Origin of the sequence: Pseudoalteromonas sp. T1lg23B, assembly GCF_002964665.1 — a bacterium.
In the GTDB taxonomy this organism is placed as follows: domain Bacteria; phylum Pseudomonadota; class Gammaproteobacteria; order Enterobacterales; family Alteromonadaceae; genus Pseudoalteromonas.
In genome coordinates this window covers 1-57,671 of record NZ_PQBZ01000013.1, presented here as the reverse complement: position 1 = coordinate 57,671, position 57,671 = coordinate 1, and the positions used below count along the sequence as shown (strand labels likewise).

32 protein-coding genes and 1 pseudogene (1 of these 33 running past the window's edge) are annotated in these 57,671 nt (G+C 45.1%); 13 read left to right on the top strand and 20 right to left on the bottom strand.

The window, feature by feature from the left end; all coding sequences use genetic code 11:
* The 7 genes in view from C2M32_RS03980 to C2M32_RS03950 are tightly spaced (at most 5 nt apart) and all read right to left on the bottom strand, a layout consistent with a single transcriptional unit that may run on beyond the window.
* Nucleotides 1–2,636, bottom strand: the 5' end (the start) of a protein-coding gene (locus C2M32_RS03980; RefSeq protein WP_105167219.1) for an SDR family NAD(P)-dependent oxidoreductase. 6,055 nt of this gene lie to the left of the window's left edge; only the first 2,636 of its 8,691 coding nucleotides appear in the window; its start codon is at nucleotides 2,634–2,636; its stop codon lies off the left edge, out of view.
* 5 nt (nucleotides 2,637–2,641) lie between these two features.
* The gene (locus tag C2M32_RS03975) at nucleotides 2,642–5,668 is read right to left on the bottom strand and encodes a type I polyketide synthase (protein WP_105167218.1); all 3,027 of its coding nucleotides are present in this window, start codon (nucleotides 5,666–5,668) and stop codon (nucleotides 2,642–2,644) included.
* Nucleotides 5,665–7,725: an amino acid adenylation domain-containing protein gene (locus tag C2M32_RS03970; protein ID WP_158678109.1), complete on the bottom strand. Its 2,061-nt coding sequence runs from the start codon at nucleotides 7,723–7,725 to the stop codon at nucleotides 5,665–5,667. The genes C2M32_RS03975 and C2M32_RS03970 overlap by 4 nt, the downstream gene beginning before the upstream one ends.
* On the bottom strand, nucleotides 7,670–11,890 hold the full coding sequence (locus tag C2M32_RS03965) for a type I polyketide synthase (protein ID WP_105167217.1): 4,221 nt from the start codon (nucleotides 11,888–11,890) through the stop codon (nucleotides 7,670–7,672). The genes C2M32_RS03970 and C2M32_RS03965 overlap by 56 nt, the downstream gene beginning before the upstream one ends.
* Nucleotides 11,880–16,382, bottom strand: coding sequence for a MupA/Atu3671 family FMN-dependent luciferase-like monooxygenase (locus C2M32_RS03960; RefSeq protein WP_105167216.1), 4,503 nt, complete (start codon nucleotides 16,380–16,382; stop codon nucleotides 11,880–11,882). Before C2M32_RS03960 ends, C2M32_RS03965 begins: the two co-directional genes overlap by 11 nt.
* Nucleotides 16,379–24,904: a non-ribosomal peptide synthetase gene (locus C2M32_RS03955; RefSeq protein WP_158678107.1), complete on the bottom strand. Its 8,526-nt coding sequence runs from the start codon at nucleotides 24,902–24,904 to the stop codon at nucleotides 16,379–16,381. The genes C2M32_RS03960 and C2M32_RS03955 overlap by 4 nt, the downstream gene beginning before the upstream one ends.
* Complete coding sequence (locus tag C2M32_RS03950) at nucleotides 24,895–27,888, bottom strand: AMP-binding protein (RefSeq protein WP_105167214.1); 2,994 nt, start codon at nucleotides 27,886–27,888, stop codon at nucleotides 24,895–24,897. The genes C2M32_RS03955 and C2M32_RS03950 overlap by 10 nt, the downstream gene beginning before the upstream one ends.
* A 1,111-nt stretch (nucleotides 27,889–28,999) precedes the next feature.
* Here C2M32_RS03950 and C2M32_RS03945 point away from each other — a divergent pair.
* Entirely contained in the window at nucleotides 29,000–29,716 is a 717-nt protein-coding gene (locus C2M32_RS03945; RefSeq protein ID WP_158678105.1) for a CPBP family intramembrane glutamic endopeptidase, read from the top strand.
* A 181-nt stretch (nucleotides 29,717–29,897) separates the two neighbouring features.
* Here the strand turns inward: C2M32_RS03945 and C2M32_RS03940 are convergent, their stop codons facing one another.
* Entirely contained in the window at nucleotides 29,898–30,335 is a 438-nt protein-coding gene (locus C2M32_RS03940; protein ID WP_105167212.1) for a GNAT family N-acetyltransferase, read from the bottom strand.
* Nucleotides 30,336–30,740: 405 nt separating this feature from the next.
* Complete coding sequence (locus C2M32_RS03935; RefSeq protein ID WP_105167211.1) at nucleotides 30,741–31,634, bottom strand: HNH endonuclease; 894 nt, start codon at nucleotides 31,632–31,634, stop codon at nucleotides 30,741–30,743.
* Between the two features lie 149 nt (nucleotides 31,635–31,783).
* Between C2M32_RS03935 and C2M32_RS03930 the strand changes: the two genes are divergently transcribed.
* Both C2M32_RS03930 and C2M32_RS03925 read left to right on the top strand, forming a co-directional pair.
* On the top strand, nucleotides 31,784–31,966 hold the full coding sequence (locus C2M32_RS03930) for a hypothetical protein (RefSeq protein WP_105167210.1): 183 nt from the start codon (nucleotides 31,784–31,786) through the stop codon (nucleotides 31,964–31,966).
* On the top strand, nucleotides 31,963–33,591 hold the full coding sequence (locus C2M32_RS03925) for a class I SAM-dependent methyltransferase (RefSeq protein WP_105167209.1): 1,629 nt from the start codon (nucleotides 31,963–31,965) through the stop codon (nucleotides 33,589–33,591). Before C2M32_RS03930 ends, C2M32_RS03925 begins: the two co-directional genes overlap by 4 nt.
* Nucleotides 33,592–33,637: 46 nt before the next feature.
* On the opposite strand, the gene C2M32_RS20420 is transcribed toward C2M32_RS03925, so the two are convergent.
* A complete protein-coding gene (locus tag C2M32_RS20420; protein WP_158678103.1) occupies nucleotides 33,638–34,792 on the bottom strand; it encodes a phospholipase D-like domain-containing protein in 1,155 nt (384 codons plus the stop codon).
* A 598-nt stretch (nucleotides 34,793–35,390) separates the two neighbouring features.
* Here C2M32_RS20420 and C2M32_RS03915 point away from each other — a divergent pair.
* Both C2M32_RS03915 and C2M32_RS03910 read left to right on the top strand, forming a co-directional pair.
* Nucleotides 35,391–35,603 (top strand): hypothetical protein, encoded by a 213-nt coding sequence (locus C2M32_RS03915; protein ID WP_105167208.1) that lies wholly within the window; start codon nucleotides 35,391–35,393, stop codon nucleotides 35,601–35,603.
* Nucleotides 35,604–35,663: 60 nt separating this feature from the next.
* Nucleotides 35,664–36,811, top strand: a protein-coding gene (locus C2M32_RS03910) for an IS3 family transposase (protein ID WP_442792691.1) whose coding sequence is annotated in 2 segments (ribosomal slippage) — nucleotides 35,664–35,904 and nucleotides 35,904–36,811 — 1,149 coding nt in all. Because the reading frame shifts where the segments join, the coding sequence is not laid out codon by codon here.
* 239 nt (nucleotides 36,812–37,050) lie between these two features.
* On the opposite strand, the gene ssb is transcribed toward C2M32_RS03910, so the two are convergent.
* The 3 genes and pseudogenes from ssb to C2M32_RS03895 form a co-directional block, all read right to left on the bottom strand.
* Complete coding sequence (gene ssb, locus C2M32_RS03905) at nucleotides 37,051–37,734, bottom strand: single-stranded DNA-binding protein (protein ID WP_105167206.1); 684 nt, start codon at nucleotides 37,732–37,734, stop codon at nucleotides 37,051–37,053.
* 20 nt (nucleotides 37,735–37,754) lie between these two features.
* Nucleotides 37,755–39,123 (bottom strand): annotated as a pseudogene (locus C2M32_RS03900) (MFS transporter).
* Between the two features lie 52 nt (nucleotides 39,124–39,175).
* Entirely contained in the window at nucleotides 39,176–39,946 is a 771-nt protein-coding gene (locus C2M32_RS03895) for a substrate-binding periplasmic protein (RefSeq protein WP_234401216.1), read from the bottom strand.
* Nucleotides 39,947–40,079: 133 nt separating this feature from the next.
* Here C2M32_RS03895 and uvrA point away from each other — a divergent pair, with 133 nt between their 5' ends.
* A complete protein-coding gene (uvrA, locus tag C2M32_RS03890; RefSeq protein ID WP_105167204.1) occupies nucleotides 40,080–42,899 on the top strand; it encodes an excinuclease ABC subunit UvrA in 2,820 nt (939 codons plus the stop codon).
* A gap of 51 nt (nucleotides 42,900–42,950) precedes the next feature.
* Nucleotides 42,951–43,976, top strand: coding sequence for a hypothetical protein (locus tag C2M32_RS03885; RefSeq protein ID WP_158678101.1), 1,026 nt, complete (start codon nucleotides 42,951–42,953; stop codon nucleotides 43,974–43,976).
* Here C2M32_RS03885 and C2M32_RS03880 read toward each other — a convergent pair.
* Nucleotides 43,966–44,355, bottom strand: a complete 390-nt coding sequence (locus C2M32_RS03880) for an acyl-CoA thioesterase (protein ID WP_105167202.1) — start codon at nucleotides 44,353–44,355, stop codon at nucleotides 43,966–43,968. The genes C2M32_RS03885 and C2M32_RS03880 overlap by 11 nt on opposite strands.
* Nucleotides 44,356–44,383: 28 nt before the next feature.
* On the opposite strand from C2M32_RS03880, the gene C2M32_RS03875 reads away from it, so the two are divergent.
* Nucleotides 44,384–45,085 carry a 2OG-Fe(II) oxygenase gene (locus C2M32_RS03875; protein ID WP_105167201.1) on the top strand — a complete coding sequence of 234 codons (702 nt, stop codon included), beginning with the start codon at nucleotides 44,384–44,386 and terminating at the stop codon, nucleotides 45,083–45,085.
* A gap of 17 nt (nucleotides 45,086–45,102) precedes the next feature.
* Here the strand turns inward: C2M32_RS03875 and C2M32_RS03870 are convergent, their stop codons facing one another.
* Nucleotides 45,103–45,471 carry a YacL family protein gene (locus C2M32_RS03870; protein WP_105167200.1) on the bottom strand — a complete coding sequence of 123 codons (369 nt, stop codon included), beginning with the start codon at nucleotides 45,469–45,471 and terminating at the stop codon, nucleotides 45,103–45,105.
* Nucleotides 45,472–45,534: 63 nt separating this feature from the next.
* On the opposite strand from C2M32_RS03870, the gene C2M32_RS03865 reads away from it, so the two are divergent.
* Entirely contained in the window at nucleotides 45,535–46,491 is a 957-nt protein-coding gene (locus C2M32_RS03865; protein ID WP_234401215.1) for an AEC family transporter, read from the top strand.
* Here C2M32_RS03865 and C2M32_RS03860 read toward each other — a convergent pair.
* Nucleotides 46,471–46,710 (bottom strand): hypothetical protein, encoded by a 240-nt coding sequence (locus C2M32_RS03860; protein ID WP_105167199.1) that lies wholly within the window; start codon nucleotides 46,708–46,710, stop codon nucleotides 46,471–46,473. The two genes, C2M32_RS03865 and C2M32_RS03860, sit on opposite strands and share 21 nt — an antisense overlap.
* A 204-nt stretch (nucleotides 46,711–46,914) precedes the next feature.
* Between C2M32_RS03860 and C2M32_RS03855 the strand changes: the two genes are divergently transcribed.
* Nucleotides 46,915–48,234: a short-chain fatty acid transporter gene (locus C2M32_RS03855; protein ID WP_105167198.1), complete on the top strand. Its 1,320-nt coding sequence runs from the start codon at nucleotides 46,915–46,917 to the stop codon at nucleotides 48,232–48,234.
* A gap of 15 nt (nucleotides 48,235–48,249) precedes the next feature.
* Here the strand turns inward: C2M32_RS03855 and C2M32_RS03850 are convergent, their stop codons facing one another.
* Nucleotides 48,250–49,263 (bottom strand): site-2 protease family protein, encoded by a 1,014-nt coding sequence (locus tag C2M32_RS03850; RefSeq protein ID WP_105167197.1) that lies wholly within the window; start codon nucleotides 49,261–49,263, stop codon nucleotides 48,250–48,252.
* A 144-nt stretch (nucleotides 49,264–49,407) separates the two neighbouring features.
* Between C2M32_RS03850 and C2M32_RS03845 the strand changes: the two genes are divergently transcribed.
* A complete protein-coding gene (locus tag C2M32_RS03845) occupies nucleotides 49,408–50,616 on the top strand; it encodes an EAL domain-containing response regulator (protein ID WP_105167196.1) in 1,209 nt (402 codons plus the stop codon).
* Here C2M32_RS03845 and C2M32_RS03840 read toward each other — a convergent pair.
* Entirely contained in the window at nucleotides 50,613–51,677 is a 1,065-nt protein-coding gene (locus C2M32_RS03840; RefSeq protein ID WP_199886110.1) for a CNNM domain-containing protein, read from the bottom strand. The genes C2M32_RS03845 and C2M32_RS03840 overlap by 4 nt on opposite strands.
* A 108-nt stretch (nucleotides 51,678–51,785) precedes the next feature.
* On the opposite strand from C2M32_RS03840, the gene C2M32_RS03835 reads away from it, so the two are divergent.
* Nucleotides 51,786–54,239 carry an alpha/beta hydrolase family protein gene (locus C2M32_RS03835; protein ID WP_105167194.1) on the top strand — a complete coding sequence of 818 codons (2,454 nt, stop codon included), beginning with the start codon at nucleotides 51,786–51,788 and terminating at the stop codon, nucleotides 54,237–54,239.
* A gap of 227 nt (nucleotides 54,240–54,466) precedes the next feature.
* A complete protein-coding gene (locus C2M32_RS03830) occupies nucleotides 54,467–55,171 on the top strand; it encodes a response regulator transcription factor (protein ID WP_105167193.1) in 705 nt (234 codons plus the stop codon).
* Here the strand turns inward: C2M32_RS03830 and C2M32_RS03825 are convergent.
* Together C2M32_RS03825 and C2M32_RS03820 are read right to left on the bottom strand one after the other, a co-directional pair.
* Nucleotides 55,168–56,679, bottom strand: a complete 1,512-nt coding sequence (locus C2M32_RS03825; protein WP_105167192.1) for a YifB family Mg chelatase-like AAA ATPase — start codon at nucleotides 56,677–56,679, stop codon at nucleotides 55,168–55,170. The genes C2M32_RS03830 and C2M32_RS03825 overlap by 4 nt on opposite strands.
* 20 nt (nucleotides 56,680–56,699) lie before the next feature.
* Nucleotides 56,700–57,314, bottom strand: coding sequence for a trimeric intracellular cation channel family protein (locus tag C2M32_RS03820; protein WP_105167191.1), 615 nt, complete (start codon nucleotides 57,312–57,314; stop codon nucleotides 56,700–56,702).
* Nucleotides 57,315–57,671 lie beyond the last annotated feature (357 nt).

The following is a 57,671-nucleotide window of genomic DNA, read 5'->3' as shown; positions in this document are numbered from 1 at the left end:
ACACCATGGTCGGTTTGTGCTGCATTACACAAAAGCTCTGCTAAGTTGTTCGGTAGGGCGTCAAAATCGAGCGCTTCCCCACAGCTTGTCGCCGGTGTGTCATTGCTCTGTGATGCCTCACTGCCTTGTTGCTGACGCGCCAGTTGCTGGAGTGAAATCGGCTCTGCAGTGCGTAAGTTGCTCTCCAAGTAACCGTCCACACCAATCAATTGCTCGCGGTCAAATAAAGCGACTTCTTCCAACTTAGTAAAGTTGATTGCACCTTGTGTGTTACGTGGTAATTGCGACACAAAAGCCAGCGCATGCGGGACTTGATGCGCGGGGAGCGCTTCGCTCAATTCGCTATACAAGCGTTCGCCTGATAATGGACGATTGCTGACAATATAAGCCACTAAACGATAAATGCCCGCACTGTCTTTACGGTTATAAACCACGGCATCTTGCACCCCTTGCTGAGCCAATAATTGTGCTCTGATGGCTGCGCACTCAACCCAGCGACCATTGTGCCAAGCCTGTAACTGAGTATGACGATTGCCCACATAGTGCAATAAGCAGATCTCACCATTTTCAATACAAGCTGCAATCCCTGTTAAATACTGTTCTACCTTAAGCTCTCCCACTGCACCCTCTGGTAACACTTCACCCAGAGTATTCACAATGCTGACTTCTCCTGTGTAAGCAACCCCTTTACCCTTCATTGCTGAGCTTGCTATCACACTGGGTAAACAATGTGGCATTGACCAAGTGAAGTAAGCCGGAATTGCCAATGCACTGAGATCAAAATCAGGTTGCGCACCGTTGACCAACACAGCGCGTAACGCCTGTGTTGTGCCTAGGCGACTGAGTGCTTGTGCTGTTGCAGGGTTGGCCACTAATACAGTGGCCGCTTCGCTTATCTCATCAAGGCCGTTGATGAAGTGACACTGTGCGCCAACCGCTGATGCCCAAAGGTTAACCAATAATGATAATTCAGGGCTCAACTGCGCCTCTAATAACACCGTATCTTGTGCCGTGAGCGGTAAATATTGCTGCATAAAGTTGACTGACTGTTGCCAGTTCAATTTTACATCTAAAGACTGCCATTGCTGTTGCAAGGTTTTATGGTCTGTTTGTGCGCTGATACGCTCTGCGACCTGCTCCGCACTGAATTCAAAGTTCGCAACTGGAGCAACCACGCCAGCAGCTTGATTTAGGGGAGTGAACAACTCAGCCAGCGGCAAGTCTGACGCGGTACGGGTTGTCACATAATCGACGATCGCATTAAAAGTCGCGGTTAAGGCTTCAATCATCGATGCTGAAAATAAGTCTTCTTTGTAAGAAAAGACCACCTGATGATCATTGAAATTGCTGGTGAAAAACTCAAAAATCATATCGAATTCAATGGTCTTACGAGCTAGGTGGACTGGTTCAACTTGGATATCATCCAGTTGCAGCTCTTCTTTGTCTGAAGCATGTAATGCGAACAACACTTGGAATAACGGCGAATAGTGCGCACTACGCTCTAGTTGCAGACTATCAACCACTTCTTCAAATGGGACGTTTTGGTTCGCAAATGCCTGTAAAGACATGGCTTTAACTTGGTTTAAATACTCAACAAACGTGCTGCTGCGTTTCGGCTGACTGCGCAGCGCCACGGTGTTGGACATCATGCCGATAACGCCGTCAAACTGGGCCCGTTTACGGTTAGCAACTGGCGTACCCACGGTTAAATCTTCAACGCCACTAAAGTAGCTTAGTGCTAATTTAAAGGTGGCGACCAATACCATAAAGAAGCTGGCTTGATGATCGTTCGCTAGCTGCTTTAAGCCCTCAATTTGCTGCTCACTCAATTGGAACAAATGTGATTGAGCATTCAACGTCAACTGTGAACTACGCGGTACCATTGTTGGCATTGGCAAATGTTCAGGTGCTCCATGTAACTGTTTTTTCCAGTAAAGGCGCTGCTGATCGGCGCTACTGCTCTCTAGCCAATCCTTTTCCCAAGCCACAAAGTCTCTGAACTGGCATGCATTGGCTTTAACATCGTCGCGTTGACCATCCAAATATGCAAAATAGTTCTCGTTTAGCTGCTCCTCGATCAAACCTAATGACCAGCCATCCGCAAGGATATGGTGGATCACAAACATAATGATGTGTGAACCGTCTGCCAAAGGCACACAATCGACGCTGAACAATGGCAGCTTATCTAGTGCAAAGGCAACATCACTTTGTTTTGCAACAAACGCTTCAACCTGCTCTCTATCTTTAACAAAATCCAGCGCCAGTGGTGCTAACATGTTCACTTCAACTTGATACTCAGGCTCTACCACCTGTAGTGGGGTATCCCCCTCTTTGTAGTAAGTTCTGAACATCTCATTACGGTTAACCAACTGCTGGATAGACCAACGAAATGCTTCTGGATTAAAGTCCCCAACAAAGCGCAATGCTGAAACAATATTGTATGCATTGTCACCGTGGTTTAACTGCTCAAATAACCACATTCTTTGTTGTGCATTGGATAAACCAAACTCTCGTGTAACCGGCGCAACCGTTTCTTTTTTAGTCGTTTTTTGGCTATTTTGGAGCTTTTTAAGCAAAAGCTCCCGCTGCTCGGGTGATAGCTTCGCCAACCGAGCTTTTAAATTTGCTGTAGTCATGGTGTTTACTCTTCTAGTTCAAGTAACAAACGTTCTAGTTCTTCGCTGTCTGTTGAGCTGAGCTGTTGCTCAACGATTACTGAGGCCAAGGCCTCTACGGTTGGTGATTCAAATATGGCACTTACATCGACCTCTAGGCCCGTCTCTTCGTAGATACAACTGATCACACGAGAGGCCAGCAATGACTGTCCACCTAGGTCGAAAAAGTTATCGGTGATGGCGATAGACTCTACCCCAAGCAATTGCTGCCAAATTTTTACAATCATGGCTTCGGTCGCATTGCGTGGTGCGCCTTGTTCATCGCTAATGTCTAACTCTTTCACCGGCTCTGCTGGTGCTGGGGCTGGTTGCTGCGCAACCTTAGGTGCCGCTTCGCTATGAATTGGGTCAATCCAGCAACGACGTTTTTGGTATGGGTAACCTGGTAAAGAGGTGCGGTAGCAATCGCGGTTGGCGTAAAAGTCTTGCCAATCAATGTGGCCGCCAAGGCTCCAATACTTACCAATGGCTTCTAGTAGGACTAAATCGCTCGCTGTTTTCTGTTTGACGTTTGGCGCGCAGTGAATAATAGCGCAAGCACTGGTCACGTTATCTCGTACCAGCATGGCTGCCGTGTTCGAAGGACCAAGGTCAAACACACAGTCCACCCCTTCGCTGATTAGGGTGGCAACCGCGCTACCAAACTGAACCGTTTGGCGTAGGTGCTGCACCCAATATTTTGGCTCACACACCATCTGTGTATTGACCAGTTGGCCATTTAAGCTAGATACATAACGCATTTGTGGCGCGTGGAAGGTAATATCACGAACCGCTGCTTCAAACTCGCCCAGCACAGGTTCCAGCATATGACTGTGAAAGGCATGAGATGTCACCAGCTTACGATTATCAATTTGCTTGTCATTTAACAGCGTAGACAAACTATCAATGGCTTCGTGTGTGCCACCCACCACTATAGATTTCGCACTATTGATGGCGCAAATATCAATCTGGTCAGCACTTGCCTGAGCCAGAACACTCTGAACCACATCCAATGAAGCACTAATCGACAGCATTGCGCCGCTTGTAACTTGGTTCATCAATTGTGCGCGTGTGAGTACCAGTTTGATGGCGTCATCAAGGCTCAGTACGCCCGCTAAACAAGCCACCACATACTCACCTAAGCTGTGACCTAACATCAATTCAGGTTCAAGACCCATCGCCTGTAATTGTTTTGCCATGGCATAGGCATGAACAAAAATGGCAGGCTGAGCATACTCAGTTTGCGTGATCTGTTGCTGCATGGACGGTTCGGCGGTTTCAGCCAACAGGAGATGGCGAATATCTTGACCACCTTGACGTACAATTAGCTCACAACATTGCTCAAATGTGTTTCTAAACACATCAAAACGTCGGTGCAAATCACGTGACATGCCCACATATTGAGTGCCCTGCCCAGGGACCACCCAAGCCACTTTACTGACCGCTTTTGTCAACTCATTGGCAGGGGCGAATGTCACCGCTCCTTTGTCATTCACCGCTGCATAGCTGCGATGAGCATACGCTTTACGGCCAACGGCCAAGGTATAAGCCGCATCTTGTAGTGATTTAACTTGTGGCAATGCAGCACTAAGATTGTGTTGTGACTGCTTCAGCGCTTTACCACATTTGGCAGATAACAATAACAATTCGCTGCCCGGCTCGGCTGGATATTCACGCTCAGGCGGCTCTTCCAAAATAACATGGGCGTTGGTTCCGCCAATACCGAATGAGCTAACACAAGCGCGTCTGGGGCTATCTGTGCGTGCCCACGGCGTGTTCTGAGCCACTACTTTAAACGGCGTTTGCTCAATGTTGATAGCAGGGTTCGGCGTTTCATAATTCAATGTCGCTGGCAATGTGTCATTTTTCATTGATAACAGGGTTTTAATCACACCTGTTACCCCTGCGGCGGTTTCTAGGTGACCCACATTGGTTTTTACAGAGCCAATGTAACAACTTTGTGCTGGACAATCGGCAAAGGCTTCGTTCAGTGCACCAATCTCAACTGGGTCACCCAAACGAGTACCTGTACCATGTGCTTCAACATAAGAGATAGACTGTGCAGGCACTTCTGAAAATTCTAATGCCTGTTCAATCACATCACGCTGTTTCGCAACGCTTGGGGCCGTGAAGCCCACTTTATCAGAGCCATCGTTGTTGATTGCACCACCACGGATAATGCCTATGATGTTGTCTTTATCTTCAATGGCATCTTCAAGGCGTTTCATCAATAACAGACCTACACCGTTACCAAACACCGTACCAGATGCTTGAGCATCGAATGCACGACAATGACCATCTGGCGAGTTTACGCTGCCTGGCTCATACAGGTATCCAACCTCGGAAGCATTTACTTTTGCACCACCCGCCAACGCCATATCGCAGTCATAGCTGAGCAGGCTCTTATAGGCCATCACAATAGATACCAAGCTGGTTGAACAGGAGGTATCAACCAACAGCGAAGCACCTGTCAAATTCAACTTGTAAGAGATACGCGATACCGCATAGCACTTGTCGTTGCCCAGTACTAACTGATACATCCCCATTTCGTTGAGAATTTGTGGGTTGGGCATGATGTTGCCCAACAAATAAGTGTCCACTCCAATTCCCGCATACACTGAGACAGCACCATCGTATTGCTCTCCAACATAACCGGCATCGCTCATTGCATCGTGGGCACATTCAAGTAGTACACGATGCTGTGGGTCGGTGATCTCCGCCTCTTTGGGTGTCATATCAAAAAACTCAGGGTCGAACATGTCTGAATTCTTTAAATAAGCACCTGCTTTAACATACGATTTGTTATTTAACAGCTCGTCGCTTATGCCACATCGGCGTAAGTCTTCATCCGATAAACGGGCGATAGACTCAACCCCTTTCGAGAGATTGTCCCAAAACTCGGCAACGTTCTCGGCGCCAGGAAACTGACCCGCCATGCCAATCACCGCAACCGCAACTTCTTCAGGCAATGCTTGTTCATCATTGTGAGTTGTATTTAATTTGTATTGACTCATGAGTTCACTCTCCTTTTTGACGCGCTGCGCTTTTTGCCAAGGGCGGCTTTTTGTTTGTTTGCCTTTGCTTTTAGGTCATCTTTAGAACGTGCTACTGGAGCAAGGGTGTCGATAAATTGTGCTAACGCGACAATCTTTGGATGCTTAAACATTTCGACCACCGTCAGACCGGAACCGAATTCCTTCACCAACTGCTGATGCACTTTCAAAATCGACACGGAATCTCCACCAATTTCGAAGAAGTTGTCGTCGGTACTGAAGTCATCAAAACCCAACACACTTGCCCAAATTCCTGCAATACGGCGCTCGGTGTCATTTTTAGCCGTTATCTTTTCGCGAGTATAAGTCACCTTGATTTCCTGACTTACCAGCGCTTTTCTATCTACTTTGCCATTCGCTGTAAGTGGCAGTTTGTCCAACGTCACGTAGGCATTTGGGATCATGTAGCTTGGGATCTTGTCTGCCAGTAGCGACACCAGTTGCGCTTCCGCGTTAGCAACTGACGCACCGTCTGAGTTCGTTAACAAGTAAGCAATCAGACGCGTATTAGTGTGTGCGCCCGGTTTGTTGCTACCTTGTGCCACTACCACCACATCTTCAAACAAGCCACAGTCACGAATCGCAGACTCGATTTCACCTAATTCGATGCGATAGCCGTTTACTTTCACCTGATTGTCGTTACGGCCTAGGAACTCAATACAGCCATCCGCGAAGTATTTGCCACAGTCACCGGTTCGATAGAGTCTTTCACCCGTTATTGGATGAACGATAAAGTGCGCATTGGTTTTCTCTTCATCTTTGTAGTAGCCAAGTGCAAGACCGACACCCGCAATGTAGATATCACCCGTCACACCCACCGGACATTCGTCGAGTTGCTTATTGAGTACATACAGACGTTGATTGGTTAAGCCCACACCATAAGGAATGCTCTTCCACTGCGGCTTCACTTCATCAATTGGGTAGAATACTGACCAGATAGAACACTCGGTTGCACCACCTAAGCTAATGATCTCTAACTTATCGTTAAGCTTTTGTCGGGCATCCGTCGGTAGGTTCAGTGGGATCCAGTCACCACTGAGCATCGCCAGACGCAAGGCTGGGAAGTTCACACCTGCGTGCTCTTGATACTCAGCCAAAATTTGGAACAGTGCCGGTACGGTGTTCCATACGCTCACCTCGTACTGCGTCAGTAAACTATTCCAACCACTTGGGTCTTTAATTTGCTCACCCGCTGGGATAACTAAGCCAGCTCCCACAAAGTAAGGGGCAAAATTATCGTATACTGACAAGTCGAAGCTCAGTGCCGAGAGGCCAAAAATACGGTCTTTAGCGGTTACATTGAAACGCTCGTTGATGTCTGAAATGGTGTTCATGGCACCACGGTGATCAATCATTACCCCTTTTGGTTTGCCCGTAGAACCTGATGTGAAAATCACATATGCCAGATCTTCCGGTTGCACGTCTGCATTCACTAACTGTGCAGGCTTGCTGTGTTGCCACTGTGAGTCAACACCAATCACTGACACCGGCCACGCACTGAAGTGCTGCGCATATTCAACTAAGGTGATCACCACCTTCGCTTGAGTGGTCTCAATTAAATCTTGCTGTCTTTGCTCTGGCCACTCAGGATCGATTGGCAGATATGCGCCACCCGCTCGTAAGATCCCGTGGGTCGCAGCCACTTGCTGCCAACCTTTAGGCATAATGACGGCAACCAACTCTTCTTTTTCTACGCCCAGTTCATGAACTCGAGTGGCAATGTGATCAGCCACATTGTCTAGCTGTGCGTAGTTGAGTTCATCGCCAGCCGAAGCAATAGCGAATGACTCGCCATGGGTTTTCGCTAAACGCTGTAAACCATGATGTAAGATATGATCCTCAAACTGCTTACACTCCATTGGCGGGGCAATTTCTGCCTGACGAATAGGGGTCACTGCGTTCCAGATATCATCGTTATCAACCAACTGCTCTAAGAACGCGCAGTAAGTATCAAACATGCTCTTAATCATGCCTTGTGGGAATAGCGAAGCGACGCTGTCCCAGTTGAATCGCAACATGCCTTGCCATTCGAGCACTTGGTGGGTCTAGCCATACTTGAGATGACTGACTCAGGCCATAACCCTCTTGTGCAAAATCTTCTTGGGTCTGCTCATGTTCAAGCGCTCGGCCACCTAAGGTACTGGTGAATACCACGGGCAACATCACCCGCTCATTGCGACGTTTACTCATCTCACGTAATACATGCACCGCACTGACCAAGCGGTTATCAAGGTCTTTCCATAACCGTGTTTGTGTTGCACCTATGCGCTCAATAAACGGCGTTTCTAGCTGGTTGTCTATCTCTAGGATGGTCAACGACGTGAAATCCCCCGTGATATCATCAACCTGAGCGTGGAATGGATGTCTGTTGTAGTTGGTTAAACACAATGCAAAGTGACTACTTTCAGACCACATAGAGAGTACTTCTGAGAATGCGCTGATCAGAACACTGTTTGGCGTTACACCATTAGCAAGCGCCTTTTGCTTCAAACGCTGCCAGCGGGTGGCTTCCATATCGTAATTAAAACGTTCGAACTTGGCGTCTTTGACCGATGTAGGTGACGTCACCATTGGCAGTTTAGGGGCATTCGGTAGTGAATCGATGCGGTCAAACCAGTACTGTTCGCTGCGGTAATACGCTTCTGTTTCTCTTAACGAGTGCTCTGCTACTACATAGTCACGGAACGAGAAGTCCAGTTTTGGCAATTGCGTTTCAGGCTTGTGGTACAGCTGTAGCCACTGTTCAATGATCATGTTCATGCTCCATGCATCGACAATGAGGACGTCAATGTTGATACATAGGCGGAACGATTTTTCACTGTACTGAATCGCTTTAATATCGAATAGCGGCCAAGTGTCACAGGGTAAAACCTGATGTGACATTTTCTCACGTAGCGCCATGGCTTGGGCTTGTGCGGACGCTTCATCGCAGTTAGACACATCAATGATGTCAAACTCATAGTGTGGTACAGCTGGTAAAATCTGTTGCTCGCCACTGTCTAAAAAAATGGCTCTAAGCATTTCATGCTGTTCAATTAATCGGTTCCATGAGCGCTCAAACTTAGCGACTTCGCCAGCTTTAATTTCCACTTCCAGATAAATGGTGGTCGATACATCACCCAGCTCAACCGCACTGCTACGCCCAACCCAATATGCTTGCTGAATATCGGTAAGAGGGAATGGCTTGTAACGATTCTCTAAGTCTGGCTCAACCGCTGAGATTTTCAGATTGCTTGCTTTACTTTCTTCGTCTTCACCGGCATGGCCTTGTACCATCGCAATGAAGTCAGCTAAGTCAGTTGATTCAAATAGTTCACTGAGCGTCACTTGTACGTCTAGCTCTTGGCGAATGCGAGACAGTAGTTGGGTTGCCAACAATGAGTCGCCCCCCAACTGGAAGAAGTTTTCACTTAAATCAACCTTGTCGATGCCAAATGCGTCTTGCCAAATACGTGCTACAGCCGCGTCAATCCCACCGTCAGTGTGGGTCTGCTGCTCTCGCTGCGGCGCTGCCGATACCACGTTCTCAACATCTTGTGTTGCTTGCGCATCATTGCCAATCCAATAACTTTGCTTATCAAATTGATAAGTCGGCGCTGCTACTCGACGACGGAAAGTGCCTTGATGTAGCATCGACCAATCCACAGCCACACCCGCCTGCCAAAGTGCACCAAAGGCACGTAGCCAAGTATCTACATCACAGCGTTGATCTTTTGCATGACGCGCACTGGCGATGCTGTTTTTAACTTTAAAGCTGCGTTTAGCCAGTGTTGATAACACCTGACCTGGACCCACCTCCAATAACACCGCTTTAGGGTCTTGTAACAAGGTGTTCAACCCCTTGGCAAACTGTACGGTGCCACGTAAATGGTTCACCCAATAGGTTGGTGATGTCGCTTGCGATACTTCAATCCAATCGCCAGTGACATTAGAAATAAATGGCTTAACTGGGGCGTTAAAGGTCATGCCATCCAGTACGGCTTTAAACTCTTCAAGGATTGGGTCAAGCATGTGTGAATGGAATGCATGTGAGGTATGTAGAATGCGACAATCCACATTCTGTGCTTGTAGCTGTGCCTGTAATGCATTGATGGCGTCTGTTTCACCAGACACAACAGAAATGGCATCACCATTGACGGCAGCTAGACAAATCTGCTCATTTAAGTAAGCACTCACCTGCTCTTCGCCTTGTTGGATCATCAGCATTGAACCCGCGGCCACTTTGTTCATCAAAGTAGCGCGTGCTGCAACGAGCTTCACCGCATCTTCGAGGCTAAACACCCCCGCTAAACATGCAGCAACATACTCACCTAAGCTGTGACCAATCGTGGCGGTCGCTTCGATACCATTGGCTTGCCATAATTTCGCCATCGCATATTCGATGGTGAATAGCGCGGTTTGTGATAGCAGAGTTGAGGTCAAGTCCGCATCGCTGTCCTCACTGAACAGGTGACTACGAATATCAAACCCTAAATGCTGTTCGAACAGGGCTGCACACTCATCAACCACTGACTGAAACAAGGCTTCTTGTTGGTACAAAGATTTGGCCATACCAACATGCTGAGCCCCTTGACCTGGGAACATGAAGTAAACATTGGCATCTTCACATTCACTGTGCGCCGTGATGACTTGGCTTGAGCCTTGTGAAATCGCTTCAGCGACTTGCTCTGCACTGCTTGCTACGACAATTGCGCGGTGTTCGTACTCATTACGACCCACTTGTAAGGTGTAAGCAAAATCCGCCAGATCCACATCTGGTGTCTGTGTTAAGTGCTCGGCAATCTTGCTTAACTGCATATTGAGTGAGGTGGCATTTTTTGCAGAAGCAACGATGAGCTGTTGTGGACGATTCGCTTCGTCACTGACCAGTTGTGGTGCTTCTCCCAAAATAAGGTGTGCGTTAGAGCCACCAATACCAAATGAACTGACCGCCGCAACGATTTCTGAGTCACTTTGTAGTGATAAGTTATCGGTGTTAACGAAAAACGGACTGTTCGCAAAGTCGATGTTTGGGTTAGGTGCCGTGAAGTTAATATTCATTGGCAATGTTTTGGTGTGAATCGCCATGGATGACTTAATCACCCCAGCAACACCCGCTGCAATATCGAGATGTCCAACATTCGCTTTCACCGACCCGATAGCACAAAATTGCTTGTTATCTGTGTAGTTACTGTACACCTCGCTCAGCGCCTTCACTTCGATTGGATCACCCAAAATGGTGCCTGTACCGTGTGCTTCAACAAAGCGCATATTGCTCGGGTCAATATCGGCACGCGCAAGCGCTTCGCTGATCACATCCACCTGACCTTCAACGCTTGATGCGGTATAACCTACTTTGAATGCACCATCGTTATTAACCGCTGAGCCTTTAACAACCGCATAAATCGTATCGCCATCTTCAAGCGCATCTTCTAAGCGCTTTAATACCAGTAATCCGGCACCATTGCCCTTTACCGTGCCCTTGGCGTCTTCATCAAATGGTTTACAACGACCATCAGGAGAAATGATGCTGCCTTCGGTGTAATGCATACCGATTTTTTGCGGCGTATCTAGACACACCCCACCCGCTAACGCCATATCACATTCGTATGACAACAGGCTTTGACACGCTTGGTGAATAGCCACCAGCGATGTCGAACAAGCAGTATCGACGTTGATACTTGGCCCTCTGAGGTTAAGCTTGTACGAGACCATCGTTGCCGCAAAGCTTTTTTCGTTACCGATAGACATGCGTAGCGTGCCCACAGAGTCCAAGAGTGTTTTGTTTGGCAATAAATTACGAATGTAGTACGCCATTGGGCCAACACCCGCATAAACGCCAACTAAGCCTTCGTACTTCTCGTTACTGTAGCCTGCATGTTCCAGCGCTTCGTAGCTACACTCAAGTAACATACGTTGTTGCGGATCGGTGATCTGTGCATCACGGGCGGTAAAGCCAAAGAAGTTCGCGTCAAACTGATCCACAGCATCGACGATATAAGACTTCTTCACAAAATTTGGATCGGCGATCAGCTCCTCTGGTACACCTGAGTTACGTAATTCTTCATCCGTTAACTCTGTTGATGACTGTTTACCTGCGACTAAGTTCTGCCAATATTCATCTACGCTCGTTGCAGAAGGGAATCGACCTGCCATGCCAACGATCGCGATTTGGTTTGGTGCTATATTGTTGTTATTTTCCACGTTGATTTCTCTGTCTCATGTTATTTCTGAAATGATTAATAGATGAACGGTTTACCGTGCGACCGCTCCGCTTCGAGTGTTGTTGGCTTGCACCTTTTTCTGTTGAAATCCGCTCTGCCAACGCTGAAATGCTTGGGTACTTAAACAAATCAACAAGTTCTATCGTGACATCAAAGACGGCTTTGATTTGCTGCTGCATTTTGCCAAGCAGCAATGAGTGGCCGCCCAACTCAAAGAAGCTTTCTTTGGTGCTGATTTGCTCTAGGTTGAGCAGCGCTTTCCAAATCTCAGCCACCTTGAATTCGGTGTCATTTGCAATGGGCACCAGCTTCGCTGGTGAAGTCTGTATTTGTGTGGGTAAGGCTTTAATATCCACCTTGCCATTTGGGGTGTAAGGAAGTTGCTCTAGGACAAACAATGCTGAAGGCACCATGTAGTCAGGAAGACTAGTACTGAGTGCATCCATGAGTGCTTCACGCTTGAGTGTTTGGCCAAGTTGCGGTAGTACATACGCAAAGATTTTTGCTTCTTGACCTTGAGCACGATGTACACGAACAAACGCCTGTGCAACATCTGTGCGGTCATTCAGCAGCTTAGCTATCTCATCCAGCTCAATACGATAACCACGTACTTTCACCTGATTGTCCGCGCGGCCAACAAAGGTCAAGGTACCATTAGGATTGCGGCGTACCACATCACCAGTACGATACAAATCATGCTTACCAGCGGCTGAGAATGGGTTAAAAACAAACTGCTCTTGTGTCAACTCGGGACGACGCCAGTAGCCTTTGGTCACCCCCTCTCCGGCAATATATAAATCGCCAGCCACACCGAATGGCACAGGTTTAAGCGCCTTATCGAGCACATACATTTGTGTGTTTGCGATGGGCAAGCCGATGCTCACATCCTTGCCCTGTACTTCACTGACTGCCGACCAAACGGTGGTTTCTGTCGGTCCGTACATATTGAATAGCTTGCCTGGGATCACTTGCTGGATTTGCTGAGCAAGATCTGCTGTTAACGCCTCACCGCCCACAAGAAAGCCCTGAATGTTAGACAAACTTGCGCGGGTCGTTTCTGATTCTAGTAACAGCTGTGCATACGAAGGCGTACATTGAATATGGGTCGCATTGTCGCTAGCCAGCGCCACTGCATCACTGCTGCTACTACGCAGCATATCCATCAAGCCTTTAATGTGTGTGAAGCTGTCGATAACTTCATCTTCATTAACACCAAAGTCGATAAGACAACCAATTTCATTGACCCCGATGTTGCCTAACTCATTGAGCATCTCCAGATTCGACTCCGGTGAACCAAATAAGGCACTGTGCTTGGCATAACGCTGAAAACCTGCTTCCACAACGGCTTCAAGATCTTCTTTGGTATCCAGCCCTGTTTTTTCCGCCACCGGCAGTAATAGGTTCAATGACGTTCTGAGGTAATTCTTAAACGGTGTCTCGATGGCTTTCATGGCAGCGTCATGATCATCTGACAAGAAGGTGTGTAGCATCAGCGTCACCTTACCTGCGTTAGGATCAAAACCATGTTGTTCACGCGCTTGACGGTAAATTGCGATTTTTTCTGCCAACTCTTCGCGACTTTGTCCCAAAAAGTGCGTTAGCACGTTAGCGCCAATCTCACCGGCATAACGGAAAGTCTCTGGGTTGGCCGCCGCGGTGATCCACATCGGCAATGCTTTACGGATCGGTTGCGGGTGAATTTTTATTTTCGACTCCGTCCCTTTACCATTGATGCGCGTGATCTCACCGCCCTGCCATAGGTGTTTAACGGTTTCGATGCTGTCTTTTAATATTTGATGACGCTCGGCAAAGTTATCTGGCTGAAGCACGAAGTCATTGAAGTGCCAGCCCGACGCCACAGCCATCGCAGCTCGACCATTAGAAAGGTTATCTACCATAGACCACTCTTCCGCAACGCGAATTGGGTCATGTAGTGGTAACACGCAACTACCAGAGCGGATCTCGATATTGTTGGTGATCATACTGACTGCCGCAGCGGCAACCGACGGGTTCGCAAATTGTCCACCAAACTCATGGAAGTGACGCTCAGGGATCCACACCGCACTCATGCCGCTGTCATCAGCGAACTTGGCGCCCTCTGTTAAAAGGCGATATTTACCTTGCTCTGTTGTCTGGTCAGACGCGAAGTAGAACATGCTGAAATCAAGTGCTTTGGCCGCCTGATTCACTTGCGTAGACTTACGCTTCGCCGTGCTTTGTTGTGCTAAAGAAGTAAAATGGTCTTGTTCTATGATGACCTTAAAGCCATTCGCCAATGTCCAGAACAACTCCAGTACCGAAATATCAAAGGAAATACTGGTAAGTGCACGGAAGATTGGCTGGCCCGCTACCTTGTCAAAAGTCTCAGCCAGTGAATGGTCTAAGCCACAGAAAAGATTGATGGCGTTCGCATGGCTTACCATGACCCCTTTTGGTTTACCCGTTGAGCCAGAGGTATAAATCATGTAAGCAAGATCTTCACCGTCTACCTCAGGTAAAGCAGCGTTGTTGCAAGGGGTGCCAGCGTGCCAATCCACTTCACTGAGCGCCAGTGTTGGACATGACCAATACACGTCAGCTTCGTCTTTGTGCGCTGTGATCACACAAGCAGGCTGTGCATCATCGCAGATCTGCTGTTTACGATTGGCCGGAAAGTTCACATCAATGGGAATGTAAGCCGCGCCACAGCGCATTACTGCAAGCATCGCCACCACCATTGAAACACTTCTATCTAGTGCTATTCCGACAAACTGTCCTTTTTCAACGCCCTGTGATAACAAGCTTTGTGTCATCACCGACACGCGCTGCATCAGCTCGTTGTAACTGAGCGTTTGTTGGTGATCTTGTAGGGCTACCGTATCCCCCATTTGCTGCGCTTTTGCGGTGATCACGCGTTCAATCGTTGTCTGGCAGTCAAACGCGAGGTCTGGGCCATTAAAGTCTGACAAAATATGCTGCTGAGCATCTTCACTGAGCGGGCTTAAATCAGCGTAACGCTGCGCGTCATTGTCTAACAACTGCGACAGCACCTGACTATACAACTGGGCTAAGCGCTCAACGGTATCGTGTTTGAATAGCGCGGTTGCGTACTCTATACCACCGTATAATTTGTCACCTTGACGCTTAACCGTCACTGTCAGGTCGAACTTAGAGGCTTCTTGTGTCAGCGGCTCACCCGTCACAGTCAACCCTGTAGCTGATGCACTATCCCCTGCTTCTTCTTGCTCATAGTTGAACATCACCTGAAACAACGGGTTGGTGCTTAGACTTCTTTCTGGGTGTAACTTCTCGACGATTTTTTCAAACGGGAAATCCTGATGTTCAAATGCATTGAGCACACTATCTCGAACAGCTAGGGTAAGCTGGGCTAAGCTTTGTTCGTCTTCAAGCTGGCCTCTTAGCACAATCACATTTGAGAAAAAGCCAATCACCGATTCCCAATCGCTCTTTTTACGATTCGCAACCGAGGTGCCAATGCAAATGTCCTTTTGTCCAGTATATTTACCAAGCAAGAAAAACAGCGATGAAAGCAAAGTAATGAATGCCGATGAACCATGGCGCTGATTAAAACGCGCCAATTTATCTGCGGTATCCGCACTGAGCTCAAATGGCACGACTTTGCCGCAATAGTCAGGGGTTGCAGGACGCGCAAAATCCAGCGGTAAGTCCAGTGATGTATTCGCGTCTTGTAAATACTGCAACCAAAATTGCTGTTGTTGCTCAAACTGTGGGCTTTGCAGCCAATCCATTTGCCAAGCAACAAAGTTGGCATAGCTCGCAGCAACTGGGTCAGCACCTAGCGCCTCTTGAGCATGATAGAGCTGCCAAAACTCGCGCCACAACACGCCATTTGACCAACCATCAGTCACGATGTGATGCATGTTAAGTAGCAAGATATGGCTAGCAGACCCCGTTTGAACTAACGTCATGATAGCCAAAGGTCCGTTCGACAAATCAAACACATGGTTGGCAGCTTGCTGTTTAGCCTGCTCAATGCTCGCGGCATCGTGGCGACAATCTTCAATTACAAAGCGTGCTTCGATGTTCTCTTGTACCTGTGCTTTGTACTCGCCCTCTTGTTTGATAAACGCCGTGCGCAGTGCTTCGTGACGCTGCGTTAATTGCTGCCATGTTTGTTTGAGTCGCGCTACATCGACTTGACCCTCAAGACGATAAGCGCTTGGCAAGTTATAAGACGCCGAAGCACCTAACATGTCATTCATGAACAACAATCGTTGTTGCGTAAACGATAGTGCACTTTTGTCGATGACTAACTCGTTGTGACTCTCTGATACCGATGATTGCGCTTGTCTAGACAACAAACTCATTAGTTCAGGTTTGAACGCAACCAACTTTTCTTTTAGTTCTGCATCAAGACCTTCCGATGGGCCCTTGAATCGCAGTTTGTCGCCTTCAACCCACAGCTTGATACCGCGCTGTGAAAGCTCGTTTAATAGCTGATTAATACTCATATACTACCTTCCTGTTGTTCCACCTCGTCGTCTAAACATGCTTGTGAATGAACATCCATAGAGGCCTTGAGGAGTGCGATAAGATCGATTTGTGCTTGTAATGTTGGATGTTGAAAAACATCTTTTATGGTTAGTTGTACGGCAAACTGCTCTTCAACTCGGCTGACCAACTGCGCAGCAAGCAAAGAATGACCGCCTAGTTCAAAAAAGTGGTCCGACAGACAGACATCTTCACTGCCTATCAGCTCAGCCCATAGTGCAGCCAACTGCTGTCCGGACTCATTTGTTGGACGCTGACCTGCGTTTTTACCCGCAATCTCTAGCTGATGTTGGGCAAGCTGTCCGCGTGCGATTTTGCCGTTAGGCAGCATCGGTAGTTCGCTTAACACTGCGATGTGTGCAGGTTGCATGTAATCGGGTAAGCGTGTTGCGATATGGGTCGCAATACGTTGGCTCACCTGCGTGGTATCTAGGGTCGCATCGTGTAGGGTCACAAACGCCACCAACTGAGGTTGTTGTGCTTGGTGTTGATTCACCACCACCACACACTGTTTAACCTCATCAATGCCATGGATAACGTGCTCGATTTCAGCCAACTCAATTCTAAAACCACGCAGTTTTACTTGGTGATCGATACGACCTAGATAATCCAACTCGTAGCTATCTAGCAGGCGTACCTTGTCGCCCGTTTTATACATCCGTGTGCCATCTATCTCTAGATACGCCGCTTGTGTTTGCGCTGAGTTGTTTAGATAACCTTGCGTCACCCCATCTCCCGCCAAGTAAAGCTCACCCGTGACGCCGATAGGTAAACGGTTGTGATTGCTGTCCATCACGTACGCTTGTGTGCCTTTGATTGGACGACCAATCGTAGGCTTAGCCTGTTGGTTTTTAGGCACTAACACATAGGTGCTGTAAGTGGTGTCTTCTGATGGGCCATACAGGTTATAAACACGTTCCACATGCGCACGCTCATACAGCGCATCGACTAGCTCTCTGGCCAGCGGCTCACCCGCCAAATTAATGGTGGTAACCGACGAGGGTAATTTGTTTAAACTCAGCAGTGCGGTCATTGCCGAAGGCACAGTATTGATTAGACTCAGGCCGTTGTAGTCTTGGCCGTTAGCCAGCGCCAGCGCATCGTCTACGATGTGTACGCAACCACCAACACACAGCGGTACAAACATTTCAAATACCGATAGGTCGAAACAAATTGAGGTAGCCGCTAAGACTTGGCTAAGCTGCTGTGCATCGTATTCTTGAGTCGCCCAGTCAATTAACGCCGCCACATTGTGATGGCTAATCGCGATGCCTTTTGGTTTACCCGTTGAACCCGAGGTATAGATGGCATAGGCGGTATCCACCGACGCTGGCAACTGAGTGCTGGCAGTAAAGTCAGCAACATACATGGCTTCATCTATATAGAGCGTCTTGGTATCAACATGCGTTAACTGCTGTGCTAAACCATGCTGCGTGACAATCAAAGCAGGCTGAGCATCTGCCAGAATATCGGCCACACGTTGCGGCGGATAATTCGGGTCCAGCGGTACATAGAAGGCACCAGCTTGTTGGATAGCGAGCAAAGTGATCAACAGATCGATACTGCGAGGTAAATACACCGCTACAGGGCAATTTCCCTCAATGCCAGAGGCTAGAATACGGTTTGCAACCACATTGACTTGCAGGGCTAAATCCGCGTAGGTCAAGTGCTCACCATTACTTTGTACGGCCACCTTGTTAGGTGTTTTCTGACATTGCTGCGCAAATAACTCGGCCAATATTGGAGCGGAGCCTGAAGCATCACTCACGGTACTGTTGAGCTGTGCATATTGCGCATCCAACTCATGAGGATAATCCAATACGATGCTGCCCACGGTGCGCTGCCCATTACAAGCAGACTCTAGCTGCTCCAGGATGCACACATAGTGACGCCACATTCTGGCAATGGTACTAGCGCGATACAGATCGGTGCTGTACTCGATGTAGCCACTGATTGCGCCCTCGTTCTGTGACAACATGAATGACAAGTCGAACTTAGCCACCTGATGCGCGTATTGCTGCTTGTCTGCGTGCAATCCTGCAAATGGCAATGAACCTTGATCATCATGCGCCAAGCTAAACATCACTTGGAACAATGGGCTGTAACTTAAACTTCTTTGTGGTTGTAGCTTCTCTACCAAGTATTCAAATGGTAGGTCTTGGTTTGCGTATGCCGACAACGTTGTTTGGCGCGTAGCGTCAAGTAACTGAGGTAATGTCTGAGTTGCACTAACTTGGTTGCGCAGTACTAGCGTGTTTGCAAAGAAGCCCACCATCGACTCCAGCTCAGCAAGTGGACGGTTCGCAATGGGTGTACCCACCGCAATATCCTGCTCACCCGCATATTTCGCCAGTAGCAACTGATAGGCTGCCAACATCACCATATACATACTACAGCCGTGCGTTTGGGCAACACGCTCCAATGATGCACTCACTTGCTCTGGTAATGAGACTTCTAAACACGCACCTTGGTAAGACTGCTCCGCTGGGCGTGGATAGTCCGCAGGCAATTCAAGTCGTGGTGGTAAGTGCGCAAGCTGCGCTTCCCAGTAGGCCAGTTGCTGTTGTGCCTGTCCTTGTTCTAAGGTTGCTTGCTGCCACTGGCTGTAATCTAAGTATTGATAAGCCAGCTCTGTTTTATCTTGTTGATATAGCTCTGCTAATTCCTGACCAATCAGCGCCATTGAACTGCCGTCAGTGGCGATGTGATGAATACACAGCACCAGATACACGGTGTCGCTTGTCTCTTGAATAATCGCGGCTCTGATCGGTAGGCCGTGCTCTAAATCAAACAACGCCCCGTTAAATGTCTGAATAAATTGCTCAACACTTTGAGTCAGCACTTGTGCTTGATATAGCGGAACATCCAACTGCGCAAGTGCCGCTTCGGCTGTCATTACCAGCTGCTTTGGTACACCTTGCTCAACGCGGTATTGAGTACGTAGTACCTCATGACGAGCCACCAACTTATACACCGCTTGACGTAACTGTGAAATATCCACAGCGTGGGTGTCGGCGCTCAGTTTAATGGTTAGCGGCACATTGTATGCGCCGGCGGCATTATCGATTGCAGATAAGAACCACAAGCGAGATTGTGCATATGACAAATCGTGTGATTGGCTTCTATCCGCTTTACGCAACGGCGTTACCACATTTAAAGGTTGTAACTTGGTCGCCATATTCGCAAGTGTAGGGTTATCAAAGATCTCACGCACACTGACTTGCATATTCAGCTCTTTAGCGCACTTGGCAACCAGTTTCGCGGCGAGGAGTGAGTGTCCGCCCAAGGCGAAGAAATCACTGCTGCGTCCTATCGCTTGCTCGCCCAGCGGCAGCAATTGTGCCCATAAAGCCGCAAGCGCTGACTCTTGTTCGGTCACTGGCGCATCATCGCTCATATCCTGAATAAATGCTTTGTAGTCAGGTAACGCTCTGCGGTCTAACTTACCGTTATGGGTCAGTGGCAAACTATCAAGCGCAATGATGAAGGTTGGAACCATGTAGCTCGGTAATACTTGCTGTAGCTGTTCGCGCAATGTTTCTACACCATGCTGTTTAGCAACCACATAACTGACCAGCATATCGTCCACCAGCAAAGTAACGCAGTTATCAACATGCTCTTGACTGGCTAATACGGCATCAATTTCTGCCAATTCAATACGGAAACCACGTAGCTTCACCTGTTCATCGGCACGACCAACAAACTCGATGTCACCGCTTGGCAAACGGCGTACTAAATCGCCCGAGCGATACAAACGCTGTACCTCTGTGCCCAGTGGCGCACACTCAATGAACTGCGCTGCATTCAATTGTGGTTGATTGATATACCCCGTGGCCAAACCTAAACCACCAATGTACAACTCGCCGACCACATTGAATGGTACCGGGCGCTGATGGGCATCTAATACATATAACTGAGTACCATTAATTGGTTTACCGATGGCAATACTGCCCCGTGAGCAAGCTATGGCCTTGGCGTCAATTCGATGTGTCGCGGCAAATGTAGTTGACTCAGTTGGACCGTAACCATTAATGATTTGAATGTTTGGGTTGCAGGCATAGGCTTTAGCAACATGCTCCGCAGACACCACATCCCCCCCCACTAACAACTGGTTAAGCGCGGCCAGACAATGAGGATTTTCATCAACCAATTGATGAAAAAGCGATGCCGTCAACCAGGCGGTATTCACCTCTGTCAGGGCTTGTAACGATTCGCTTGAAACCACTTCATTGTTATGAATGACCAAGCGTCCACCGTTGAGTAATGCTCCCCAAATTTCAAAGGTCGCCGCATCAAAAGACAGCGATGCAGCTTGGAGCATAACGGTCTGTTCGTTTAAGGTGACGTAGCGCGCATCTTTGACTAAACGGGTGATGCTGCCATGACGAATAGTGATGCCTTTTGGCGTACCCGTTGAGCCCGAAGTAAACATCAAATATGCTAGGTCATCTGCATGATTGCTACACTCAAGCTCAATAGGAGTCTGTGATGACACTTGTTGCACATTAACAACGTTGCGCTCAGTAAATGCGTGTTCAGTTGTGTCATCCACAAGCACATGTGACATCGCACTTTCGTTAACGATATGGTCCATGCGCTGTGCAGGTAACTGGCTATCTAATGGCACATAATGTGCGCCCGCTTTAAGCACGGCGAGCAACGCCACTACGGCTTCACAACTTGGTTTGAGACTGACCCCTATCGCACCGCTGATATTTTTTGCAATCAGTACATTGGCAACCTGATTTGCACGCTCTGCCAGTTGTTGATAGGTCAGGCTCATGTCACCACATGACACCGCGACTTTATGAGGGTGGCAAGCAACCTGCTGATCAAATTGTTCAGTGACACTGGTGAATACCGCTGCTGGTCCTTCACTCATCTGCGCTAACAACTCAAGCTCTGGACGCTCTAAATAGTTCAGCTCTTTCAGTGCAACTTTATCGAGGTTACGACAGGCCGTGATGGCACTTAGCAAGGTGGTAAAATGCTTAGCAAATTGTGCAATAGTCTGCTTATCGAATAAGTCCGTATTGAACTCTAAGTACCCAGTTACGCCTGCATCGTGCTGCTCTAACATCATAGACAAGTCAAACTTAGCCACCTGATGTAGTCGAGCGATACGGGCTACGTCTAACTGTTGTCCAAATAACCCAGCTAAATCTTGCTGCTGCTCCAAGCTAAACATCACTTGGAATAAAGGGCTGTAGCTAGAACTACGTGGGATTTGCAATGCTTCAATCAACATATCCAGCGGCAAGTCCTGATGTTCAAAGGCTGCCAAGGTGGTTTCTTTGACTTGCGCAAGCAACTGCTCGAACGTCGCTGAACTGTCTATCTGATTGCGCAGCACCACGGTGTTAGCGAAGAAGCCAAAGACATCATCTAGCTGCGTATGAGGGCGACCTAAAACCGGTGTGCCGACAGCAATGTCTTGCTCGGTACTATAGATTGACAGTAATAGTTTGTAGGCACTCAGTAGCACCATGTACAAGCTGGCATTGTGTTGTGAGGCAATACGCTGTAGCTGTGCCACCATCTCGGCATCTAAATTCAGTGCCACACACTCGCCTGCCGTGGTTTGATACGCCGGTCTTGGATGGTCTGTAGGCAATGGCAGTAAAGGTTTAAGCCCCTGTAGCTGCTCGGTCCAAAATTCTAGATGTTGAGCGGTAAACTCACGGTTTGATAAGCGTTGCGCCTGCCATTGACAGTAATCTAAATACTGTAGCTGCACTGTTGCTAAGTCAGTATCTTGCTGCGTGTAGTGTGCGCTTATCTGCTCTAATAACAGAGCCAGCGACACACCGTCAGCGGCAATGTGATGCAAACACAGACACAGTGTATAACGCGCGTGCTGCTCTTTAATCAATGCCGCACGGATTGGTAAATCACACGCTAGATCGAAAGCACTTTGTGCATGTGTTGCCATAAACTGTGCTCTGGCTTCATCACGCTGCGCATCGCTCATGTCACTCCAATCTAGTTGCTCTACCTCAAGCGTGGCATCCTGTACAACGTATTGATAAGGCACATTGTCTTCACTTGCATAGCGAGTACGAAGAATTTCGTGTCGCGCTACCACCTGCTCAATACTGCTCAGTAAGGCATTCACATCCAACTGACCTGTTAACTGCAACACAGTTGGAATGTTGTATGCGCCTCCTAACTCTTGGAATTGGTTTAGGAACCAAAGGCGTGACTGTGCAGGTGACAGAGGAAAGCGCTCGCTATCTCGCGCAATTCTTGAAATCGGTGCCTGACCATCCGCAGCCTGATTATCTAGATACTTTACTTGCTCTGCTAAAACGGGCGCATCGAACACATTACGCATCGTTAGCTTGGCCAGCGTTGCAACCTTCGCAGCGGCTAATGAGTGGCCACCTAAATCGAAGAAGTTGTGCGTACGACTGATCACCTTGACATCAAGATTCAACACTTGTGCCCAGATATTTGCCAGTAATTGTTCATTTTTAGACGCTGGCGCAACATAGGCACTTTCATTCAATGCCAGTTGTGGTGCCGGTAATGCCTTTCTATCTAACTTACCATTGGCATTGATTGGCATGGCATCCATAACCGTAATGTATGTAGGCACCATGTACTGTGGTAGAGCTGCACTTAGTTGAGCCTTAATATCATCACTGTTTAGCGCGTCGTTAAGCACTACATAAGAGGCAAGTTGCTTGTCGGACCCTTCGCCTACCAAAATGGTCGCGGCTTCGAGCACTTGCTCAATTGCCAGCAGGTGCGCATCAATGTCGCCCAACTCAATTCTAAAACCACGTACCTTGACCTGTGAGTCGGTGCGCCCAATGTATTCAATCACACCGCCTTGGTCGTAGCGTACCAAGTCACCAGTACGGTACATTTTGGCACCTGTTTGTGCCGAGAAAGGATTATCAATAAAGGTTTTAGCCGTCAGCTCAGGTTGGTTAACATAACCATTCGCTAAGCCAATACCTGCAATATAAAGCTCGCCCAAACAACCCACAGGCACTGGTTGTAATTCAGCATCCAACACGTGAAGCTGAATATTATCGATAGCACGACCAATGGGTACAAAAGCACTTTGTGAATTTGGCTCACACTGCCAGAAGGTCACATCTATCGCGGCCTCTGTCGGGCCATAAAGGTTATGCAAGCGACAATGAGAGAAGCGTGCAAAAAAGCGATTTTGCAAATCCACTGATAGGGCTTCACCACTACAGAACACGTCACGAACGCTCGCTAGCTGCGTATTTGGATTCCCCAAATACACTTCTAACATAGAAGGCACAAAGTGCAGTAGTGTGACGTTTTCAGCCGCGATTAAATCACTCAGGTAATCACTGTCTTTATGCCCTTGCGGTTTTGCTAACAGCAAAGTGGCACCGCTTATCAAAGGTAATAGGAACTCCCAAACCGAGACATCAAAGGTATACGGGGTTTTTTGTAATATCACATCATGGTGCGTAACCTGATATTCGTCTTGCATCCAAAGCACACGGTTGCGAATTGCAGCGTGATTGTTCATCACTCCTTTCGGCGTTCCCGTCGAACCTGAGGTAAAAATGATGTAAGCGAGGTCGTTTTCAGCGATTGGACGCACCGGCAAAGCCTCGGCATCTAACGCCTCAATCTCGGCTACACTCAGCGTGATAGCTTGAATATCACAAGGTAACTGAGGCTGATTACTTAACAGCAGCTCAATTGCTGCGGTCTCTATGATGGTCGCAACACGCTCATCTGGCTGAGTTGGGTCAATGGGTACGTAAGGGCAACCCGCTTTTAAACACGCAACAATAGCAACCACCAATTCTAACGAACGCTCAGCATAAATTCCCACTGGCGCCTGATGAGCCGTTCTCTCTATCAGTAACTTAGCCAAGCCGTTCGCTTTGGCCTCAAGCTGGCTATAGCTCAATGTTTCATCTTGAAAACGACAAGCAATGGCATCTGGGTTACGTTGTGCTTGTTGCGCGATCAGCTCATGAACATGGCCCTGTGCTGAAAACTCCTTGTTTGTGAAGCTAGCTTGTAAAAGCCCGTGATCATGGGTTTGCGCTGGTTGCAAAGCAAGCTGCTGCGAGCACAACTGTGGTTGCTTCACCAAAGCTTGCATCACATGGCTAAAGAACTCAGCAAATTTTGCAATATGTTGCTCGCTGAACAACTCATTGTGATATTCGAATCTGAACTGTAATTGTTCACCATCATCGGCCGCTATAAGAGATAAATCGAACTGCGCCCCTAGAGCAGGCAAAGGAATATGTTGATAAGCTTCACCGCCACTAATAGAACGAGGCTCCATAGCTGCATTAAACGGTGCAATGGCATGCTCTTGATGAGGGTAAAAGGTAAACAAGGTTTGTAACGATTGTTCATGCTTGCTTTCTTGCGCCAACATGCTTTGTAGCGAGCTACCTGCATGTTCAATCATGGTAAATAACTGCTGTTGCGTCTGTGCAACTAACTCAGGAAATGCAGTATTTAGACCCACATCGGCCAAAATACTTGAGGTTCAACGAAGTAACCTGTGCTATCAATAAACTCTGGAGCCACTCGACCCGTATTCAAAATGCCTACAGCAAATTGGCGTTCATGACACAACTTAGTCAAAAACAGTTGATAGGCGCTAAAGATGAAGCTGTTTTGAGTGCATCCTAGCTGCTGACATGCTTGATTTAGCTCCGCCGTAGTAAAGTCACTGGCAAATTCAAACGATGTGCCTTGCCCTGGTGTCATGTCCGGTTGACTGTTACGCATCGGCCATTGTAGTGCCGGTAGATCCGCGGCCAGTTTTTCTTGCCAATAACGGGCGCTGTTTTGACCTTTATCTGATTCAGCCTGTGCACACTGCCATGCAATAAAGTCTTGGTAGCTTGCACCTGTGTGCAATGGCGCCATATCCTGAGAGTTTAACTCAGCCAACAAGCGCTTGGTTAACCCCAGCATTGAAGTCAAATCAACCACCATATGATGGAAGGTCAACAGCAGACACTGGCTGCCATCAGCGAGCTTGAATAACTCAAAGCGATAACAAGGTTCATTTGCTAAATCAAAAGGTTGCTTCGCAGCGTCAAGAAGGGTGCTACGTGCCACTTCTAGCGATTCTAGCGCTTGAGCATGTTCAACCAACACCGTTTCAGGCATTGGCAAAATGCGTTGCTGCCACTTATCTTGTTGGGCATTAAAGGAGATTTGGGTACGCAAGATAGGATTGGCTTGCAGCATATGCGTTAACGCACGCTCAAGTTTCGCTGTATCAAATTTGCCCTGTAAACACATCGGTACGTTGTACGCTGCACTGTTTGGTGCTTTTTGATGTAATAACCACATCTGCATTTGGTTAACACTGAGATCAAACACATCTTGTGGTGCATGGCTGGTCTGATTGACCGCGAGTAATGAGGTGCCTTGTCCAGAATGTCTTTGCGTAACAATGTTTTGTGCAATGTCCAGTAGTGAGCTCGATTGCAGTAATTCACCTAGCGATAAAGTGACCCCAAACACATGCTTGACCGTTGCCACTAAACTGTTGAGCGTAATGGAATCTAAGCCGGTATGAATGATCGATTGTTCAATATCCAACTGTGCAACGGGTAACTTGGCTTTATTGGCAATCAACAAGGCCAATCCCAACACCACATCAGCTAGCTCAGAGCCAAGGGTCAGTGACTTAGTATCCAGTGATGAATGTTCCACATCGCTGCCTGTTGAGGCGCTTGCAAATACGGTCTCTGACACCACCTTAAGCTCGCCACTTTCAAAGTATTGTTTCGCTCGGCTACGCTGTATTTTTCCGGATGATGTTTTTGGTAGAGTCATCGGGCGGATCATGACAAATGCATGTAGAGACAAGCCGTACTCGCTGGCTATTGCTGCGCGCGCTTGCTGTGCTACTGCTTCAGGGTCAACTTTTTTAAGCCAAGTTCTTTCAACTTCTTGGACGATGACCAGCGCATCTTCACCCTCATGCTCAATCGTAAACGCTGCACCACCGTTAGGTTTCAGACCATCAATATTATTTTGTAATGTTTGCTCGATATTTTGTGGATAGAAGTTCGCGCCACGAATAATGATAAGCTCTTTAATACGACCACAAATGAATAGATGTTGTTGGTGAATAAAGCCCAAGTCACCGGTACGCATGTAGTGAACATCGCCTTCTCCGCTGATGGTGGCTCTGAACGTTTCAATGGTTTTTTCTTCATTCTGCCAATATCCAGAGGCCACGTTCTCCCCTCGTACCCACACTTCACCCACTTGGCCATCTGCTAAGCGGCTGTGATCCTCTGGGTCAACAATGACAACATCGTTGTAAGGGCTGGGGATACCTGAACTGACAAGCTCTCTGGTGACTTCACCAGTTGCGGCGGGTTTGACTAAGTCTCTATGTTGATAATTAGAAACCGATACCTCTAAAAACTGCGGTGCACTGAGGCGCTCAGCACCAGATACAAACAGCGTTGCTTCAGCCAAACCATAGCCAGGATACATAGTGTTGGCGTGTAAACCACACGGCGCAAACTTGTTTGCAAACGCTTTGACAGTGTCTGGCTTGATTGGCTCAGCACCATTTAGAGCCATTGTCCAAGTTGATAAATCAAGACGCTGTAGGTCTTCTTCTGTGGCTTTACTGACACATAGATCATAGGCAAAGTTAGGTGCAAAAGAGGAAGTAGCGCGGTACTTTGAAATTGCATCTAACCAGCGCATGGGCTTTTGTAGAAATGCCGCAGGCGTCATGGCAATCACTTTTCCGCCGATACAAATTGGCTGTAACACCGCACCAATCAACCCCATGTCGTGGAACATAGGTAACCATGAAGCGATGATGGTTTGTTCATCATGACCAAAACATGCTTGCATGGATGCAATGTTGTTGATCAAGTTACCGTGCGTCACCATCACCCCTTTGGGTGCAGACGTTGAACCTGAGGTATATTGTAAAAATGCCAGACTATCTTGGTTAAGCGCGGGTAATACATACCCAGAGGTATTTTCTTCACGCTCATCTACTGCGATTTTGGTTGCCTTGCCGAGCGTTTCAAACGCTTCTAAGCGCGACTGTGCATTATCAAAGTAATCACGGGTCCCCAACACAAAACGTGCTTGGCAATCCGTGGCTATCATTTCTAATCGCTCTAAATATGCTTGGCGATTTTGAGGTGGGTAAACAGGTACGGCGCATATGCCAGCATATAAACAACCAAAGAACCCTGTAATAAAGTCAATTCCATTTTGCAAAACAAGTAGAGCTCTATCTCCACACTGAGCTTCACTCAACAACTGCACTGCAATTTCTTTGGCTTTTTGATCTAATTCAAAATAGCTTACCGGGTGACACTCAACTTCACCGTCTTTAAGAAATTGAAACACCTCTCGATCAGGATGACGCTGCAAGTGCCACTGTACAATCTCTACCAGATTGCTAAATGGCACCTGTTCATTGTCCAATCTTAAGCTAAATGCTTCAGGCATATATTGCTTCCCTTATTATTGTTTTATTAGAATTTATTCACTAACCATGTGTTCGGATACCGCCCTAACACACCGCTCCATCGTTGTAGAAGCGGGTGTTTAAGTCATAAAAAGCTGCACACAACTAGCACTCTATTTACCGCCTCATTTCTCATTCAAAATGATGCCAACGAACCAATAAGCTCCCCTTACCGTCAGCATGACTACTTATCTATGTAAGGTTTGCCGCCATATTGAAACGCATCCTGCACCTTCTTAAGTGAGTGCTTACCTCCTTCTTTATCCTTATTTAATAAGTGAAGCTTTCTAAGTTGAGCTAGCTTCATTAAAGAAGTTGTCATGTATGGAGCGCATCAATACAGGCTTGAACAAATTGTCTACGATGTGGTGATTGAGCAGTACTGGGATAAATACTAGGTAAGTGTAAGAGGAGAGGTTTCGACGCTATTTTGCCGCCTTATAGTTCATTAGCGCACGCTAAAAATTGTTGCGCTTTTCTATGGTAATCATGACGTGTTTAGGTCGTTATAATGAATTGCTTAACACTACTTGATGGGCCGCAAAGCTAATAATAGTGGGCTATTAGCAATAGTTTGACGAATGAGATTATGCAGCTTTTTGATGGTAGGACCGCTGATTGTAAGTACCCCAGAAAGTGCTTTTTGAGCACTCGGAAATGCGATATTTTCACCCTGCCTGTAGGAACTATCAGGTAGCAATAAAAACCATCGTTTTTGCCCGTCCTGTACGAACTGTCAGGTAGTAGACTGGACTCAACTGTACTAATCTTGAAGAGCCACTTGAGATCGGTTTTGGCAATAATTCAGTAATAAGATATTACATAATTCATATTACTAAGTTGTTATCTCTGTGTTAATGTCATTCCCGTATGGTAGAGCAAGAACCCTATTCATATGGCGCTATTCTTACCATTACTACAACAACTCACTATTTATCAATATCGTGCCTATTACATGGAATGTATATCAACGACTCAATGCTGCGTAGCCGTGATCTGCGCAGGTAGTTCGTGTGGCTGGTAATGGATAAACGTGAATTGAAAAATTAACGTTATAAACAAATGTCTGCTACGACTATAAGGAATATTCTAATGATTAGACAAACCGATCACTATTTTGGCTTTATAGGCACTTTACTTGGTGGAGCGCTCATTCTTTTCTTCTTCATACTGGTGCAAGACAGCGTTTCTTCGCACTATGTAGATACTGCAAAGTTAGCTGTGGGAAATAAGGCGAGCGACGCCTGGGTTGTATCCATAGCCACCTTCGCTTCTTTTTTGGTCTGCTCGACCTTGATATTTGCACTCGTGCGATTCGGAACAAAAGACTTCTTACAATATTTGGCGATTAAAGCATCTTCAGCACCCGATTTAGTCAAATGGCTGGCTGCTACTGCTTTGTTCCTAGTGGTAAGTCATTCGCTCATGTATGCAATGGACAAACCCTTTGCCGATGAGTATGCCGTTTCTCTTTACACCTCTGCCGATGCGTTGTGGTTGTTGCTAATCGCGGTAATTGTTATCGCGCCACTTTTTGAAGAGCTATTCTTCCGTGGTTATTTGTTTCATGGCTTTTCACGCTCATTTTTACGCCCTGCTGGCGCTGTGATCCTAACCTCTCTACTGTGGGGCATGGTACACCCACAATATGAGCTGTACTTGGTTGCTATCATATTTTGTCAGGGGATCATGCTATGTCTTGCTAGAATGCATACCAACTCAATTTTAACTTGCGTCCTTATGCATGCTCTTATCAATACTACGGTGGTGCTCAAAACCATTTATTATGTGGAATTTGTCGCAGTCTAAAAACGGCTAAATTATTCTATCTATCACAACTAATCGCTATTCATGAACAACAATAATGCATAATTGGGTATGAATATATTTATACCCTTGCCGCTCAGAATACGATGTAAATAAAAAAGCCCTTCACTTGAAGTGAAGGGCTTTTTTATTGTTTCGCTTTAAGCGAACCGACAATCGAATGTTAAAGCATGATACTGGCAAGCATATCTTCCCCCTCATCATCCATACCTGTTTCAACAAACCCAAAGCCCGCGTAAAAATCTTTTGCAACGGGGTTGTCGGTTTTATAGCAAATTTCAATTTCCTTCACGCTGGGACATGCTTTTATCTCGTCCAAGGCTAGCTTCAAAGCCACTCGCCCAATGCCTTTTTGTTGATGATTTTGATCGACCATAAAACGCCAGATTGAGACTTTATGCAAAGACTCCTTAACCCACATAAAAAAGCCAACGGGCTCATTGTCTGCGTATATCGCTCTAGTGACATAGCCATCATTAAACTTGGACTCAACAATTGACCACATATTGCACGCGACCCACTCTTCCTGCTCTTGTTTAACATCGAGATCACACACAGCTTCATAATTATCCTTACTTATTTCTCGAAGCGATACAGCCACTTTGATCTCCGTTTACCAGTGATTTTGTAAAAACGTATTTGCGTACGACCTTAATGAGAGATATGGGCAAGCACTAAAATTTCAATATTGGGGACTTGTTATGGTGCTGTCGCATGCTGTTTATTCAGGCATTAAAAAGCCCCTGATATCAGGGGCTTTTTAGATATTCTTAAGATTTAATGTCTAAAGTACATTTTAGAACGGTAATAAATTGCAAAAACGCACCACAAACTAGTGAGTGAGTGAGTGAAAACCCTCTAAAACAGGAGTTTGAAACCAAGTCAAAAACCAATTTTAATAAACAATAACTTTGATTTTTGTGTAGCAAAGCGATGATTTGGCCTCAAAACCAGTTTTACTATACAAAAACTTAGTATTCACCTTTAACAGAGCGAACCATTTAAACTAACTATTAGCCTTTTGCATAAAAAGACTATTATGCTCAGCCATATAATTTTCAAATCGTTCTCGGTGTAGATTGGTTAATCGGTCGGTACATAACTCATAACCGGCCTCTATACCCAGACCTTTTAATAAGGATGGGTCAATCTTAGACGATAGTTTCAAAATGAATTTTGAGCCTTGTTTAACAAAAGTCAGTAAGTGCGCGTCAAAAAGTTTATCAATATGGGCACATAACAATATCCCGTTTGCACCATCAAGCCGCTGTTCATTACTGTTGCATTTCGACCAAGGAACTATATGCGATGCGATCAGCATTTCACGAATATTTGTAAGGGTCAGAGCACAACTTTCACCGTTACCCCAAGCGTCTATAACATTTTGCCTAAACTTACCTTGACCGATGCGAGCTAAAACCATACTTTCCCGCTCAGTCTTCTCAACTATTGTGTCGAATATGTCGGTTACGTCTTGAGCAACGTTCGAAGGCGCTTTTCTAGAAACTCGAACATCATGATTACCAACAGCGTAATAATCTCCATTTATAACCTCAAGAGACATATCTGAGACAACTGCAATGTAATCTTTTATCTTTGCCCTTGTTGTTCCTGTTTTTTTGTCATATTCCTCTCCCAATATCATAGGGAATGTCTTTAACGCATAACCCTCATTTTCAACGAGTCTAATGTACTCTATAGCTTCTCCATAAGCATTTTGCTTTCGCCCTGACTCATTTCGCTCCCAGTCAGTAGACATTATTAACGCCCTGTCAGGTTCGGTATGAACATCCCAAGCACCAAAAATAACTACCTTATCGGCATGATTTACAAAAGCCCATCCATAGCGATCGTTTCGATTCGTGGCTCCATACGATTCCATAAATTTTTTGCGAGACATCTGCACTCCATTAGCTGTTTTTATGACCTATTAATTCGGTTCTGTAACCCTTGAAAGATTGATTCATCAAAAATAACATAAGTAACTTATGTACCATAATGTAGTTATGTGATATATACAACATATGTACAAAAGTATTGTGAGTATGTATGGCAAAAGGCGATTCGGGCCGAGTGGTCCTTGAAATAGATCCCGACTTAAAACGAAAGCTCTATGCCGTATTGGCATTAGAACAAAAAACATTAAAAGAATGGTTTACCGAGTCTTCATCATCATACGTAAAAGAGAGACTCAAAGCTGAGCTGGATAGTTTCGGGAGTGACAAAGAATGAAGTTCAAAGCAGATCAAACAACCCAAAAGCTCAGGGGGGGGTACTATACACCAAAACCTTTGGCAGATTACGTTACAAAATGGGTATGCTCAATTAATCCTGACCATATTGCAGAACCGAGTTGTGGGGATGGTATTTTCTTACAATGCATTGCAGAGCAAGCACTCAATAAAGACATACAAGTAACCGCATACGAATTGTTTGATGTAGAAGTTGAAAAAGCTAGAGAGCGAGCAATCAAATCAGGACTAAATAAAGTTCAAGTAAATGAAGGTGATTTTTTAGATTGGGCAAATATTGCACTGTTAGAGCAAGCTCACCCTTTCGATGCAATCGTTGGGAATCCACCGTTTATCCGCTACCAATTCCTTGAGAAGGAATTTCAGCTAAACACAGAGCGTGTATTCCAAACGCTCGGTTTGAAATTTACTAAACATACAAATGCATGGGTGCCTTTTATTTTAGCTTCCATATCATTGTTGCGTCCCGGCGGCCGACTAGGCATGGTCATTCCATCTGAAATTGTTCATGTACTGCATGCACAATCACTGCGCACATATCTTGGAACAGAGTGCAGTAAGGTTGTCATCATAGATCCTCAGGAGCTTTGGTTTGAAGGAACACTTCAAGGTGCTGTGATAATTATGGCTGAAAAGAAAATGGATTTTCATGAGCCTACTCAAGGTGTTGCTATTGAAAGTGTTCGCGGTTTTGATTTTATGGCGACTGATCCGAATCAACTATTCGAAAACGCCGTCGGAATCAATGGAGAAACGGTCGCTGGGAAATGGACAAAGGCTCTGTTCGCACCAGATGATTTAGTTTTTTATAATAATATTTGTCAGCATGATGAAGTACATGTCTACAATGAAATAGCTACTGTCGATGTTGGTATCGTCACTGGTGCAAACAAATTCTTTCTAATTGATGACGAAACAGTTAGGCAGCATAAGTTGCATCAATATGTTCACCCAATGTTTGGCCGAAGTGAGCATTGTAAAGGTGTTATATATGACGAAGCGCAACATCAATCCAATAGAGATTCAGGAAACCCAACTAACTTTCTTCTTCTTGAGAAAGAGCTTGAAACCTATCCTGAAAACGTGAAGCACTACATCGCTCGAGGTGAACAAGAAGAACTACACAAGCGCTACAAATGTCGAATCCGTAAGCCTTGGTATAAAGTGCCTTCCGTCTATGCAACGGCTATAGGTATGCTTAAGCGTTGTCATGATGCACCTCGTTTAATTTCCAACCAGATTAGTGCATACACCACAGATACAGCATACAGAATAAGGCCTCTGGGTAATATCGACCCCGATACACTAGTGTATTGTTTCATGAATCCAATCACCGCAATTTCTGCGGAGTTGAATGGGCGGTATTATGGTGGTGGTGTATTAGAGTTGGTGCCATCTGAAATCGAAACGTTATGGCTACCCATTCCTAACGGAGTTGAAACTCAGTTAGCGCTCCTTGATGAGGAGATTCGAACCCTTCCAATGGAAGAGGTTTTGCGCAGAAATGGCTATCGTGTATTGCAGCATATTGGATTGTCTGAGCAAGACATTGAGAGGTTAGTACAGATTTGGTCTTGGTTCCGAGACCGGAGGCAGAGAAAGTAGTCATGAAAATGAGGCGTCGAAAATGACTGAACGCCTCTCAATACCTTTAAGTGATTTCTATCTGGTAATTACTGCCGCCGAGGTGGTAAAGCGCCATGTGCTTACCTAACAGTCCTCGCTTGGCAACAAGAGCTTTAGCATCCCCCCAATGTATCTGAGTCATTGCATTATTTTGAGCATACGTTTTTGTGTTTGTCTTAGAATTATGGGTCAAGCGCAAATCGTAATTACCATTTGAAATACCGTTGATGATGATTTCAAAATTGGCTGTTGCCCTCAACAGGTGTCTCTTACTGGGGCTGGCATCAGGTGTCCATGTAAGCCGCGCAAACACGCTATCTTTGAAGTAGTGCCGTTGATCAATCCCATCAAGTAAACCTTTCTTTAAATACATGGATCCTGTTGCATTAGTATTACTGCCCGTGGGGATACATAAATCTCTTTCCGTTAATTCTTTACTGGACCAAACCAATCCTGCGGCAGGAACAACTTGTGGATTTTGTGGGTTAGGTGGCGCAGCCTGAACAGGAACAGGTTGCGCCACAACCTGAGGCGTTCTGCGATGTAATGGTAACGCAGGCGTTGCAACGGACTGCCCTCCAGGAGACTTTTTACCTGTAACAGGCGCTTTATTCTTAACACTTTCATCCTCCAACCTGCCTTCATTTACCAAATCGTCTAATTGGTTAGTAGTAGTTACCTGAAATACATTTTGAGGGTATCGACCAATCAAGTTTTTAAACGGGTCAACTAGCATTGAAACATATTGACTATCATCTTGCTCAGTCAGGTCTAGTTCAACTTTTGAGCTGACTTCAACATTATCGCTAAGTCCACTTGCCGTCAGGTTTGCACTTCCAGCAATAACTGTAGCTTGTTCTTCACCTACCGCAGCATAAAGTTTAGGATGAAAAAGACTAGATTGAGTTCCCATATCCACTACATATGGATTTATACCTATAGCTAATAACTTTGCTAACGCCTGTTTGGATGTTATTCCATTTGAAATGCCAACAAATACCTGAGTTATATTGTGTTTTGCTTGCAAAGCTGTCTCAATTTTGGATACACCAGCTTCCCTTACAAAGGCCACACTAATTGTCAAAGATGTTGCCCAAGCAGAGTTAATTAAATTGTTTAGTGCATGCTCGTGATCATTGTTGGGGACAAGCCCTTGCGTAAGTGCAGATACCTTTGCCATTGCTATTTTCCATTATTTAATTTTTATACGTCATTACCAACAACATTTTTGTTGTGATGCATTATCTTAACGCTAACTATTCCCTAGTGCAGTAAAAAATCTTTTTAAATCATAGAGACTATAAGGTCACTTGGATCAAAGTAGCCTTGATAAACAACAGAAAAGGAGGCTACTACATGAAACAAGCAACTCAAATTACTTAGTGCAGTAAACCGTTCTATAAATTTAATTCGCATTTAAAAATAAATTTACAAAAACTATGCAGTGTTATGATCGACAAATTAAGGTAAGGCTTCAATTAGATCTAAGTATTTAGATAAGCCTTCATTCTGATCACGAAGAAGGCTTGGTTCTAATATTTGTCACTCGTTATACCTTGTTTCTGATCACGAATAAGCCTTGATTGTAATATTGACTGCCTGTTATGCCTTGATTCTGATCTGCATATTTAAATAAGGCTTCATTCCGATCACGAATAAGCCTTGATTGTAATATTGACTGCCTGTTATACCTTGATTCTGATCTTAATCTTGTTGAAATACTGATTTTTCTCATAGTTGTGTTAGCCTAAATTTGAAACGTTTTGGATATTTTTAATATGTCAAAAGAGAGAAAACCACAACGCGTAAACCCATTTAAAACTGGCTCACTTACGAACCCTGGTGTTGACGTTTTTACATCAAGAAAAAGAAGCCAAAATAAACTCAGACAAACCAATTGTGCCAATTTAAATACCTCTTCGCCGCCAAAGTTAGACATTGACGCATTAGTAGAAGGTTTTATTTCTATTGAGCAAGATACTGATGCTTGAATCGACCAGTCTTCTCTAGACACTTAATTGCTTTATAATTATGTGTACTAAGGAGAAAAAATGTCTCAGCGATTTACAGAAGAATTTAAAATACAAGCGGTGAAACAAGTTACTGAGCACGGCTATTCGGTGGCAAGCGTCTCTGAGAGGCTGGGAGTCACCAGCAGCTCGCTTTATAACTGGATAAAGGTGTATGGCCCTGATAGTGAAGAGCATGTTCAGTCTAAAGAGCAAACCGATCAAATTAAGCAGCTAGAGAAAGAGCTTAAACGCGTGACAACGGAACGTGACATTCTAAAGGAAGCAACCGTATTTTTCGCGGGCGAGTCAAAGAAAAATACGCGTTCATAAAAGCTAGGCTCAAGAATTATCCAACAAAATTGATGTGTGAGGTGTTGTCGATACAACGAAGCGGCTTCTATACATGGATGGAAAAACCGAAATCAAAACGGCAGATGGAAGACGAGCGCCTGACGGGGTTAATTAAACATTCTTGGCTAGAAAGTGGCTGTGTCTACGGGTATAGAAAAGTAACCAGTGACCTTAAAGATTTAGGTGAGGCTTGCAGCAAGCATCGTGTAGCCAAGCTGATGAAGCTAGAAGGTATGAAGGCACAAGTCGGTTATAGAAAACACAAAGGACATTACAGCGGCAAACCAGCGGTTGTCGCAGATAACGTGCTAGATAGGCAGTTTACTGTTACTACACCGAATAGGTACTGGGTAACAGACATTACCTACATTCGAACCCACGAAGGCTGGCTCTACCTTGCGGTCGTCTTAGACCTATACTCCCGCGCTGTTGTTGGTTGGTCGATGAGTTCTCGCATGGGATCAGAACTCGTTACTCAAGCACTTCTAGCTGCCGTATGGCGACGAAAGCCAAAGAAACAGGTGCTTATACACTCAGATCAAGGTAGTCAATTTACAGGTTATGAGTGGAGTGACTTCTTAACAGAGCACAATCTAAAAGCTAGTATGAGCCGTCGAGGAAACTGCCACGATAATGCGGTTGCAGAGAGCTTCTTCCAGCTACTGAAACGAGAGCGGGTGAAGAGAAAAATATACGTAACACGTGAACATGCAAGATCTGACATATTCGATTATATCGAAATGTTTTATAACTCTAGACGCAAGCATGGTGAGGCGAATAATATGCCTCCACTGGCTTATGAAAAGTTAGAAGAATTCAAGCAAAGATCTGTCTAGTAAAGACTGGTCGATTCATTAAAGGGGTGGATAAAGTTGTGTAGACTAAGAGGAAATTTATTAATGAAGGTGAAAGAATAGAAGCGCTAAATTTACACTTTTAAAATACAGCAAAACTTTTTGCACAAATTTTTAAGAAGCTAAAGTGTAAAAATAAAAAAGCCCAGCATTTTTGCTGGGCTCAGGGTTATTTTCTGCTTTTAAAGCGTTTATATTGACACTTTTAAAAAATACAGGACCTAGAACGGAATATCGTCGTCAAAATCAATTGGCGGTTCCATTGGATTAGACGCACCACCTGATTGCGCAGGTTTAGGTGCAAAGCCACCTTGTTGTTGTGGTGCACTTTGTTGTGACGGTTGCTGTGGCGCAAAACCACCACTTTGATGCGTATTACTCTGTTGCTGTGGCGCATAACCACCTTGCTGAGAGTGACCCTGACTTTGCTGCTGACTTTGCTGACTCTGTGCAGGCTGTGAGTATTGTTGCTGCTGTGGTGCTTGGCTTGCATACTGCTGCTGGCCATAATTGCTTTGCTGCTGACCACCTTGATATGGAGCACTGCCTTGCTGCTCGTTACGGCCGCCTAACATTTGCATTTGACCACCCATATCTACCACAATTTCTGTCGTATATTTTTCTTGGCCACTTTGGTCTGTCCATTTACGTGTTTGTAGACGGCCTTCAATGTATACTTGCGAGCCTTTACGTAAATATTCACCTGCAACTTCTGCTAGCTTGCCAAATAACACCACACGGTGCCACTCGGTGCGTTCTTGCAACTGGCCTGTGTTTTTATCTTTCCAGCTGTCTGTAGTGGCAATACTGATATTCGCAACACCATTGCCGTTTGGCATATAGCGTACTTCTGGATCTTGTCCTAGATTACCAACCAAAATAACTTTGTTTACACCGCGTGCCATGGCACCCTCTCCTCACACTATTAATGCAAGCCAAGTACTTGCTTAGCTTGGTTTAAATCAAATTTTTTATCATCTATCTTCAGATAGCTACGATTTTCTTCGCTTACGACTATCGCCTCGATCACGCCTGGTAATGCGACTAGCTTATCGGCCAATGCCTCTGCCTGCTGTGGCTCAGACAGGTCGGTCATTAGACTAATTATTTTACTCTTGGGCGGGATCTGCATTCGCCATGCAATAAGTAGCCATATTACCCCAACACAGGCCACTGCCGCAAACACTCCATTGGCTTCACCGTATTGTGCAATGTAACCCCCTAAAATTCCGCCTAAAAATGCTCCAAAAAATTGACCCGACGAAAAAATTCCCATCGCGGACCCTTTTTGAGAAGCGGGGGCAATTCGCGATACCAATGCCGGCATCGTCGCTTCTAAAAAATTAAAGGCCACAAAATACAAAAGCATACACACAGCAATGCCAATAACTGAGTCTGCTAATATGGTTAGACTAAATGTGCTGAGTATCAGCAATACAATTGCCGCTAAAAACGTTTCACGCTCTTTTTGCTTGCGAATAGCCACTATCATCAGTGGTGCCATCAGCACAAACGCCAATAACAACACCGGAATATATAACTGCCAATGAGCATCGGCGTTAAGGCCATCGGCTATCAACTGCCCTGGTAGTACCACAAACATGGTTGTGAGCGACAAATGCAGCAACATCACCCCCAAGTCTAGACGCAGTAACTGTGGATGACGACTCAACTTGCGAATATCCACCAGCGTTGCCACGGTATCTCCCTTCGGTGCTTTATTTACGGCACTAGGGACGACAAATAAAATGATAACAATACCACACAACGCCAACACAGCGGTGAGCCAAAATACCCCAGAAATACCAAAAGCAGCCGCGACCATAGGACCTAGCAACATCGCAAAGGCAAAACTTAAACCAATACACATTCCGATAACGGCCATTACTTTTGGACGCTGTTCATCACGACTTAAATCAGCGGCTAAGGCAAGTAAAGCGCTGGCTATGGCACCCATGCCTTGCAATGCACGACCTACGGTAACCCAGTAAATAGAATCGGCCAAGGCAGCTATCACTGACCCCACGGCAAATATCATTAAGCCAAATATAATCACAGGCTTGCGACCAAATTTATCGGACAACCATCCCATGGGGATCTGTAGCAACGCCTGAGTTAAACCATATGCACCGATAGCGAGCCCAATCCACATTGGCGATACATGCTCAAGCGATTGGCCATAAATAGCCAACACGGGCATCAACATAAACCAGCCCAAGCATGCGAAATGCAAACACACTAGCAAGTGATAACGCCGCGCGTTTTTCCAGAAGATTTAAAGATTGATTAGACATAGTACTCGTTTAGTTCTGCTTAGTTTAGCGCGCCACAGTCTAACAAAAAAACTCAGTCTAACTTATATTTTTTTAAAATTTGCGCCAACTTTCCAGAACTCCTTAACCGCTCAAACGCTTCTTTTAGCTGCTCTATTTGCGCTCGGCTCACGCTTTCCTTGCTCACGGCAATATAAACAGGTTCAGAGTTAACCACCAGCGGAGCAATTTCAATCTCAATGAAGTCAGGGTTGTGCTGAACCTGATAAATAATATTGTACTTTTCTTCTAAAAAGCCTGAGATGCGCCCGTGGCGAAGCAAATGAAGTTTGCGCTGATTGTCAGGCACATAGGTAAACTTATCTTCAGAATCTACTTCTTGCTTCATTCTTTTTTCAAAGGCTTCACCATAGTAAGCACCACGTTGGATAGCAACGGGCATTGCCAATGAAAACAACTGCTCAAGTGATTGCACATAGAATGGCCGCTTGGTGTTAGTGGCAAAGACAATATTTTCCATTCTCTGGGGGCCAATAAAATAAGCAAACCTCATCCGTTGCGCAGTCTTTGACACACTCAGCATTAAATCAATTTCTCCTAATTCCAACATTTTTAATGCACGACCCCACGGCACGCTGACAAACCGATAACCACAGTCCATTTCTTGCAATAGGCTTTTAGCAAAGTCCACATCTAGGCCATGCCAACGCATTTGCGCATCCTGTTGAGATTGCGCGGAGTAATTTTCAAAACGCACGATAAACTCACAATGCGGCGTGCTGGCATTGAGTACACAAGAAAGTAATAACAGTGAGAGGCCGATACTTGGCCCTATAAGACGCACAAAACAAATCGCTCTAATATTGATCCCACTTCCCAGTTTAGAACGTTTAGCAAAGATAAGTTAATTTTTGGCAAAGTATGCGATACTGTTGCGCTAACAATCGTTGCCACTCAAACTCTGTAATTAGGTCAAAATGGATAAAATAGAAGTCAGGGGCGCTCGAACGCACAATTTAAAAGATATTTCGCTCACCATCCCACGGGATAAACTCATCGTTATCACAGGATTATCGGGCTCGGGGAAATCTTCACTGGCATTTGATACGCTTTATGCTGAAGGCCAAAGGCGTTATGTTGAATCGCTTTCAGCCTATGCACGACAGTTCTTATCACTGATGGAAAAACCCGATGTGGATCACATTGAGGGGTTGTCTCCTGCCATTTCTATTGAACAAAAATCGACTTCTCATAACCCACGCTCTACGGTAGGAACGATCACCGAGATCTACGACTATTTGCGTCTGCTATTTGCAAGAGTCGGTGAGCCACGATGTCCAACCCACGATTTACCTTTGGCGGCGCAAACCATCAGCCAAATGGTGGACTCTGTACTTGAGCAACCGCAGGGTAGCAAGCTAATGTTGTTAGCACCTGTGGTTAAAAACCGTAAAGGCGAACATGTTAAGTTGCTGGAACAACTCGCCAGCCAAGGTTATATCCGCGCGCGTATTGACGGTGAAGTATGCGACTTGTCGGATCCTCCAACTTTAGAACTACATAAAAAACATACTATAGAAGTGGTTGTAGACCGCTTTAAGGTTAAAGACGGTTTACAGCAACGTTTGGCAGAGTCTTTCGAAACGGCATTAGAGTTGTCTTCTGGTATTGCCGTCATTGCCAATATGGACGAACCAAACGCGGAGGAAATGATTTTTTCAGCCAACTTTGCTTGTCCTAGCTGTGGCTATGCCATGACCGAGTTAGAACCGCGACTGTTTTCATTTAACAACCCAGCAGGTGCCTGTCAAAGCTGTGATGGCTTAGGCGTGCGTCAGTATTTCGACCCACAACGTGTGGTACAAAACCCAGAGCTGAGCCTCAGTGGAGGTGCTATCAAGGGATGGGATAAGCGCAGCTTTTATTACTATCAAATGTTACAAGCGGTGGCTGAGCATTATGACTTTGACTTGGAAGTGCCCTTCCAGTCATTATCCAGCGACGCGCAAAAAGTCATTTTAGAAGGCTCCGGCAAAACAAAAATCGCTTTCAACTACCGTAATGACCGTGGAGATTTAATCACCCGAAATCATGAGTTTGAAGGTGTATTAAACAATATGAATCGCCGTTACAGAGAGACAGAATCCAGCTCTGTACGAGAAGAGTTGAGTAAGTATCAAACCAGTCAGGCATGTCCAAGTTGTCATGGTTCTCGTTTGCGCGAAGAAGCCCGTAATGTATTCATCGGGCACACCACATTGCCAGATGTAACGACCATGAGCATTGGCGCTGCTATGGAGTTTTTTGAGTCCTTGACTTTACAGGGGCAAAAAGCACAGATCGCGGAGAAGATCCTCAAAGAAATTCGCGATCGTCTGTCGTTTTTAATCAATGTGGGGCTAAATTATTTATCGTTAGAGCGCAGCGCTGACACACTTTCAGGTGGTGAAGCACAACGGATCCGCTTAGCCAGCCAAATAGGCGCTGGTTTGGTTGGGGTCATGTACGTATTGGATGAGCCTTCCATTGGCCTGCATCAAAGAGACAATGACCGATTACTGAGTACCCTGACACATTTGCGTGACTTAGGTAATACCGTGATTGTGGTAGAACATGATGAAGATGCCATCCGTGCCGCGGACCATATCATTGATATTGGACCGGGCGCAGGCGTTCACGGTGGCCACGTGGTTGCACAAGGTACCCGTGATGACATTATCAATAACCCTAACTCACTGACAGGCCAATATCTCAGTGGCACCAAGTCGATCGCTGTCCCCGCGCAGCGCCACCCGTGCAATGAAAAATGGCTGGAACTGATGGGCGCAACGGGTAATAACTTAAAAAGCGTCGACTTACGCATTCCTTTTGGTCTGATGACTTGCATCACAGGGGTATCTGGCTCAGGTAAGTCTACGCTTATCAATGACACTCTATTTAAACTCGCACACACGGCTTTAAATGGTGCTACCACAGCAGAAGCTGCACCATATAAGGCGATCACCGGCCTTGAACATTTTGATAAAGTGATCGACATTGACCAAAGCCCCATTGGCCGTACGCCACGCTCTAACCCAGCGACATATACCGGTATTTTTACCGCTATCCGCGAGTTGTTTGCAGGCACTCAAGAGGCCCGTTCACGGGGCTATAAAGTGGGTCGCTTTAGTTTTAATGTTAAAGGTGGTCGCTGTGAGGCGTGCCAAGGTGATGGTGTCATTAAAGTAGAAATGCACTTTTTACCTGATGTGTATGTACCTTGTGATATTTGTGCAGGTAAACGCTATAACCGAGAAACCTTGGAAGTCTTGTACAAAGGCAAGAATATCCATGAAGTACTTGAAATGACCGTAGAAGATGCACAGCAGTTTTTCGATAAAATCCCAGCTATTAACCGCAAACTAACGACCCTTATGGATGTTGGTTTATCGTATATTCGTCTTGGTCAGGCAGCAACAACCCTATCGGGTGGTGAGGCACAGCGCGTTAAACTTGCCAGAGAGCTGTCAAAACGAGATACCGGTAAAACGCTGTATATTCTTGACGAGCCAACTACTGGGCTGCATTTTCACGATATTCAACAACTACTTGTGGTATTGCATAGGCTGCGTGACCACGGTAACACTGTCGTTGTCATAGAACACAATCTTGATGTAATCAAAACGGCTGATTGGATTGTTGATTTAGGGCCAGAAGGTGGAGCGGGTGGTGGTCAAATCCTGATCGCAGGTACTCCAGAAGACGTAGCTGAGTGTGCGCAATCTCACACCGGAAAATATCTTAAACCTTTACTTTAATGACCAAAGGAATGTAGTTTAACTACATTCCTTTGCCATCACTTTACCGCAATGCAACAGTTACCCTACTTCCTATCCATAAAGGATAGATTACGACACTATCAAAACCGTTTAACTGGTTTTTGGGCTTCTTTGAATTTAGCGCAGCGCTGCTACTTTTTAGCCATCATCACAAGTTTTATCTATCTTGTCGATAATGCGCAAAGTAATGGCTTGTTAGCATTGCTCACAGTGCTTGTGTTGGTTGCTATGGTCAGTGAATTTTGGCCTAGGTTTATTCAAGTTTGGGATAGCTTGCCAGGCAAAGCGGTGATCTTGTTATTCTATGCTTTTGTCGCCAATTACGCACTGGTGCAAGCGTCTGGTTTGGTCAACGATATTACCGGAGTAAGCGCCGACAACCTGCCTTACACACATAATTTTGCCGTATTATTATCCATCCCTATTTGGTTTGTTATCACCAGTCTAGTCGTGCTGCTGATCATCCAATTTTCCATTCCCGTATACATTTTGTGCTTGTTGCTGTTACGACCTTTTGGTTTGCACACACTGTGGCACCCACCGGGTTATCGCTTTCCTATCATCACTGGTTTTATTCGTTTTGGTGCCGGCTTATTTTTACTACTTCAGCTGACACTACTGACCACCTACACAGGCGTGCTATATGGTGTTGGTCAAACCATGAACAATATCGTTGGCGGCATAGAGACAGGCTTGACCATTAACGTCATTGAATCTTCGGATCAAGACTTAGCCGTTGCCATCAAAGAGCAGCCCGAACTTGAACGTACCTTGTCCGAACTTGATGAAGCTAAAGCGCAAATAGACCAAAATGCCGGCGCTTACGAAAATAAGGTTAAACGCATTTTGGCTAACTTTATCTTCGACAACGAAGCGGATGCCCGTTCTCGATGTGAACACAGTGCCGAGACTCGCGTGATTGAATTAAATGATTACGAAATCTTAGAAATTGAAAAGCTCACAACGGCTGATGTGACAAGTTATCGCTATCAGATTAAGCCCTGTATTTCAGCCGCACTGGGTCACCAGTTTAAAGCGGCCTCAATCACACCATAAAGTGTGTTAGCTGATCGCGCTCTTGCTGTGATAGTGGTTGAGCGCGCTTGTCTGCAAAGTCATAACGCACCATCACGGTTTTACCCTCGGCACAGCACTGTCCATGCTGCCACGCCTGTTGCACAATAACAAAAGAGCTATTGCCAATATGCTCAATCGCCGTTTTTATCTCTACCTGTTGGCCATAAAATAATTCTCCCTTAAATACCACTTCAACCTTAGCTACAATCAATTTCCATTGATGTGGATTAAGATCTGGGGTGAATATTTTGAAAATAGGCACTCTAGCGGCTTCAAACCACACAGGGAGTACGGTATTGTTTATATGACCAAGCACGTCGGTTTCGCTAAATCGCGGCATCAGTTTTTCAGACAACATAATAATTCCAATAACTGTAGGTAAAATAATGACAGATTTTATACGCGTTTATGACAACGCGCTAAGCGATGAGTTTTGTGATCAGTTTATTAATCTCTTTGAACAAAGCCCACACTTAAAACAAGGAACCACTTCGGGTGGTATCGACCTTAGCAAAAAAGTGAGTCAAGATCTGTATCTTAATTCTCATCAGGAATACGCTCAGCATCTACAGCACATACAACAAGTCACTGCACAACATGTATTTAAATATATTGAAGAGCACTTGTTTATGATCATTGGTGCGTTTGGTCTGAAAGTTTATCACCCGAAAACAGGTGAGCCAGTAGACGTGACCTTTGAGAACTTTGAGGAAGTGGGTAAACCACAGTTGCCTGTTTTAGTGCAGCAGTTGTTCCGCCTCGGTAATATTCAAGCCCAAAAGTATGAAATCAATAAAGGTGGCTACCCTTACTGGCACAGTGAAGTGTATCCTCAACAAGGCCACAACGAAGCTCTCCATCGCGTACTGTTATTTATGTTCTATTTAAATGATGTGAACGAAGGGGGCGAAACTGAGTTTTATTATCAGCAAAAGAAAATAGCGCCTAAAAAAGGCACTATGGTCATCGCTCCGGGTTATTTCACCCATACCCACCGAGGTAATAAGCCTTTGTCTAACGACAAGTATATTCTTACCTCATGGGTACTGTTTAATCGTGCCGAACAAATATATGGCGTCCCAAAATAATCATTAGGGCATGGTATCTAACCACGGTGAATAAACTGATACCATGCTTCTAGCAAAGCAATAAAGTCTTCGTATCCACAGCCACTCATTAAACCATGTTCATCCAGTACCAAGGCATCATCATCATAATTGCTTAAATCGTCGGCTTGATGAAACAATGCATGTGCTTCAAACAACGCTTCATCGGCAGACAAGGTAAAACGTATTTCCTTTCCCTCTTTTACCAGCACGGGGCTGTCTTTGTGTATGGCTTTACTATCAGTGATCAACTGCGCCACATCATCAAATGGCAGTTCTTCACTTAGCCAACGACCTACCAGCGCATGTTCATCGCTTATTTTTACTCTAAAACCAGTGATCGGATCGCGAATAAACTGATACTCCAAAATTCACTCTCAACTTTTGTTCAATCTGCTTATCATTATACGCCGTGGGGCTTGTGGCGCACTATGCAAACCGAGATAATAGCCCCTTATTTTTCTATCGAGCCGGCTATGGATGCTTTTGTAATTCTTTTCCCGATAATTTTTGTAGTACTGATTGGCTATAGCTGCGCAAGGTTTAAGATTTTTAGTACTACAGCCCTTGATGGGTTGAGACTGTTTATCTTCAATTTGATCATTCCCGTTTTTCTATTCTTGAACATGTACCAAGCAGATCTCGAGCAGGCCTTATCACCACATATGCTCGCTAGCTTCTATCTACCTGTGCTGTTTGTTTATCTGCTAAGTTGTGGGATATTTAGCTATGTAATGGGGATGGAGCGCGGTGATAGTACCACTTTATCGTTAGCGTGTACTTACTCCAATATCGTACTGGTTGGCTTGCCTATTATCATTGCCAGCCTAGGCACTGAATATGGCGCCATGGTCTTTATGATCATTACCTTTCACAGTGTTTTATTATTTACCTGTACTTTTGCCTTCGCAGCCAATCAGCAAGGGCGTATGCGTGAGGCACTCAAACCCCTGTTACTTAATCCAATCGTTATTAGCATCAGCTTGGGGTTACTGTGCAACTACGTCAACCTGACCATTGCACATGTCATACAACAAGGGCTCTCTTTGCTCAGTGAGCCTGCAATTGCTGGAGCGCTGTTTGCGCTAGGAGCGAGTTTAAACAATTACTCTATTCGTGGAGCTTGGCGAAAAGCACTCCTGATCAGCCTCATAAAACTCATCGTTTTACCCTTGCTGGTGTACATAATCGCAAAGTGGGGAATGGCTCTCCCCCACAAACAAGTTGCCGTATTAACTCTTATGAGTGCTTCGCCACTGGGCGTGAACGCCTACCTTGTAGCTCGCCAGCTGCAACGCCAGCAGGCCGAACTTGCCAGCAGCGTCGTCTTGTCGACTGTGCTGAGTGTACTAACGCTTGCAGCTTGGCTAACGGCGCTCGTACCCTGAATAGTTAGTATATCTCGCAGCATCAATGATAGCCCATAAATGCACCACCGCCCCTATCACAGCGGGAACAACTAAGAACCATAGTGCGTAACCTCCAAACACCACGATGGCGAAAATCAGCGCCGCGACAATACGTCCTTGCACCAACTGTCCTAGCCCTGGAAAAAATATATTACAAATTGCGGCGATCACATTACCGCCTGAACCTTGTTCTGCCATGGCATCCTCTCTGTTAATTACTAAATGTATAAATTATATTTCTGACTTATAGAATACACGTATCATGCCAAATAAAATAAACCAATAAAATCAATAACTAAAACCAGAACTTTATTGGGGCCTTGTCATAAACTTAGCCTAAAAGGCTAACTTTTAGCATAAATGTTAGCTATCATTGTGCAAAAAATAATATCAGGATGATCTATGCTCTACCGTGTCACACGCCCGATTAGTAACCTTGTAGAACGTTATTTACCCGATCCTTTTGTGTTTGTGCTAATGCTTACCCTTATCGTACTTGCTTTGGCAAGTATCGTCACGCCCTTCTCTCCAATACAGGTAGTAGAAGCATGGGGACAAGGGTTTTGGCGCTTACTCACCTTCGCTATGCAGATGCTACTCATCTTATTGAGTGGCTACATGCTGGCCAGCACTCCACTGTGTGTCACCGCTTTAAATAGGCTCGCAACATTGGCCAAAACCCCCGTGATTGCAATTGTGATGGTCACATTGGTAGCCATGCTGGCAAGCTGGATAAATTGGGGCTTTGGGCTGGTCATTGGTGCACTGTTTGCTAAAGCACTCGCACGGCAAGTTGCTGTTGACTACAGAGTTTTAGTTGCCAGCGCATATTCTGGATTTGTTGTTTGGCACGGCGGCTTATCGGGCTCAGTGCCATTAACCATCGCCAGCGAAGGGCATTTTTCACAAACCAGTATCGGTGTGATCAGTACAGCCAGCACATTGTTTTCTACTTTTAACTTGGCTATTCTCTGTGCACTGCTAGTGTTGCTCCCTATTCTCAATGCGCTGCTACTGCCCCCTAAAGAACAGCAAATACTCATAGAAAAGAGTAAACTCACCGAATCTTTAGAGCCTAAACCTGTCCACTCGCATGACTTAACTCCCGCGCAAAAGCTTGAACATAGTAAGTTTTTTGGCATTTTGATTGGAGCGCTTGGTTGTACCTATTTACTTTATTACTTCTACGTACAAGGCGGTACTCTCAATCTAAACAGTGTGATCGCAATCTTTTTATTTTTAGCCATTCTATTACATCAAACACCACAGCGCCTGTTAACTAGCTTAAATACAGCGATCTCTGGTGGAGCGGGTATTGTTATTCAGTTTCCATTTTACGCCGGTATTATGGCTGTGATGGTCGAATCTGGCTTGGCTCAACAGATCTCTTCAGCGTTTGTTTCGATAAGTAGCGCTGAGAGTTTGCCATTTTGGAGCTTTCTTAGTGCGGGCATTGTGAATATTTTTGTGCCATCAGGTGGGGGTCAATGGGCGGTACAAGCACCCATTGTGTTGCCCGCTGCGCAACTGCTGGATGCAGATATTGCCAGAGTGGCGATGGCTGTCGCATGGGGCGACGCATGGACCAACCTTATCCAACCATTCTGGGCACTGCCAGTGCTCGCAATCGCAGGCCTTAAAGCAAGAGATATTATGGGGTTCTGTTTGATCCAACTCATTTTTAGCGGTGTAATTATTGCTGCTATGTTGACGTGGGCATAGCAGCAATCATCGTTTTTAGCTGGATAACACCTTCATAGGCAGGCTCAGAATAGCGCTTTCTGAGTCTGCAAAATGCATCATAACAGCAACATGGCCTGCTACCACTAACACATACATCACTGCTGAAAACACCTGCCCATAACGGTCTAGGGGCAATAAATGAGAGGCATTGCGTGAACGCCATTCGAACAATATCTCTAAACTACCAATCAACAAAAAGAACACCAGCAGCATAAGACCGAACACATAGCTAACCCACAAACCAAAAGCAACGCCCCCCATGCACGCTAACAAACCAATCCAAGAGCGCATAGAAAAGCTGATACTTTTTAATACGTGGCCACCATCTAGCGGAAGAATTGGCAGTAAGTTGAATAGATTAAGTAAAGCACTGAGCACAGCGACGCCTGCGAAAATCTCCATCTCGGTCGCATAATACAGCACCACCCCCAATACGGATGTAATTAAACCAAATGCGGGCCCCATCAGAGAGATGACCACGTCTTGCCAGCGGGTGGTGATCTTATCATCACTCACCGCGAGTCCACCGACAAACGGGATCAGATATATACCTTTTGTTTTAATCTTAAAATACTGCATAGCCCTGACATGGCCATATTCATGAACGACTAGACAAGCTATAAGCATCAGCGCAAATTGCCATGAAAACAACCAAGCGTAACCTGCCACTGATGCGCCAGCCAACACGGCTTTCACAACCTTTGCGCTTTTAAATACTTTAAAACCAAGTGCAGCCAAACCAATGAGGTTTTTCTGGTTATCTTTAGGCGTTTCGGGCAAGTCCAGCCACTGCCAGTTGATACCGTTTAATGAGATCCCCAATTGCTGCTCGGGTAGCTTTGCCATATCAAATTGCACAACACCATGCTCGTATACACACTGCATAATATCTTCGCTATGTGGCTCTACGACCAAAGCCTGCTGCTCGCAAAATACTTGAAGTAGCTCTCCACCTCTTATGAGCACCGAAAATATCAGTCCTGATGCGGTAAATTCAATTCTCGTCATAACTTCTTAGATTGATGTTTTTTGTCATTATCCCAGCTCACTCTGCCCGTGACAAATAATACATTTGCACATCTGATATCTACACTTTTTTACAGTCTGTACTAGACTCAGGAGATAGTGCGGGCAAAAAAAAGGATCTGTAATATGAGTACGACAGCTAGTCAGGTGATGGTAGTTGATGACTCTCAGGCCATTCTTATGGTGATGAAAGCCATGTTGACTGAATTAGGTATTCAGGAAATCACCACTTGTATTAGTGCCGATCAGGCCCTTGAAAAAATCGCGCAAGCCCCACGTCGCTACGATGCTGTCTTTACAGATCTCAACATGCCTGAAATGGATGGCATGGAGTTTATTCGCCAACTCGGTGAAATCAAGTATCCTGGCGGTGTGGTTATCATTTCCGATATGGACCCTAAAATAATTGATTTGGCTTCTAACCTAGCGCGTCAATCCAATGCACATCTAATCGGTAACATCACCAAGCCAGTCCAATTAAAAGAAGTCGATAGACTGCTAAAAAAACTGGAGTCTTTTATTGCGCCTGAGAAGCGTCACATTGAGCCCATTACACAATCGGAATTACTACATGCGATCAGTCATAGGGAAATCACGCCGTTTTATCAACCAAAAGTTAATCGTGCCAACAAGTCCATTGATAGTGTGGAAGTACTGGCAAGAATTGTAACACCTACTCGTACCCATACTATTTTACCAGAGCAGTTTATTACTCTGGCTGAAGACTTAGACCTCATCAATTTGATTACTTTTCAGTTATTTGAAAAAGCAACGGAGGAGTTTAGAGAAATAAGAGCTGAACTCCCCCACAAAGTGTCTTTGGCTTTCAACCTCTCTCCCGTACAACTGGACGATTTAAACTGCCCTAACAAACTCGCGCTGATATTGGAGTTAAGCCGCCTTAAACCAGAGGATGTGATTCTAGAGATTACGGAGCATGCGCCGTTAAACAGCAGTGTTCAGTTAGAAACACTCAACCGCTTGAGAATGAGAGGTTTTGCAATTTCGCTAGATGATTTTGGTACAGGCTTTACGAATATACATCAACTCAAAACCTTGCCCTTTACGGAAATTAAAATTGACCGCTCACTGATCACCCACATCGATTCAGACCGCTTTTCGCAAGTCATTGTCGATAGCTTGATCGATATCGCTCAAAACGAGCAAATTGGAATTGTTGCTGAAGGAATTGAACGCATTGAAGAGCTACAATATTTAGACAGATACAAACACAACCTGCTCATGCAGGGGTTTTTAATTAGCCGTCCAAAAGCAAAGGCTGAGTTTGTTCGCTGGATCCATTCTTGGTTGCGAATGATGAACTCTAATACTTAGCGCTCTTCAACATCTGTTTCTATCAAATGGCTATGTGCATCAACACGCTCTCGCCATTTCTTCTTTGCAGCTTGTTGCATGTTAGTTGATTGTTCTCGTTCATCAATGATATCCATCCCCATCAGTGATTCAAGCATGTCTTCCAGCGTTACTATGCCTTGCACATCGCCATATTCGTCGATGACCAATGCAATATGAATACGCTTCTCTAATAAAGTTTGAAACAAAGAAGGCGCATCTAACGTTTCTGGTACAGTGTAAAGCGGTTTAACCAGCTTACCTATTTTATAATCTTCACCAAGCCTATGATAAGCAAGCATAATATCGTTTTTGTGTACAAAACCGATGATATCATCACTACTCTTATCAAAAATAAGGATCCGTGAAAATGGCACCGAGCCATGTTCAGATAGGTAATCATTCACAGTAATATCTTTATGGACCTTAAACAATACCGTGCGAGGTGTCATAACATGCTCTATTTTAGCGTGTCTGAAACGCAACAAGCTTCTGATGGTCTCCGTTTCCTCTTGTTGCAATGCCCCCGCTTCAGAGCCAATTTCTGCCATGGCTTCGATTTCTTGCCTTATGTAGTGCGCTTCACTTTCTTTTTTACCCATAGTGCGAGTCAAAATATCTGATAGCCATACAAATGGCTTTAGCACTCTAACTAACCAGACTAAACATTGTGTCACGATAGGTGTTAAACCTCGCCAATAGGTGGCACCTAAAGTCTTTGGAATGATTTCTGAAAGCACTAAGACCAGTAAAGTCATTACAGCAGAAGCTATACCTACGGCTGCGTCGGAAAAAACAACCGCCGCCTGCGCACCAACGCCAGCAGCTCCAGCTGTGTGAGCAACGGTATTAAGCGTTAGAATCGCAGCCAAGGGTTTATCTATGTTGTCCTTCAACTGCTGAACTTTTTTAGCCAATACAGGTTTGTCTTTCTTTAAGATCGCGATGTAGCTCGGCGTAATGCTCAACAGAACGGCCTCCATTACCGAGCATAAAAACGAAATGGTAATCGCTAACAACATGTACGTGATCAATAAAAACAACCTAAACTCCTTAATCTGCCAATAGCTTCAGGCTAATCGCAACTTTGCTGGCGTAACTGAGATATATGCTATATTGGGGCAAATTCTTTACCTACAATAGGCGCAAATATGATTTTACGAACAGCGGCCACTTTACTCTTTTCCTCAATGGCATTGCAACTGAATGCCGCTCAGTTGGATGAAAAGAAGATTCAGTTTTTGGGCCCTATTACTACTTACAATAGCATAAAGCCAAATAACACAGCTCATCAAAGTAAAATAATTCAAACATTGTTGCCTAGTTTGCAATCACGCTCCGATGCTTTATCCATATTCGGCAATCAGCTCAAATGGCAAAAAATGAGCGATATCAACGCACTTACTATGGCGGGTATGCAAGCATTAAAATTCCAGTTTAATACCAAGCGCTTTACACAAGGCAAACTCTCTTTGTCCGGCTTCAAAACCGCACATGTTTTTTTAAACGGTGAACTACAAAAAGGTAAAACTGAATTCGAAATTCAGGTGCCTACAGGCGATCATCAAATTGTTATTGTTGCTGAACAAGTGGACAACTGGAAAGACGTAAAAATAGACTACACTCCTAAAGCTGAACACGATCAAATCACCCTCACTGACAAAAACCAATATGCGTTATCAGCGAAACAGCTTTTTGATGCACCCACTCTTAGCGCCATTTCTCAATCACCAAATGGTCGTTACTACCTTACAAGCTCACGTCAATACAGCGATAACACTGGCAATAGTCCATATACAGAAACGCTTCTCAAAGATAGTGAAGGTAAAACGCTATATAGATTCAGTGGGATCAGTGCAAGCAACGTCACTTGGCGCGAAGACTCCGAACAGTTAGCTTTCGTACAAGACCAAAAAGTGACTCTTCTCAACATTAAGGATTTGAGCACCCAGATCATTACACAAGCGATTGAAGGTGCCAGTGGTTTTCGCTATTTTGATAACAGTACCCTGATATTCTCTTGGTCTAAGAATGATGACAGTGCGCACAAACTCGTCAAACACTATCGAGGGCTAGAAGATAGGTGGTCCTATGCCCGTGCCAATAGTCAAATTTTCCTATTAGACCTCAATTCAGGCCTGATCAACGCACTGACTGAAGGCAAACTGAGTCATCAGCTTGAGGACCATAACGCCCAACGCAATACTATTCTCGTGAGCCGTAACCTGCAAGACTACAATGCACCTCCACATATGCTCACAGAATTACTGGAAATCAATTTAAGTGATTCAACACAGACCTTGTTAGGACAGTATCGTACCTTCCGCAAAGCCAGATATGCGAAGGAGGGGATATATCTAGTTGCAGGACCTGATTTTGCTCAAGGCCTAGGCCGTGCGCTGCCAAAAGATATGCTTGCGAATAACTATGATGGTCAACTCTATTGGATGGACCTCAAAGGTAAAAATCACAAAGCACTTAGTAAGCAATTTGATCCATCGATAGCCGCTATTGATGTATTAAAAAATAACGATGTATTACTTAAGGTAACTGATGAGGATAGGCAACAGCTATATTTGTTTGATGAAAGCAAATCCCATTTCAAACGCGTTGAGTCCGGGTTTGATGTGGTAGAAGATTTCGCTATCAGTCGCTCAAAAAATAGCACACTACTCGTAACAGGTACTCAAGCAAGTACACCTCAGCAACTCAAACGTATCATGCTCAAGAATAACCGTGCAGAGCTGCTTTGGGATTCCAAAACGCTCGCCTATCAACACACTAAAATTGCAGCGTTAGAAGAGTTCAACTTTACCAACCAATCCGGTGTACAGATAAAAGGGCGCGTATATTTGCCACATGATCTGGATAAAACTAAAAAATATCCTGCTCTGGTTTATTATTACGGCGGAACATCTCCTGTTTCTAGAGCCTTCACAGGCCGTTATCCATTTAATCTTTGGGCAGCTCATGGCTATATTGTTTATGTATTGCAGCCAACAGGGGCGACTGGTTTTGGCCAAAAGTTTTCGGCTGAACATGTGAATGCTTGGGGTGCACATACCGCGCAAGACATTATTGATGGCACCAAAGCATTTACCCAAGCTTACCCTTTTGTCGACTCAACTAAAATTGGTAATCTTGGTGCATCTTATGGTGGCTTTATGACCATGTTACTAGCAACGAAAACAGACATGTTTAGCGCCTCAATTGCCCATGCAGGGATCTCAAACATCACCTCATACTGGGGTCAAGGTTGGTGGGGATATTTATACTCTGGAGAGGCTTCTAAAAACAGCTTTCCATGGAATAACCCAACGTTATACTCTCAACACAGCCCAGTATTTCACGCCGATAAAGTAACAACACCATTGCTGCTGCTACATGGCGATGCGGATACCAATGTTCCACCGGGTGAGAGTCACAATATGTATACCGCGCTAAAACTGTTAGGAAAGGATGTAGAGCTTATTGAGTATAAAGGTGCTGACCATCAAATCTTCGCCAGGGATCGTAGGTTCCATTGGTGGAATACTATGCTCGCATATTTCGATATGCACTTAAAAGAACAGCCGCAGTGGTGGCAGTCTATTTATCAAAAATAATACATTGCAGGAAGTGGTGCTCTCTGCTTCCTGCATCTTTTGCTTTACCCCCAGAATAATTTCGCATACTTATTCATAAATCTAAATACTTAGTATCGCTCTGAAGTTCCCTAATTATATACATGCATGCTTTTAATACTTTTTATTGCAAAAAAATCACCTTAAGCTTCTCACCAATGATTTCACAGTGCTAATATAAACGTAATTATTGAATAGATAACGACATTATGAGCATTCACGTATTACTGGTAGAAGACGACGAACTATTAGCAAAACGAATTTTGAGCCATTTTGCTCAGACCGAGTTTGACATAAAAGTTGATAATACAGGTGCAAACGCTCTCGAACATATCCAATTTGCTAACAATACTGATTCCCCCATATCGTTAGCCATTGTAGATATTGTATTGCCCGCGACTGATGGACTAGAACTTGCCAAAGAACTAAACACCTTAACGGATATTGGTGTGATAATGCTATCTAGTCGAGATTCGCAAGCTGATCGTATTGCAGGACTAGCCCAAGGCGCAGATGACTATGTGTGTAAACCCGTAGACTTGTTAGAATTAGAACTAAGAATGCGCGCACTTTACAAACGTATCTCACAAAACGGTGATGATGATGAGTCAGAAGAGTTTATTGAATACGCGGACTTTAAGTTACATCCCGATAATCGAACCTTGATAAACCAGCATGGTGAGGAATCCCGCTTAACTGAAGCAGAACATAAAGTTTTAATCTGCTTGATAGCCAATGCCGGTAAGGCCACATCTCGTGAAAAAATATCAGAAGATATAGGCCAACCAGATTGGAGCCCTAATGACAGAACCGTTGACGTTTTAGTCGGTAGGCTGCGTAAAAAGTTAGGCGATGAAAAAGATCAAAAACGTATAGTCACTGTTCGTGGTAAGGGCTATATGCTTTCCGCTTAGTATCTTGTTAGATGGCTAATCAAGCGTTCAAAAGCCCTATAACTTAAGGCTTCTTTTAAAGCGCACAATGAAATATCAGCGTGCCCATTTAAATCAGATATAGTTCTTGCGACTTTCAAAATGCGATGATATGAACGTGGAGAAAGTTGCAATTTATCTACTGCTTTCGCCAAAAACTGTTTTTCACTCTCATCCAGTTTACAATGTACTGCAAGCTCACGATTGCTCAGCATTGCATTAACCTTACCTTGACGCTGTAATGCAATATCATAAGCGCTATCTACTCGCTCTTTTACCATTTTACTCGTCTCTTGCACTTGTTCACTCTGTAATTGCAACGTAGACAAGCGCGGTAGCTCCACTTGTAAGTCAATACGGTCCAGAAATGGCCCTGATATCTTTGAAAGATACCTAAGCACTTGATCTGAAGTTGCTCTTTTGTCGTCATAATGACCCGTTGGACTGGGATTTAGTGCCGCGATAAGTTGAAATCTTGCTGGAAAATCTACCTGCTGTGCTGCACGTGATATAGTTACCATACCGGTCTCCATGGGTTCTCGTAATGAGTCCAGCACCTTTCTTTCAAACTCTGGCAATTCATCAAGAAAAAGCACACCATTATGGGCAAGAGAGATCTCCCCAGGCTTTGGCTTTGAAGAGCCTCCAACTAACGCAACAGCAGAGCAGGTATGGTGTGGGTTTCTAAAAGGACGCTTACGCCAATTCTGAGCGTCAATATGTTGGCCTGTTAAAGAGTATATGGATGCGGTTTCCAATGCATCGTCTGCTGGTAAAGTTGGCATTATCGACGGCATTCGCTGTGCAAGCATTGACTTGCCAGTACCTGGGGGTCCAAGAAACAGAACGTTATGCCCGCCTGCTGCTGCAATCTCTAGCACACGCTTAGCCCCTTCCTGTCCTTTTACATCGCTCATATCTAAACTCTCCACAGACACATTATCATCATGTGGATATGTAATATTGACCGGCAAGTTTTGCTGACCTTGCATATCCAGCCATATAGACTCAAGGGAGGTAACCGCTTTTCTATGAGCATGTGGTGCTAAGCTCGCTAGTTGGTCATTCTGCAATGGTAAATAACAACAACGATTAACCTTCGCGGCCGCCAGTACACTGGGCAAAATAGCATTAACAGCTAACACTTCTCCACTGAGGGCCAACTCACCATAAAACTCAAAATTTGCTAACTGCTGAGCGGCTATCTGACCGGAAGCTGCTAGAATTCCTACCGCAATCGCAAGATCGTACCGTCCCCCTTCTTTGGGAAGGTCTGCAGGTGCCAAATTAACGGTAATACGCTGTTCTGGGAACAAGAATTTAGAATTGGTTATTGCTGAGCGTACTCTTTCTTTGGCTTCTTTAACTGAAGTTTCTGGTAAACCAACAATATGGAATGCAGGTAAGCCATTACTTAAATGCACTTCCACACATACTTGAGGTGCGCTAACTCCTACCTGCGCTCTGGTATAGATTTTTGCAAGTGACATATCCTTGTCCCTGATTTCAATTAATCCGTGTACTTAAAAACATGCAACACAATGTTATAGCGCATCGCTAATAGTCTAAGTAATAAGGTTGCGCTCATCGCACTTAGCATGGCAGTCTCTAATGAGAACGACATGTTTATCAACTGAGTGTAAATAACACCGCCAACAATGCAGGTGATTGCGTATAACTCTCCTTTTAGGAGTAAAGGAATTTCTCTGGCCAACACATCGCGAATGACACCTCCGAAACACCCCGTGAGCACACCCATTATGATGGCGGTCGCATCAGGCATACCAATATTCAGTGCCTTTTGTACGCCCATTACTGCAAAAAATGCCAACCCAAACGCATCTGCTACTTGCAGCATTTGTTTGGGTATCTGCTTTTGTCTGTTTAAGAATAGGATACTGATAAAAATAGCACCAAATATCGCAATAAAATAACTTGTATCGTGCAACCAAAAAACAGGTACGTCTAAGATAATATCTCGTAATGTCCCCCCGCCAATGCCTGTAACGGTAGCTAACACTACGACCCCAAAACCATCCATATGCTTACTATGAGCAATGAGTGTACCCGATATAGCAAACACCATAACCCCAAGTAAATCAAACCAATGGATCAGTACTGTCATATATTATTTCCCAAAAGAGTTTGAAATAAGCATATTAACTTATCCGTCAAATTACTACACAGAATATAAAGGTTGGTGACATGAGCGAAGCGAACACCCCTCTTTTTGCGCAAGGTGAATTAGGTGCAAAAGTTTAATGACAAAGCACGCAGTGCTTACATTCCTTTTGCGCAAGGTGAAGTGAGGCATTTTATAGAACGCTGAGAGATTCTTAAGAATGTTGAGGGATTCACCTCTCACCCCTCCCCCTAAAACGTCGCAGGACGCCTACGCTTATCCAACCAACAAAACACACACAACAAAAAACCCCGACACTTTCGTATCGGGGTTTCTCTTATTAGGAGCCTGGCGATGTTC

What these genes read in the sequence shown, in the direction of transcription:
- C2M32_RS03975 (WP_105167218.1), bottom strand. Translation starts at nt 5,668, where the DNA reads ATGAGTCAATACAAATTAAATACAACTCACAATGATGAACAAGCATTG.
- C2M32_RS03970 (WP_158678109.1), bottom strand. Translation starts at nt 7,725, where the DNA reads ATGTTGCGATTCAACTGGGACAGCGTCGCTTCGCTATTCCCACAAGGC.
- C2M32_RS03960 (WP_105167216.1), bottom strand. Translation starts at nt 16,382, where the DNA reads ATGAGTATTAATCAGCTATTAAACGAGCTTTCACAGCGCGGTATCAAG.
- C2M32_RS03950 (WP_105167214.1), bottom strand. Translation starts at nt 27,888, where the DNA reads ATGCCTGAAGCATTTAGCTTAAGATTGGACAATGAACAGGTGCCATTT.
- C2M32_RS03945 (WP_158678105.1), top strand. Translation starts at nt 29,000, where the DNA reads ATGATTAGACAAACCGATCACTATTTTGGCTTTATAGGCACTTTACTT.
- C2M32_RS03935 (WP_105167211.1), bottom strand. Translation starts at nt 31,634, where the DNA reads ATGTCTCGCAAAAAATTTATGGAATCGTATGGAGCCACGAATCGAAAC.
- C2M32_RS03930 (WP_105167210.1), top strand. Translation starts at nt 31,784, where the DNA reads ATGGCAAAAGGCGATTCGGGCCGAGTGGTCCTTGAAATAGATCCCGAC.
- C2M32_RS03925 (WP_105167209.1), top strand. Translation starts at nt 31,963, where the DNA reads ATGAAGTTCAAAGCAGATCAAACAACCCAAAAGCTCAGGGGGGGGTAC.
- C2M32_RS20420 (WP_158678103.1), bottom strand. Translation starts at nt 34,792, where the DNA reads ATGGCAAAGGTATCTGCACTTACGCAAGGGCTTGTCCCCAACAATGAT.
- C2M32_RS03915 (WP_105167208.1), top strand. Translation starts at nt 35,391, where the DNA reads ATGTCAAAAGAGAGAAAACCACAACGCGTAAACCCATTTAAAACTGGC.
- ssb (WP_105167206.1), bottom strand. Translation starts at nt 37,734, where the DNA reads ATGGCACGCGGTGTAAACAAAGTTATTTTGGTTGGTAATCTAGGACAA.
- uvrA (WP_105167204.1), top strand. Translation starts at nt 40,080, where the DNA reads ATGGATAAAATAGAAGTCAGGGGCGCTCGAACGCACAATTTAAAAGAT.
- C2M32_RS03885 (WP_158678101.1), top strand. Translation starts at nt 42,951, where the DNA reads ATGCAACAGTTACCCTACTTCCTATCCATAAAGGATAGATTACGACAC.
- C2M32_RS03880 (WP_105167202.1), bottom strand. Translation starts at nt 44,355, where the DNA reads ATGTTGTCTGAAAAACTGATGCCGCGATTTAGCGAAACCGACGTGCTT.
- C2M32_RS03875 (WP_105167201.1), top strand. Translation starts at nt 44,384, where the DNA reads ATGACAGATTTTATACGCGTTTATGACAACGCGCTAAGCGATGAGTTT.
- C2M32_RS03865 (WP_234401215.1), top strand. Translation starts at nt 45,535, where the DNA reads ATGCAAACCGAGATAATAGCCCCTTATTTTTCTATCGAGCCGGCTATG.
- C2M32_RS03860 (WP_105167199.1), bottom strand. Translation starts at nt 46,710, where the DNA reads ATGGCAGAACAAGGTTCAGGCGGTAATGTGATCGCCGCAATTTGTAAT.
- C2M32_RS03855 (WP_105167198.1), top strand. Translation starts at nt 46,915, where the DNA reads ATGCTCTACCGTGTCACACGCCCGATTAGTAACCTTGTAGAACGTTAT.
- C2M32_RS03850 (WP_105167197.1), bottom strand. Translation starts at nt 49,263, where the DNA reads ATGACGAGAATTGAATTTACCGCATCAGGACTGATATTTTCGGTGCTC.
- C2M32_RS03845 (WP_105167196.1), top strand. Translation starts at nt 49,408, where the DNA reads ATGAGTACGACAGCTAGTCAGGTGATGGTAGTTGATGACTCTCAGGCC.
- C2M32_RS03835 (WP_105167194.1), top strand. Translation starts at nt 51,786, where the DNA reads ATGATTTTACGAACAGCGGCCACTTTACTCTTTTCCTCAATGGCATTG.
- C2M32_RS03830 (WP_105167193.1), top strand. Translation starts at nt 54,467, where the DNA reads ATGAGCATTCACGTATTACTGGTAGAAGACGACGAACTATTAGCAAAA.
- C2M32_RS03825 (WP_105167192.1), bottom strand. Translation starts at nt 56,679, where the DNA reads ATGTCACTTGCAAAAATCTATACCAGAGCGCAGGTAGGAGTTAGCGCA.
- C2M32_RS03820 (WP_105167191.1), bottom strand. Translation starts at nt 57,314, where the DNA reads ATGACAGTACTGATCCATTGGTTTGATTTACTTGGGGTTATGGTGTTT.